Annotated in this window: 50 protein-coding genes (1 of these 50 cut by a window edge); 26 read left to right on the top strand and 24 right to left on the bottom strand. The window is 64.5% G+C overall.

Features of this window, described 5'->3' with window-relative positions; genetic code table 11:
* Positions 1-32: 32 nt before the first annotated feature.
* Positions 33-1,274, top strand: coding sequence for a winged helix-turn-helix domain-containing protein (locus tag ACSBQT_RS02150; protein WP_410710322.1), 1,242 nt, complete (start codon positions 33-35; stop codon positions 1,272-1,274).
* A 54-nt stretch (positions 1,275-1,328) separates the two neighbouring features.
* Positions 1,329-4,019 carry a preprotein translocase subunit SecA gene (gene secA / locus ACSBQT_RS02145; protein ID WP_410710321.1) on the top strand — a complete coding sequence of 897 codons (2,691 nt, stop codon included), beginning with the start codon at positions 1,329-1,331 and terminating at the stop codon, positions 4,017-4,019.
* A gap of 18 nt (positions 4,020-4,037) precedes the next feature.
* On the opposite strand, the gene ACSBQT_RS02140 is transcribed toward secA, so the two are convergent.
* Positions 4,038-4,508 carry an Rv3235 family protein gene (locus ACSBQT_RS02140; RefSeq protein WP_435000768.1) on the bottom strand — a complete coding sequence of 157 codons (471 nt, stop codon included), beginning with the start codon at positions 4,506-4,508 and terminating at the stop codon, positions 4,038-4,040.
* Positions 4,505-5,401, bottom strand: a complete 897-nt coding sequence (locus ACSBQT_RS02135; RefSeq protein WP_435000767.1) for a hypothetical protein — start codon at positions 5,399-5,401, stop codon at positions 4,505-4,507. Before ACSBQT_RS02135 ends, ACSBQT_RS02140 begins: the two co-directional genes overlap by 4 nt.
* Positions 5,402-5,550: 149 nt before the next feature.
* On the opposite strand from ACSBQT_RS02135, the gene ACSBQT_RS02130 reads away from it, so the two are divergent.
* On the top strand, positions 5,551-6,066 hold the full coding sequence (locus tag ACSBQT_RS02130) for a hypothetical protein (protein ID WP_410710318.1): 516 nt from the start codon (positions 5,551-5,553) through the stop codon (positions 6,064-6,066).
* Positions 6,067-6,103: 37 nt separating this feature from the next.
* Here ACSBQT_RS02130 and ACSBQT_RS02125 read toward each other — a convergent pair whose 3' ends face one another.
* The gene (locus ACSBQT_RS02125) at positions 6,104-6,325 is read right to left on the bottom strand and encodes a helix-turn-helix domain-containing protein (protein ID WP_025780784.1); all 222 of its coding nucleotides are present in this window, start codon (positions 6,323-6,325) and stop codon (positions 6,104-6,106) included.
* 159 nt (positions 6,326-6,484) lie between these two features.
* Here ACSBQT_RS02125 and ACSBQT_RS02120 point away from each other — a divergent pair, with 159 nt between their 5' ends.
* From ACSBQT_RS02120 to ACSBQT_RS02110, 3 genes are read left to right on the top strand one after another with little or no spacing between them, the layout of a single operon-like run.
* Positions 6,485-7,132: a flagella basal body P-ring formation protein FlgA gene (locus tag ACSBQT_RS02120; protein WP_410710317.1), complete on the top strand. Its 648-nt coding sequence runs from the start codon at positions 6,485-6,487 to the stop codon at positions 7,130-7,132.
* The gene (locus ACSBQT_RS02115) at positions 7,132-8,409 is read left to right on the top strand and encodes an AAA family ATPase (protein WP_435000774.1); all 1,278 of its coding nucleotides are present in this window, start codon (positions 7,132-7,134) and stop codon (positions 8,407-8,409) included. Before ACSBQT_RS02120 ends, ACSBQT_RS02115 begins: the two co-directional genes overlap by 1 nt.
* Before the next feature lie 10 nt (positions 8,410-8,419).
* A complete protein-coding gene (locus tag ACSBQT_RS02110) occupies positions 8,420-8,896 on the top strand; it encodes a DUF6912 family protein (RefSeq protein ID WP_410710316.1) in 477 nt (158 codons plus the stop codon).
* Positions 8,897-8,916: 20 nt separating this feature from the next.
* Here the strand turns inward: ACSBQT_RS02110 and ACSBQT_RS02105 are convergent, their stop codons facing one another.
* Positions 8,917-9,381: a DUF2505 family protein gene (locus ACSBQT_RS02105; RefSeq protein WP_410710315.1), complete on the bottom strand. Its 465-nt coding sequence runs from the start codon at positions 9,379-9,381 to the stop codon at positions 8,917-8,919.
* A 141-nt stretch (positions 9,382-9,522) separates the two neighbouring features.
* Here ACSBQT_RS02105 and ACSBQT_RS02100 point away from each other — a divergent pair, with 141 nt between their 5' ends.
* Entirely contained in the window at positions 9,523-14,403 is a 4,881-nt protein-coding gene (locus tag ACSBQT_RS02100) for an NAD-glutamate dehydrogenase (RefSeq protein WP_435000766.1), read from the top strand.
* A gap of 236 nt (positions 14,404-14,639) precedes the next feature.
* Entirely contained in the window at positions 14,640-16,157 is a 1,518-nt protein-coding gene (locus ACSBQT_RS02095; protein ID WP_410710313.1) for a sensor histidine kinase, read from the top strand.
* Positions 16,158-16,395: 238 nt separating this feature from the next.
* Here ACSBQT_RS02095 and ACSBQT_RS02090 read toward each other — a convergent pair whose 3' ends face one another.
* Entirely contained in the window at positions 16,396-16,644 is a 249-nt protein-coding gene (locus tag ACSBQT_RS02090; RefSeq protein WP_009374875.1) for a WhiB family transcriptional regulator, read from the bottom strand.
* 283 nt (positions 16,645-16,927) lie between these two features.
* Between ACSBQT_RS02090 and ACSBQT_RS02085 the strand changes: the two genes are divergently transcribed.
* From ACSBQT_RS02085 to ACSBQT_RS02070, 4 genes are all read left to right on the top strand, one after another.
* Entirely contained in the window at positions 16,928-17,479 is a 552-nt protein-coding gene (locus tag ACSBQT_RS02085) for a gamma carbonic anhydrase family protein (protein ID WP_410710312.1), read from the top strand.
* A 114-nt stretch (positions 17,480-17,593) separates the two neighbouring features.
* Complete coding sequence (locus tag ACSBQT_RS02080; RefSeq protein WP_410710311.1) at positions 17,594-19,018, top strand: NAD(P)H-quinone dehydrogenase; 1,425 nt, start codon at positions 17,594-17,596, stop codon at positions 19,016-19,018.
* A gap of 121 nt (positions 19,019-19,139) precedes the next feature.
* Complete coding sequence (locus tag ACSBQT_RS02075; RefSeq protein ID WP_410710310.1) at positions 19,140-19,481, top strand: YciI family protein; 342 nt, start codon at positions 19,140-19,142, stop codon at positions 19,479-19,481.
* Entirely contained in the window at positions 19,481-20,758 is a 1,278-nt protein-coding gene (locus tag ACSBQT_RS02070; RefSeq protein ID WP_435000765.1) for an RNA polymerase sigma factor, read from the top strand. Before ACSBQT_RS02075 ends, ACSBQT_RS02070 begins: the two co-directional genes overlap by 1 nt.
* A 73-nt stretch (positions 20,759-20,831) precedes the next feature.
* Here the strand turns inward: ACSBQT_RS02070 and ACSBQT_RS02065 are convergent, their stop codons facing one another.
* The 3 genes from ACSBQT_RS02065 to ACSBQT_RS02055 all read right to left on the bottom strand — a co-directional run bounded on the left by ACSBQT_RS02065 (position 20,832) and on the right by ACSBQT_RS02055 (position 24,532).
* Positions 20,832-22,643, bottom strand: coding sequence for an acetyl/propionyl/methylcrotonyl-CoA carboxylase subunit alpha (locus ACSBQT_RS02065; RefSeq protein WP_410710308.1), 1,812 nt, complete (start codon positions 22,641-22,643; stop codon positions 20,832-20,834).
* A 123-nt stretch (positions 22,644-22,766) separates the two neighbouring features.
* Positions 22,767-23,504 carry a Maf family protein gene (locus tag ACSBQT_RS02060; protein WP_410710307.1) on the bottom strand — a complete coding sequence of 246 codons (738 nt, stop codon included), beginning with the start codon at positions 23,502-23,504 and terminating at the stop codon, positions 22,767-22,769.
* Complete coding sequence (locus ACSBQT_RS02055) at positions 23,501-24,532, bottom strand: SGNH/GDSL hydrolase family protein (protein WP_410710306.1); 1,032 nt, start codon at positions 24,530-24,532, stop codon at positions 23,501-23,503. The genes ACSBQT_RS02060 and ACSBQT_RS02055 overlap by 4 nt, the downstream gene beginning before the upstream one ends.
* A gap of 64 nt (positions 24,533-24,596) precedes the next feature.
* Here ACSBQT_RS02055 and ACSBQT_RS02050 point away from each other — a divergent pair, with 64 nt between their 5' ends.
* Positions 24,597-26,003, top strand: coding sequence for an AI-2E family transporter (locus ACSBQT_RS02050; RefSeq protein WP_435000764.1), 1,407 nt, complete (start codon positions 24,597-24,599; stop codon positions 26,001-26,003).
* Between the two features lie 52 nt (positions 26,004-26,055).
* Here ACSBQT_RS02050 and greA read toward each other — a convergent pair whose 3' ends face one another.
* Both greA and ACSBQT_RS02040 read right to left on the bottom strand, forming a co-directional pair.
* Positions 26,056-26,550, bottom strand: a complete 495-nt coding sequence (greA, locus tag ACSBQT_RS02045) for a transcription elongation factor GreA (RefSeq protein WP_101546580.1) — start codon at positions 26,548-26,550, stop codon at positions 26,056-26,058.
* A gap of 257 nt (positions 26,551-26,807) precedes the next feature.
* Positions 26,808-27,233 carry a DUF4307 domain-containing protein gene (locus ACSBQT_RS02040; protein WP_410710304.1) on the bottom strand — a complete coding sequence of 142 codons (426 nt, stop codon included), beginning with the start codon at positions 27,231-27,233 and terminating at the stop codon, positions 26,808-26,810.
* Between the two features lie 123 nt (positions 27,234-27,356).
* Between ACSBQT_RS02040 and mca the strand changes: the two genes are divergently transcribed.
* Positions 27,357-28,367, top strand: coding sequence for a mycothiol conjugate amidase Mca (gene mca / locus ACSBQT_RS02035; protein WP_410710303.1), 1,011 nt, complete (start codon positions 27,357-27,359; stop codon positions 28,365-28,367).
* Positions 28,364-28,747 carry a hypothetical protein gene (locus tag ACSBQT_RS02030; RefSeq protein ID WP_410710302.1) on the top strand — a complete coding sequence of 128 codons (384 nt, stop codon included), beginning with the start codon at positions 28,364-28,366 and terminating at the stop codon, positions 28,745-28,747. Before mca ends, ACSBQT_RS02030 begins: the two co-directional genes overlap by 4 nt.
* A gap of 113 nt (positions 28,748-28,860) precedes the next feature.
* Here the strand turns inward: ACSBQT_RS02030 and trhA are convergent, their stop codons facing one another.
* On the bottom strand, positions 28,861-29,646 hold the full coding sequence (gene trhA / locus ACSBQT_RS02025; protein ID WP_410710301.1) for a PAQR family membrane homeostasis protein TrhA: 786 nt from the start codon (positions 29,644-29,646) through the stop codon (positions 28,861-28,863).
* A 103-nt stretch (positions 29,647-29,749) separates the two neighbouring features.
* On the opposite strand from trhA, the gene ACSBQT_RS02020 reads away from it, so the two are divergent.
* On the top strand, positions 29,750-30,511 hold the full coding sequence (locus ACSBQT_RS02020; RefSeq protein ID WP_410710300.1) for an isoprenyl transferase: 762 nt from the start codon (positions 29,750-29,752) through the stop codon (positions 30,509-30,511).
* A gap of 211 nt (positions 30,512-30,722) precedes the next feature.
* Entirely contained in the window at positions 30,723-32,030 is a 1,308-nt protein-coding gene (locus ACSBQT_RS02015; protein WP_139466815.1) for a PhoH family protein, read from the top strand.
* Positions 32,031-32,110: 80 nt separating this feature from the next.
* Here the strand turns inward: ACSBQT_RS02015 and ACSBQT_RS02010 are convergent, their stop codons facing one another.
* From ACSBQT_RS02010 to glpX, 3 genes are all read right to left on the bottom strand, one after another.
* Positions 32,111-33,514, bottom strand: a complete 1,404-nt coding sequence (locus ACSBQT_RS02010) for a class II fumarate hydratase (protein WP_410710299.1) — start codon at positions 33,512-33,514, stop codon at positions 32,111-32,113.
* A gap of 91 nt (positions 33,515-33,605) precedes the next feature.
* Positions 33,606-34,232, bottom strand: coding sequence for a carbonic anhydrase (locus tag ACSBQT_RS02005; protein WP_410710298.1), 627 nt, complete (start codon positions 34,230-34,232; stop codon positions 33,606-33,608).
* Between the two features lie 60 nt (positions 34,233-34,292).
* Entirely contained in the window at positions 34,293-35,417 is a 1,125-nt protein-coding gene (gene glpX / locus ACSBQT_RS02000) for a class II fructose-bisphosphatase (protein ID WP_410710297.1), read from the bottom strand.
* A gap of 198 nt (positions 35,418-35,615) precedes the next feature.
* Here glpX and ACSBQT_RS01995 point away from each other — a divergent pair, with 198 nt between their 5' ends.
* Positions 35,616-36,185: a DUF4245 domain-containing protein gene (locus ACSBQT_RS01995; protein WP_410710296.1), complete on the top strand. Its 570-nt coding sequence runs from the start codon at positions 35,616-35,618 to the stop codon at positions 36,183-36,185.
* A gap of 39 nt (positions 36,186-36,224) precedes the next feature.
* On the opposite strand, the gene ACSBQT_RS01990 is transcribed toward ACSBQT_RS01995, so the two are convergent.
* Complete coding sequence (locus tag ACSBQT_RS01990) at positions 36,225-36,464, bottom strand: exodeoxyribonuclease VII small subunit (protein WP_062861443.1); 240 nt, start codon at positions 36,462-36,464, stop codon at positions 36,225-36,227.
* Between the two features lie 52 nt (positions 36,465-36,516).
* Positions 36,517-37,824, bottom strand: a complete 1,308-nt coding sequence (xseA, locus tag ACSBQT_RS01985) for an exodeoxyribonuclease VII large subunit (RefSeq protein WP_435000761.1) — start codon at positions 37,822-37,824, stop codon at positions 36,517-36,519.
* Between the two features lie 91 nt (positions 37,825-37,915).
* Here xseA and ACSBQT_RS01980 point away from each other — a divergent pair, with 91 nt between their 5' ends.
* Entirely contained in the window at positions 37,916-38,932 is a 1,017-nt protein-coding gene (locus tag ACSBQT_RS01980; RefSeq protein ID WP_435000760.1) for a 4-hydroxy-3-methylbut-2-enyl diphosphate reductase, read from the top strand.
* 6 nt (positions 38,933-38,938) lie between these two features.
* Here the strand turns inward: ACSBQT_RS01980 and ACSBQT_RS01975 are convergent, their stop codons facing one another.
* Entirely contained in the window at positions 38,939-40,135 is a 1,197-nt protein-coding gene (locus ACSBQT_RS01975) for a DNA recombination protein RmuC (protein ID WP_410710293.1), read from the bottom strand.
* Between the two features lie 72 nt (positions 40,136-40,207).
* Between ACSBQT_RS01975 and ychF the strand changes: the two genes are divergently transcribed.
* From ychF to ACSBQT_RS01940, 7 genes are all read left to right on the top strand, one after another.
* Positions 40,208-41,311 (top strand): redox-regulated ATPase YchF, encoded by a 1,104-nt coding sequence (gene ychF, locus ACSBQT_RS01970; protein ID WP_435000759.1) that lies wholly within the window; start codon positions 40,208-40,210, stop codon positions 41,309-41,311.
* Positions 41,312-41,318: 7 nt separating this feature from the next.
* A complete protein-coding gene (locus ACSBQT_RS01965) occupies positions 41,319-43,178 on the top strand; it encodes an HsdM family class I SAM-dependent methyltransferase (protein ID WP_435000758.1) in 1,860 nt (619 codons plus the stop codon).
* Positions 43,063-44,388, top strand: a complete 1,326-nt coding sequence (locus tag ACSBQT_RS01960) for a restriction endonuclease subunit S (protein WP_435000757.1) — start codon at positions 43,063-43,065, stop codon at positions 44,386-44,388. Before ACSBQT_RS01965 ends, ACSBQT_RS01960 begins: the two co-directional genes overlap by 116 nt.
* Positions 44,388-45,071, top strand: coding sequence for a hypothetical protein (locus tag ACSBQT_RS01955; protein WP_435000756.1), 684 nt, complete (start codon positions 44,388-44,390; stop codon positions 45,069-45,071). Before ACSBQT_RS01960 ends, ACSBQT_RS01955 begins: the two co-directional genes overlap by 1 nt.
* A gap of 343 nt (positions 45,072-45,414) precedes the next feature.
* Positions 45,415-45,633, top strand: coding sequence for a hypothetical protein (locus ACSBQT_RS01950; protein ID WP_435000754.1), 219 nt, complete (start codon positions 45,415-45,417; stop codon positions 45,631-45,633).
* A 173-nt stretch (positions 45,634-45,806) separates the two neighbouring features.
* Positions 45,807-46,061: a hypothetical protein gene (locus ACSBQT_RS01945; protein WP_435000753.1), complete on the top strand. Its 255-nt coding sequence runs from the start codon at positions 45,807-45,809 to the stop codon at positions 46,059-46,061.
* Between the two features lie 435 nt (positions 46,062-46,496).
* Positions 46,497-47,675: a hypothetical protein gene (locus tag ACSBQT_RS01940; RefSeq protein ID WP_435000752.1), complete on the top strand. Its 1,179-nt coding sequence runs from the start codon at positions 46,497-46,499 to the stop codon at positions 47,673-47,675.
* A 41-nt stretch (positions 47,676-47,716) separates the two neighbouring features.
* Here the strand turns inward: ACSBQT_RS01940 and ACSBQT_RS01935 are convergent, their stop codons facing one another.
* The 7 genes from ACSBQT_RS01935 to ACSBQT_RS01905 all read right to left on the bottom strand — a co-directional run.
* The gene (locus ACSBQT_RS01935) at positions 47,717-48,301 is read right to left on the bottom strand and encodes a recombinase family protein (protein ID WP_435000751.1); all 585 of its coding nucleotides are present in this window, start codon (positions 48,299-48,301) and stop codon (positions 47,717-47,719) included.
* A gap of 80 nt (positions 48,302-48,381) precedes the next feature.
* Positions 48,382-49,833 (bottom strand): hypothetical protein, encoded by a 1,452-nt coding sequence (locus tag ACSBQT_RS01930; protein WP_435000750.1) that lies wholly within the window; start codon positions 49,831-49,833, stop codon positions 48,382-48,384.
* 400 nt (positions 49,834-50,233) lie between these two features.
* Positions 50,234-53,008, bottom strand: a complete 2,775-nt coding sequence (locus ACSBQT_RS01925; protein WP_435000748.1) for a hypothetical protein — start codon at positions 53,006-53,008, stop codon at positions 50,234-50,236.
* A 164-nt stretch (positions 53,009-53,172) separates the two neighbouring features.
* Positions 53,173-53,424, bottom strand: coding sequence for a hypothetical protein (locus tag ACSBQT_RS01920; protein WP_435000747.1), 252 nt, complete (start codon positions 53,422-53,424; stop codon positions 53,173-53,175).
* Entirely contained in the window at positions 53,424-53,732 is a 309-nt protein-coding gene (locus ACSBQT_RS01915) for a hypothetical protein (RefSeq protein WP_435000746.1), read from the bottom strand. Before ACSBQT_RS01915 ends, ACSBQT_RS01920 begins: the two co-directional genes overlap by 1 nt.
* Positions 53,733-54,016: 284 nt before the next feature.
* Positions 54,017-55,531, bottom strand: coding sequence for a recombinase family protein (locus ACSBQT_RS01910; RefSeq protein WP_435000745.1), 1,515 nt, complete (start codon positions 55,529-55,531; stop codon positions 54,017-54,019).
* 511 nt (positions 55,532-56,042) lie between these two features.
* Positions 56,043-56,732: the 3' portion of a methionine synthase gene (locus tag ACSBQT_RS01905; RefSeq protein ID WP_435000744.1), read on the bottom strand. The gene runs 351 nt beyond the window's last position; 690 of the gene's 1,041 nt are visible here — the last part of the coding sequence; the start codon falls outside the window, past its right edge — the gene reads right to left on this strand; it ends in the stop codon at positions 56,043-56,045.

Below are 56,732 nucleotides of genomic sequence, written 5' to 3'. Positions count from 1 at the left end.
GTCAGGTAGTAATTGGGGTATAGCGTTGGGGTATGCAGAGGATGACACGGGCCGCGGCCCGCAGGACGGCGATCACAGCGACGGGGCTGGACAGACCGCGACCGGCAAAGGTCACCGCTCGACACCTCAAGACTGTCTTCGCCACCATGGGACTGACCCAGATCGACTCGGTCGCCAGAGTCGTCCGTTCCCACTATCTGCCCTTCTATTCCCGCCTGGGGCCCTATCCGCGGGAGACCCTGGACCGTCTCTTCTACTCTTCTCCGCGCATGGGCGTCGAGTACTGGGCACACGCCGCGGCCTTCGTGCCGCCGCAGACATGGAAGCACTTCGCCCGCGCCCACAGCGAATGGTGGCGCAACGACTTCGGACAGCGCCACCCGGAGACCGGCGAGGAGTTCCGAAACCTCCAGACTCGCGTCCTCACCGCCCTGTCCACCCGGCCGATGACGGCACGGGAAGTCGCCGAGGTGGTCGACCACGACCTGCCGGAGATCCACCGCGGGCACTGGGGCTGGAATCCCAGCCAGGTGAAAGTCGCCCTCGAAGCGCTGTTCGCCGGTGGAGTCATCAGTGCCTCCGGACGCAACGATCACTTCGAACGCATCTATGCTCTGGCCCGAGACGTCTCACCCGAGCTGCCGCAGCTGCGGCTGAACTACGGGCCGCCGGATGATCCTCGGCTGGGGCTGGACCCGAATGCGGAGCTGCCTCGCGGAATATCCGGGGTCGAGAACAATGTCTTCGAACTCACCCGTATCGCGGCACGTGCCCTGGGCATCTCCCGGCCCGAGGACATCGCCGACTACTTTCGGCAGCGGCGGGCACCGACCGACGCCGCCATCACCGAACTCATCGCTTCGGGCGAGCTGCGCGAAGTCGACGTCGAAGGTATCCCCGCCCTGAAATGGCATGAGGCTCGGACCCCGCGCACCGTGAATGCTCGAGCGCTGTTGGCACCGTTCGATCCTTTGGTCTTCTACCGGCCGCGCATCGAATGGCTCTTCGACTTCCACTATCGGATCGAGATCTACACCCCGGCCGCCAAGCGTGTGCACGGCTACTACGTCACTCCGTTCCTTCTCGGTGATCGCCTCGTCGGGCGAGTCGACCTGCACAGGGACCGGGCTGCGGGAATCCTGCGTGCTCACCGGGTGACATGGGAGCCGGGGGAGGAGCACACCACCGAGCTGGCCGAAGAGCTCACGACGATGGCTGAGTGGCTGGGACTGACTGCCGTGGACCTCGAAGGTACTCACCTGCCATTAAGCTAGGGGCTATACAGTCGTTCGAGTCGTTGTCCGGCAGACATGCCGATTAGGAGAAAAGTGGCTAATTTCCTCGAGAAGCTTCTGCGCACAGGTGAAGGCAGAACTCTGAAGAAGCTCCGCCGATACACGGATGCCATCAATCAGCTGTCCGATGAGTTCAGCGAGATGACGGACACCGAACTGCGGGAGGAAACCGGCCGGTTCAAGGAGCGCTACAAGGACGGCGAGAGCCTCGATTCCCTCCTTCCCGAAGCCTTCGCCACCGTTCGCGAGGCCTCGAGCCGGACTCTGGGTCTGCGGCACTTCGACGTCCAGCTCATGGGCGGCGCCGCCCTGCACCTGGGCAACATCGCCGAGATGAAGACCGGTGAGGGCAAGACCCTCGTCGCCACGGCCCCGGCTTACCTCAACGCGCTCACCGGCGATCCGGTCCACATCATCACGGTCAACGACTACCTGGCCACCTACCAGTCCGAGCTCATGGGACGCGTCTTCCGCTTCCTCGGTATGGAGACCGGCTGCATCCAGGCGAATATGCCTTCGGATCTGCGCCGCAAGCAGTACGCCGCTGACATCACCTACGGCACGAACAACGAGTTCGGCTTCGACTACCTGCGCGACAATATGGCCTGGTCGGCGGACGAGCTCGTCCAGCGCGGCCATGCCTTCGCCATCGTCGACGAGGTCGACTCGATCCTCATCGACGAGGCCCGTACCCCGCTCATCATCTCCGGTCCTGCCGAAGGCGATGCGAACCGCTGGTACGGCGAATTCGCCAAGGTCGTTAAGCGTCTGAAGACCGACCGCGACTACGAAGTCGATGAGAAGAAGCGCACCGTCGGCGTCCTCGAACCCGGAATCGAACGTGTCGAGGACTACCTGGGCATCGGCAACCTCTACGATGCGGAGAACACTCCGCTCATCAGCTTCCTCAACAACGCCATCCGCGCCAAGGAGCTGTTCAAGAAGGACAAGGACTACGTCGTCCTCGACGGTGAAGTCCTCATCGTCGACGAGCACACGGGCCGTGTGCTCAAGGGCCGCCGCTACAACGAGGGCCTGCACCAGGCCATCGAGGCGAAGGAAGGGGTGAAGGTCCAGGCAGAGAACCAGACCCTGGCGACGATCACCCTGCAGAACTTCTTCCGCCTCTACGAAAAGCTCTCGGGAATGACCGGTACGGCTGAGACCGAAGCCGCGGAATTCATGTCGACCTACAAGCTCGGTGTCGTGCCGATTCCGACGAACAAACCGATGCAGCGCGTCGACCAGTCCGACTTCGTCTACAAGAACGAGATCGCGAAGTTCGACGCCGTCGTCGACGACATCGTCGAACGCCACGAGACCGGACAGCCCGTCCTCGTCGGCACGACGAGCGTCGAGAAGAGCGAATACCTCTCGAAGCATCTGGCCAAACGCGGGGTCAAGCATGAGGTCCTCAACGCGAAGAACCACGCCCGTGAGGCCTCGATCGTGGCGATGGCCGGCCGCAAGAACGCCGTCACGGTGGCCACGAACATGGCCGGACGCGGTACCGACATCATGCTCGGCGGAAACGCCGAGTTCCTCGCCGTCGCGGAAATGGAACGTCGAGGTCTCGACCCCGCCGAGAACGAGGACCAGTACGAGTCCGAATGGCCGGAGGTGCTCAAGGCCGCCGAGGACAAGGTCAAGGAAGAAGCCGAAGAGGTCGTCGAGCTCGGAGGACTCTATGTGCTCGGCACCGAACGCCACGAATCCCGCCGCATCGACAATCAGCTGCGCGGACGCTCCGGCCGCCAGGGAGACCCCGGCGAATCCCGGTTCTACCTGTCCCTGACCGATGACCTCATGCGGCTCTTCGGCTCGGGGGCCGCCGAACGGATTATGGCCACAGCGAACGTGCCCGATGATGTGCCGCTGGAATCGAAGATGGTCTCCCGTGCCATCCTCTCGGCCCAGTCGCAGATCGAGCAGCGCAATGCCGAGCAGCGCAAGAACGTGCTCAAATACGACGATGTGCTCAACCGTCAGCGCACTGTGATCTACGATGAGCGCCGCCGAGTGCTCGACGGCGCCGACCTCGAAGATCAGGTCGCGAACTTCCGGGAAGAGGTCATCGATGCCTATGTCGCCCAGGCGACGACGGGACCGGTCGAGGAGTGGCAGGTCGACGAGCTCTTCGAGGCTCTCGGCAAGATCTACTCACCGTCGATCACTCCCGAGGACCTCGCCGAGGAACTCGGTGGCCTCGGCAATCTGACGAAGAACCGCCTCAACCAGGAGATCCAGTCGGACATCGCACTGTTCTACTCCCAGCGCGAAGAGGAACTCGGAGAGGACGCCACCCGCGAACTCGAACGCCGTGTGGTGCTCTCTGTCATCGACAAGCGCTGGCGTGAGCACCTCTACGAGATGGACTACCTCAAGAACGGCATCGGACTGCGGGCGATGGCCCAGCGCGATCCGCTGGTGGAATACCAACGCGAGGGCTTCGAGATGTTCACCACCATGCAGGACGGGATCAAGGAGGACGTCGTCCGCCTGACCAACACTCTGCAGGTGCAGGTGACCTCATCGGCCGGCTCCGATGGGGACGAACCCGAGGTCGAGGTCGACGCTGAGGAGCTGCGTCACAAGACTCCCAAGATGCAGCTGTCGGCGCCGTCCGAGGGCGGTTCCGCTTCGGTTTCCGAATCCGAGGACGAAGACGAACCGGCTCCGGCCAATCGCGCCGAGCGTCGCGCGAAGAAGAAGGCCAAGAGCTGACATCGAGCCCACAGAGGCTCACATCGTCTGCAGCGCAGTCAGCGTCCACCGGGTGGTGAGCAGTTCCAAGCGGACTGCCACCGCCCGGACGCGATTGGCGGCGGCGACGATGACCGTGACCTCGGCGATCTCGGGACTGATCTGACAGACGTGTGCCGTTCCCGGCCGCACCGTCCGGGCTCCGGCAGCGGTCGCCCTGTGGGGTGCCACCTCGGCGCGCAGCTGACAGCGGTGGTCGATCTTCGCCAGCAGCTCCGGTTGGACCCATCTGGCGATCGTCTCGCTGCGTCTGACGCCGGAGAGGACTTCGAGGCAGGCTACCGCCAACGAGGTGGCCGTGGCCGCGATCCGCGCCCGATCGTCCGCAATGTCCTGGCCCCGGACCTGCCCGCTGACCCGGCGAGTGGGCGATGCCGTGGACGACGGTGCGACCTCTCGCCGAGGCGGTGCCGACGCCTGCGGCCGAGTGAGGGTGAGTGGGGCGGTCATTTCTGGATCTCCAATCTCTGGCCAGCGATGATGAGGCTCGGATCGGGTCCGATGGTGTCCTCGTTGGTGGAATAGACGTGCGCGACGAGCTGGGGGATCTCTTCTGGGGTCTCGGCCAGATCGGCAGCGATCGACCACAGGCTCTCGCCTTGAGCCACAACATGTGTGGCGGTTCCAGGATCCGCAGGCTCGGCGGCATCGTCACTGTCGCCTGGCTCATTCGGCTCCCTGCTGTGGTCGGATTCGCCTGACCCCTCCGTCGGCCCGTCCGACGACCCGTCCGACGGCGGGTCGGTCGGTGGTGCTGAAGGCGCTCCGTCTGCGGGCGGCTCTGTGGGCCAACCGGGATCGGGCGGGCGGACTCGGTCGGGTGGTTCGGATTCCTCACGCGGCTTGGAACCGTCTGGCGGCTGCTCATCCTGAGACCGTCCCGCATCGTCGGAGGAGTCCGCAGAGCGCTGATCATCGTCGATCGTCGGCCAGCCGGGATCGGCAGGGGCGGACGGAGTATGCGCAGATGGTGCAGCGACGGAAGGAGCCTGTGCGGACGATGTGGGGTCAGGGCCGGGACCAGCGAGCGGTGCCGCTTGAGCGGAGTGGACCACGAGGCCGGCAGAGACGATGGCAAGAACACTCGACGCGAGTATCCGGGGCATTGCCTTGACGACCAATCCGGCAAGCGCCGAACGGAAACGGCCGGTGGGAAGGACCTGCAGCAGCAGGGCCAGAAGAGAGATGAGCCCGATCCGTGCGAACAGGAGCGATCCGGTGCCGATGATGACGATGACGACGACGTCGCTGGTCGTCCACGGCTGAGGAAGCCGCTCCCACGCAGCGGCGAACGAACCGAGCACAACCAGCCACGAACTCGCACATGCGATCAAGAGATACATCTAGACATCCTCCATTGGATATTGAACATAATGATGCCGTTAGATGTTATTTGATGTCAATGGATCAGCTCTAACTACATGACTGTAGTTCGGTGCGTCTTCATTTCAAGTCTTGAAAGTGGACTACAGCTGGGGCAGGCTTGGCAATCATGGACGATCGCATCGATGCATTCCTGGCGGATATCGAAGCCGCCGACACGGCGGCGCAGGCGCACGTCAGGAGAGGCGAATTCGGTGACGAGGTGGCCGGTCAGGCCGCCGAAAGGACTCTGCTCGAACGGATGCGCGGGACGCTGGGATCGACGGTGCAGGTGACGATGCCGGATCGGGATATCACGGGGACGGCGTGCTTCCTCGGTCGGGACATCATCGTCCTCGCCGGAGTCGAAGTCTCCGTCATTGCGATCAGGGCTGTCCGCGGATTCAGACTGACCGCGAGAGTGCATCGGTTCGACGCCGGAGGGCTCGAGAAATTGGGTCTGGGATCGGCGCTGCGCCGCTGGTCAGCCGCCTATGAAGAGGTGTCGATCGATGTCGCCGACCGTGCGGGCAGCATTCGGGGGCGATGCGCACTCGTTGCTTCCGACTATGTCGAGATCGCCGGCAGGATCATTCCCTTCGCGGTGATCAACGCCGTCCACGCCCGGACGAATCCCTTCGGATGACTCGTCCATGATGGAGATCAGAGCCGAAGCGAGTGGGTCAGTCCTCGATGGAACCGGTCTTGATCTGGTACTCGGTGCGCTCGTACATGCGCTGGATATACGCTTCGATCTCGGACTTCTCGACCCGCCACTGGCCGCGCCCTCCGACTTTGATGGCGCGGAGATCGCCGGAGCGGACCAGGGCCCGAGCCTGTGCGATCGAGACATTGAGCAGCTCGGCCACATCGGTCAGCGGCAGGAAGCGACTTTCGACGGCCATGAGGTGTCTTCTCCCATTCCAAATGTCCATCTGCCACCAGATGTCCATCTGCTTGTTGGTGCATTTGGCCAAAAACCTTGCTTTGGCATCATTTGATGCCCAATATTATCACTGAGAAGCAGTTTCTGTCAGTGAAACTTCTGCGAATCTGGAGATGCAATGGAGCTCTCGAAAAGAATCCGACGCCCCCGCTGGACCGATGCGCGCCTCCTCGTCGGTGCGATGCTCGTCGTCCTCGCGGTCGTCGGAACCTACCTGCTCGTCACGTCGGCGAACTCGACCACCCGGGTCTGGGCGAGCGCACGCGCACTCGTCCCCGGTGAGATCCTCGAGCCGGCGGACCTCACCGTCGCCGAGGTCAATCTCGCCGATCTCGGCAAGAAGTATCTCTCTGCCGATTCCGAGCTGCCGACGAATACGAGCGTGCGCAGCGTCGTGGCGGCGGGGGAGCTGCTGGCCGCCTCAGCGGTGGCGCCTGTGTCCGAACTCGAGGGGCGGGTCGTGGCCATCGACATCGCCGGCTCGGTCCCGAGCGTCGTCGACTCGGGCAGTCTCGTCGACGTCTGGGCGCAGCCGGAGCAGAACGGCCTCGACGATGACGGTACACCGCCGGAGCAGATCGTCGATTCGGCCCCGGTCGCTCACATCAATCGAGACGTCGGCAGCTTCGGGGCAGGTGACGGCGCCCGCATCGAAGTGTTCGTCGGCTCGGTGGACCTGCCCGGCGTGCTTGCCGCCCTCGACGGACGCAGCGTGCTCTCCGTGGTCGGTGCCCCGTCCGTTCCCGCCGATGAGGGCGAGCAGTGATGACACAGGTCCTGCTGGCGGTCGACTTCGAATACGACCTCATCCTCTTCGAGCTGCTCAGCGAGATCGACGACGTCACGATCGTCGCCCGCCCCGCCGACGAGGTGGAGCTGCTGGCGCACTGCCGCACCGGCGGAGCCGATGTCGTCATCATCGGGCGCTACTTTCCCGGCCTCGATGCGGAGGTGGTTGCCGCGATCACGGCCTCCGGCGCCAAGGTGCTCGGCTTCGGGGACGACGCTCACGCCCTTGAAGCAGTCGGCATCAGCGCCGTCGTCGCAACGGAGGTCGACGCGACGACGATGGCCGCGGCGATCGACGACCTCCGCGCCTCCACCGTGGTCCCGCCGCGCCCGATGACGCCGCCCGGGCCGGTCGGAGGAGCGGGAGTGATCATCACGGTCTGGGGCACCGGTTCGTCGCCCGGACGCACTCTCACTGCCGTCAACCTCGCTGATCAGGCCTCCCGTCAGGGCAAGCGCAGCGTCGTCGTCGACGCTGACACGGTCTCCGGCATGGTCGCGTCGACCCTCGGGCTGACAGAGGAATCCTCGCATCTGGCCAGTCTCTGCCGGTCGCAGTCGGACCCGGTGGGGCGCCTCGGCGCGCATGCGGTGCCGCATGCATCGATCCGTGAGAGCTTCCATGCGGTGACCGGGCTGACTCGGCCCGAGCGGTGGCCGGAGATCCGCGCCTCCGTCCTCGAGGCTGTGCTCAAACGTCTGGCCAAGGTCTACGACGTCGTCATCGTCGACGTCAGCGACCGCATCGATCCGGATGACGACCTCGCCGACCCCTTCTACGACCGCCACTGCGCCACTCGTGCCGCGCTCGAGGCTGCCGATATCGTGCTCGTCCTCGCAGCGGGGGAGCCGATCGGCCTGCAGCGCCTGGTCGAACTCCTCGGCACGCCACGGGCCGAGTCAGTGCGCGAGAAGATGCGGCTGGTGATCACGAAGGTACGCTCGAGCGCGGTCGGCCATCCCGCTGAGGAGCGGATCAGTGAAGTCCTCGACCGATTCGTCCGGGTCACTCCGGACTTCATTCTCAGAGATGACCGGCCCACGGCCGATGCCGCGATGCTCGCCGGCCGGACCCTGCACGAGCAGAATCCCCGGTCCGTCCTCGTCGGAGACCTTGCAGCGATGATCGACGAGCTCCTGCCGGGCCGCCGCCGGTCCCGCAGATCCGTCGGAGGCCGTGACCGTCGCGGCTCCGGTCGCCGCGGACGCCCACAGAAAGTCAGGGTGGGCCAGGGGAGCGGACCACAGGACTAGGATGAGGGGCATGGCCATTCGCTGCTACATTCCCACCACCCTGACCGCGCTGCGTTCGACGCTGACCGACGCCCGCGCCGTCGCCCCCGACGCTCAGGGGCGCAGCCTGCGCGGTGAGGAGTTCGAATCCGCTGAATTCGACGCCATGTGCATCGCCGCGGCCCTGGCCGCGAACGCGGTGTTCGCACCCGCTGAAACCGAGACCGGCACCGAGGCGGCTCCCGAGCGGCGAGTCATCGTGGCCTATGATGCCCCCGAGTCCAGCCCGGCCGAACCGCTCACCGAGGGCTTCGAGCTCTTCACCCTTGCCGAAGTCGACATGGCCCGGATTGCGAGCTTTCATCTTGACGAAGACGCGGTCTGGGAGGAGGCGGTGCAGCTGGCCGAGGACGCGGACTCCAGCGCAGCCGAGGACCACCTTCGCGCTTCCGATCTGCTGTGGTACGACTCTTCCGAATTAGAGCAGCTGCTCGGCGACCGGGGCTGAGCCGACGTCGGCCGTCGGTCTCAGGCGGATTCGAACCGGCGCAGCCGGTCGCTCAGTCGCTTCTCCAGGATCGGGACCACCGCCTGTTCGATCATCGCGCCGAACATCGGGATCGACGAGCTGATCTCGGCATGAGCGGCCAGCTTCATCACTGACTCGGCCTCGCGCAGCTCGAGGACCGCATCGATCTCGACAGGGACGCCTGCGGCACGTGCGGACATGCGGATCTCTGCCTCATCGCCGAGGACATCCCCGGGGATCATGTACACCTCGACCAGCACGGTGTTATCCGGAAGCCGAGAGGCCAGAGCCGCCGGAAGCTCGGCCTTGGGCATCGGGGTCCGCACGGTCATCTCCGTGTCGGGGTCGATGTATTCGGCACTGGCGTCGGAGCCGAGCTTCTCCCATACGTCGGGATCGGCGAGTTTGGCCAGGAATGTCGACAGATCAACCGAATATTCATGATTGAGAGTCAGAGATCGCATAGCTCCAGTTTGCCAGCGAATGAACCCTACTTCACCGTAGGCCGCTCGGCGTGCCTTTCTCGATATTTGGGCATAGTGTGGGGAATGACGATTCGACGTCGAATCGCATGACGAATGCTCGTTGATCATAGAGGTGAAACAGTGACTCAGGTCTCAATTTCGAACGTTGCAGAAGAGTGGAGAAAGCAACGGGGGCAATCGGCTCCCGACAACTTCCTCGATGCGTACTATCCCCGGTTCGAATCAGGGGCCAGCGATCCCGAGGCCTACGCGGCCGCGGCGGCCCGTCACTTCGCGCTCGGCACCGAATACGACGGTGAGCGTCCGGCGATCGCGATCTACAATCCGAGCGTCGACTCGCCGGAATTCAGCGACAACCACACGGTCATCGCCATCGTGCTCGCCGATATGCCCCATCTCGTGTCCTCGATCGTCAGCGACCTCGCCGCCAACGGCAGAGCCATCCGCCGCGTTCACCACCCGATCATCACAGTCACCGGCAACGGCCCGGACGAGAAGATCCTCTCCCCGGCAGAAGCCCCCGCGCTCAGTGCAGACACGGCGAGCATTCCGACGGTCTCCGAAGCTCCTGCCGACAGCGAAGACGGCGCGCCACAGCAGCAGTCCTGGATCCGCCTCGAGATCGACCGCATCTCCGAAAGCGACTTCGACGCACTCGAAGAGCGCCTGCGCGGAGTCCTCGACTATGTGGCCGCTGCAGCGCGCGACGCCCAGGCGATGGCCGCGAAGGCCAAGGACATCGCCGCCGAGCTGAGCGCACATGCGCCGCGCCCGGAGCTGGCTTCTGAAGCCGAATCCGCCGCCGCCCTGCTCACCTGGCTCGACGGACACTTCACCTTCCTCGGCTACCGCGAATACGACTACACCCACGACGCCGAACACAGCAGCCTCGAACCGATCGAGGACACCTCGATGGGCATCTCGGCCCTGCGCCCCCTCGTGAAGTCACCGCTCAGCCGGGCGGTCGCCGACAAGGCGCTGGAACCGCATGTGCTGGTGCTGACGAAGGCGAACTCCCGCTCCCGCGTCATCCGCTCCTCGTTCATGGACTACATCGGCGTGAAGACCTTCGACGCCGACGGTGAGATCGTCGGCGAGCGTCGCTTCGTCGGAGTGTTCAAACCCGAGTTCTACAACGACAGCGTCCTCAACATCCCGGTCATCGACCGGAAGGTCGCGAAGATCCTCTCGGCCAGCGGATTCCCCACCGGATCCCACTCGGCCAACGAACTCCTCGGAGTCCTCGAGAACTATCCCCGCGAGGACCTGCTCCACGAGGACACCGAGGAGATCTATGACGTCGTCATGGAGATCGTCGACATGCAGGAGCGCCGGGAGTCCCGCGTGTTCGTCCGTACCGACCCGTACCAGCGCTTCGTCTCCGTCATCCTCTACCTCCCGCGCGACCTCTACAACACCGACGCCCGAGTGCGCGTGCAGGAAGTGCTGCGCAAGTTCTACAACGCCGACAGCGTCGACTTCGATGTGCTGCTGAGCGAATCGGCGCTGGCCCGCATCCACTTCGTGGCCCGCGTCGCCCGTGACTGCGAACTGCCGCAGATCGGCGCCGACGAGGTCGAGGCCCGCATCGTCGGAGCCGTCCGCTCCTGGTCCGAAGACGTCCACGCGTTCCTCGTCCCTGCCGAGACCGGCGACTCCGGCGCCTCGCATGCCCGGGCCGACCTGTGGTCGAAGGCGTTCCCTCCCAGCTACGGCGAGCATCACACCCCCGCCGAGGCGGTCGCCGACGTCGGTCGGTTCGAAGCCCTCGACGCCGGTCAGGGTCCGGCGGTGCGCCTCTACCGTCCCGAACAGGGCACAGATGCCTCCGTCCGCCTCGTCCTCTACCGTCATGACCGGGTCAGCCTGTCCGAGGTCCTGCCCTTCCTCACGGCTTTCGGTGCCGATGTGGTCGACGAACGTCCCCACGAACTCGACCTCGCCGACGGAACGCATCGGTACATCTACGACTTCGGACTCAGCTTCTCCGAAGAGCTGGCCGATGACGACTACGACCGCATCGCCGAGGCCTTCATGGCCGGCTGGGACGGCAAGAAGGAAGCGGGGGTCTTCGACCGCCTCGTCGTCGCCGGACTCTCCTGGCAGCATGTGACGATCATCCGCGCACTGGGCAAATACCTGCGCCAGGCGGGCTTCACGTATTCCGACGCCTATGTCGGTGAGGTCTACAGCGACAACCCGCAGATCTCGAAGCTGCTCGTCGACTACTTCTCCGCCAAGTTCGATCCCGACGTCGACGACGCCGGACGCGAAGCGACGATGACCGAGATCGACGACGCGATCGAAACCGCCCTCAGCGAAGTGGCCAGCCTCGACGCCGACCGTGTGCTGCGCTCCTCGCTGGAACTGCTGCGGGCGACCCTGCGCACGAACTACTACATCGACGAATCGGGTGCCCTGCCCACGGCCCTGGTGCTCAAGATCCGACCCGACGAGCTCAGCTTCGTGCCGAAGCCGAAGCCGGCTCTCGAGATGTGGGTGTATTCCCCGCAGGTCGAAGGCGTGCACCTGCGCTTCGGCACCGTCGCTCGCGGAGGGCTGCGCTGGTCGGATCGTCGCGATGACTTCCGCACCGAGGTCCTCGGCCTTGTCAAGGCGCAGATGGTCAAGAACGCCCTCATCGTGCCCACCGGCGCCAAGGGCGGATTCTTCCCCAAGCAGCTGCCGCCGATGAGCGATCGGGACGCCTGGATGGCCGCCGGTCAGGTCGCCTACGAGGTGTTCATCGAAAGCATGCTCGAGGTCGCCGACAACCTCACCTATGGCAGCGACGACTCCAGCGTCGTCGTCCACCCCGACCGTGTGGTCCGCCACGATGGAGACGACTACTATCTCGTCGTCGCCGCTGACAAGGGCACGGCACGGTTCTCCGATGTGGCCAACGCGATCGCCGAACGCCGAGGATTCTGGCTCGGCGATGCGTTCGCCTCGGGCGGATCGGTCGGCTACGACCACAAGGCGATGGCCATCACCTCCCGGGGCGCATGGAAATCCGTCGAACGCCACTTCCGCGAACTCGGACTCAACACCGCAGCCGAGGACTTCACCGTCGTGGGCATCGGCGATATGAGCGGCGACGTCTTCGGCAACGGCATGCTGCGCAGCGAGCATATCCGCCTCGTCGCGGCCTTCGACCACCGGGACATCTTCCTCGACCCGAACCCCGACGCCGCTCGCAGCTTCGTCGAACGTCAGCGGCTCTTCGACCTGCCGCGGTCGAGCTGGCAGGACTACGACCGGGACCTCATCTCCGCCGGCGGCGGAGTCTTCTCCCGGTCGGCGAAGTCGATCGACCTCAGCGCAGAAGCCGCCTCGGTGCTCGGAGTCGAACCCGGGAAGCGCAGCCCCGCCGACCTCATGTCGGAGATCCTCAAGGCACCGGTCGACCTCGTCTACAACGGCGGTATCGGCACTTACATCAAGGCCTCGAGCGAGAGCCACGCCGATGTCGGCGACAAGGCCAACGATGCCATCCGCATCGACGGTGCCGATGTGCGGGCGCGAGTGATCGGCGAGGGCGGCAACCTCGGTGTGACACAGCTGGGACGTGTCGAGGCCGCGCTGGGCGGCGTCGAGGTCAACACCGATGCCGTCGACAACTCGGCCGGCGTCGACAGCTCCGACCATGAGGTCAACATCAAGCTGCTCCTGCGCACGCTTCTGCACAAGGGAGCCTTCGCCGCGGAAGAGCGGGAGGCGGTTCTGCACTCGTTCACCGACCAGGTCGCCGACCGGGTGCTGGCGAACAACTACTCGCAGAACGTCGTCCTCGGCGAGGCTCGGGCCCAGACCGAATCGATGTCGGGCACCTACGGGCGGCTGCTGAACTACCTGGAGAAGAACGCCGATCTCGACCGGGCGGTCGAATTCCTGCCCAACGCCGACGAACTGGCCAAACGCGAGTTCAGCTACTACGTGTCGCCCGAACTCGCCGTGCTGCTGGCCTATGTGAAGATGCACGCCGCCGACGAGGTCCTCGCCAGCACCGTGCCGGACGAGACGTGGATGCGTCGCGAACTCGTGTCCTACTTCCCGGACGCTCTGCAGGAGAAGTACGGCGAGCTCATCCCCGAACACCCGCTGCACCGGGAGATCGCGACGGCGAAGCTCGTCAACCGGCTCGTCGACCGCGGCGGACTGACCTACATCTACCGGATGCTCGAAGAGACACCGGCGTCGGTGCCGCAGATCGCACGCGTGTTCGTCGTGGTCTCGGAGATCTTCGGCCTCGATGACTTCTTCGAGGCCGTGTGCGCACTCGACAACCGGGTGACGACCGAGGTGCAGGTGAAACTCCAGCATGACTATGTGCGCCTGCTCGATCGCTCCTCGCGCTGGCTCGTGCAGCAGGCGCCGGACAGCCTCGACGTCGATTCCGGCATCGAGATGTACGGCAAGGTCGTCGAGGCCCTGCGCTCCCGGGTCCCGGACCTCGTCGACGGCTACGATGCCGAGACCATGCAGGCGAAGGCGCAGAGCTACATCGACGAAGGTGTGCCGAGCGAACTCGCATGGCGCTCCGCCGCCCTGCTCGACGAGTTCGTGCTGCTCGACATCACCCAGTTGGCCGCTCGGGCGAACGAATCCGCCGAGGATGTCGCAGAGGTCTACTACGCCGTGAACGAACGCTTCTCCGGCTCGCAGATCCTCACCCTCATCGGTGAGCTCGATCGCAGCGACCGCTGGTCGGCGCTGGCCCGCGGATCCATGCGTGACGACTACTACGCCGCGATCCTGTCGGTGACCGGAACGGTTCTGGCTGCCACGGATTCGCCGATCTCCGGAACTCCGGACGAACGGGCGAAGCAGCGCCTGTCCGAATGGATCGAACGCAATGAGACCGTCGTGGGGCGGGTGCTGGAGACGACGGAGACGATCCTCGGACTCGACTCCGCCACCCAGGCGCCGCTGTCCGTGCTGCTGCGTTCGCTGCGGTCGATGGTCCGTTCTTCCGCCTGGGAGAGCGAACACAACGGCTGAGGCTGATTCCGGTCGCGGTCGACACCATGGTCGGCCGCGACCGGCAGGGCACACCTGATCGGTTCGACGGCCGTGGCCGTCAAGGCGACCACGATCGGCCGGTCAGTCGGGATCGTGCGGGCACAGCCGCCTCGGCGGGTCCGAACCCCGACCGGTTAAGTGATAGCGTCTGAACATCGACATCTCAGCAGATCCGCGGACGACGCGGGTCTGCTGATCTCACCTTGGAGGAACGTATGGTGCTCAACGAACTGCTGGCGGCCGAGGGCATCACGGATGAGTCAGACGTCGAACACATCCATCTGCTCGTCGGGGACTGGCAGCTGTTGGCGGACCTCTCCTTCGCCGATCTCGTGCTGTGGGTGCCGTCGCCCAACGGCGCCTACACGGTCCTGGCACATGCCCGATCGACGACCGGGGCGACACTGTTCAACCGGGACCTGATCGGAGCACGTGCGACCGGTCTGGAGAAGGAGCTGCTCGACCAGGCCAGCAGCACCCGCAGCTATGTCACCCACGTCGCCGCGGCCCGAGAGATGGGAATCAGTGCCGGGTCCTCCGACGTCGACATCCTCGCCGAGGCGGTGCCGATTATCCGCAACGGCGAGGCCATCGCGCTCGTCGTCCGGTATTCGGAGGAGGTCCGACGCAGAGGTTCGTCTCGCCTGGAGAAGTACTACCGGGAAACGGCGATGGCTCTGATGCGGATGATCGTGCAGGGAACGTTCCCCGATCGCGATGCCCCGTCCGGGGCCCGGCACGGCGAACCGCGAGTCGGCGACGGCATCTTCATCCTCGACCGCGATTCGCATGTGCAGTATGCCTCCCCGAACGCCGTATCGCTCATGCACCGGCTCGGCTACGGAGGAGAGATCGAAGGCAGCTATCTCTCCGAGGTGGTCTCGAACCTCAGTGCAGAGCTGCGTCAGGTCGATGAGACCCTCCCGCTGGTGCTCACCGGGCGTGCCCCGTGGCGGACCGAACTCGAAGTCGGGCGCACGAGTGTGTCCCTGCGCGCGATTCCGCTGACGGACGAGGGCGAGCGGGTCGGTGCGATCGTCCTCGCCCGTGACGTCTCCGAGATCCGTCGCCGCAAACGTGAGCTGCTCTCCCGCGACGCGATGATCAAGGAGATGCACCACAGGGTGAAGAACAATCTGCAGACCGTGTCCGCACTGCTGCGGCTGCAGACCCGCCGCATCGACAGCCCCGAGGCCAAGGGTGCGCTGACCGAGGCGATGCGACGGGTCTCGATCATCGCCGTGGTCCACGATGTGCTCAGCCAGGGCGTCGAATCCGAAGTGGACTTCGACGAAGTCGTCGACAAGGGACTGCGTCTGACTCCCGAGCTGACCAGCCCCTTGGTGCATATCGAACTCAAACGGTGCGGAAGCTTCGGCACCATCTCCTCCGCCGATGCCACCTCCCTGGCGCTGGCCATCACGGAGCTGATCACGAACGCGATCGAACACGGATTCCCCACCGAGAACCTGGAGAGCCTGGAACCGGGGGAGACGCTCAACGGCCATGTGTGGGTGACCCCGGAGCGCAACGGCGATCATCTGAGCGTGACGATCGCCGATGACGGCATCGGTTTGGGGGAGACGCAGAACCCGGGCAATGGCCTGGGCACGCAGATCGTGCGCACCCTGGTCTCGGCCGACCTGGCCGGTTCGATCCAATGGCAGGCGCGCGAAGGCGGCGGAACAGTCGCCGTCCTCGACGTTCCGCTGCGCCCGGACTCCTACGACTGAGCGAAGACCGTCGGACCAACCCGGAGCTGCCAGGTTCCGGCGCCCCCTAAAAACCGAGTCGGTCGATATTCGGCCGGGCGCCCGGCCGGACGCCCGTCCGCACACACGACTGAGTCCCTTGTTCCGACGACGATCATTCGCCGTCGGGACAAGGGACTCAGTCTTCGGAGCAGGAGCTCTTGGTGATTCAGTTATGGCTTCGGCAGTCCGGGGGACCGCCTCCGCGGTGGCCGACGCTTCAGCCTGCGCGGCGGGCACGAGCGGCGCGACGCTTGAGAGCGCGACGCTCGTCCTCGCTCAGACCGCCCCAGACTCCGGCATCCTGACCGGATTCGAGGGCCCACTGAAGGCAGGTCTCTGCAACTTCACAACGGCGACAGACAGTCTTTGCTTCCTCAATCTGGAGCAGCGCGGGTCCGGTGTTGCCGATCGGGAAGAAGAGCTCCGGATCCTCATTGAGGCATGCTGCACGGTGTCGCCAATCCATGGTGACCTTTCGACGAATTCAGTGAACGCGGTTGCCTACGCCCGAATTCCGGGCGTGCAACTCTCACAGTCAAGGTTCACATAACGCAATTGGGCGCACAAGGGTCCGGCAGTGTGAAATTTCTGACAAGAATTTTCCCCATTGTCCTGCTATGAGGGCGATCGCGCAAATCGGTCCGCGATTCGTCTTTTCGGGCCTGTCGGAGCGTCTCCGCCTAGACTGTCAGGCACATGCAGACAGCAGGTGAATGCACCCAGACATCTTGTGAACCAATGGAGGATTCATGACCAACGATCTCGCCAGCCCCCGCATCGTCTCCGTCGGCGGCCACACACCGCAGATCGACCCGGAGGCGTTCGTCGCAGCCGGTGCCACTCTCGTCGGAGATGTGCACGTGAAGAAGGGCGCCAGCGTCTTCTACGGCTGTGTTCTGCGCGCCGAAGCCGCCCCGATCACGATCGGTGAGGACTCGAACGTGCAGGACAACACCGTCATGCACACCGACGCCGGCAAACCCGTCGTCATCGGCGCCCGCGTCTCCATCGGCCACCAAGCGCTCGTCCACGGTGCGATCGTCGATGATGATGTGCTCATCGGCATGCACTCCACAGTGCTCAATGACGCCTATATCGGCAGCGAGTCCCTCGTCGCCGCGGGCGCCGTCGTCCTCGAAGGCACGCAGATCCCCGCACGGTCGCTCGTCGCCGGTGTGCCTGCGAAGGTGCGCAGGGAGATGACCGACGATGGAGTGGAGAAGGTCCGGCAGAACGCACAGTCCTATGTGCGTCTGTCGACCCTGCACAAGGACACCGCCGAGGTGGTCGACCCGAGCTGATCGGACCGCAGCCGGACCGATTGCGGACCGGCCCGAACCGGTCCCAAAGGAACCATTCGGTCGGTTCCCAGGGGGCCGTTCGCAAGCATCGTGGCGATTTGAGACAATCTGTATGTGAACACTGAATTTGATTCCACTGCAGATCGCGTCGTCATCATCGGCGGCGGCCCCGGCGGCTACGAAGCCGCGCTCGTCGCGGCTCAGCTCGGTGCCGATGTCATGCTCATCGAGCAGAATCGGTGCGGTGGTTCCGCCGTGCTCACCGACGTCGTGCCATCGAAGTCGCTCATCGCCACCGCGGAGATGATGGACGAGATCGAGCGCTCCGACGGGCTCGGAATCCGGATCGCGAACACCGAGGACACCGAGGCAGTTGCGCGCCGAGTCACCGCCGACCTCGAAGCTGTCAACAAGCGCATCCTCTCCCTCGCCGACGCTCAGGCCAACGACATCTACGAAGGCCTCATCCGAGCCGGTGTCAAGGCCATCCAGGGCACAGCGACCCTGGCCGGTCGCGACCAGGTCCATGTCGTCGAATCCGGCGGCACCGAGTACACCCTCGAGGCCACCACGATCCTGCTCTCGGTCGGCGCCCACCCGCGTGAGCTGCCCAGTGCACAGCCCGATGGCGAGCGGATCCTCACCTGGACTCAGCTCTACGACCTCGACGAACTGCCCGAGCACCTCATCGTCGTCGGCTCCGGTGTCACCGGTGCCGAGTTCGCTTCGGCCTACCGGGCATTGGGCACCGAGGTGACCCTCGTGTCCTCGCGTGAGAAGGTCCTGCCCGGCCAGGACGAGGACGCAGCCGATGTGCTCGAGTTCGTCTTCCGCAACAAGGGCATGAATGTCCTCTCCCGCTCCCGCGCCGCCTCGGTGACCCGCACCGACGACGGAGTCGAAGTGGTGCTCGCCGATGGTCGCCGTGTCGAGGGATCCCACTGCCTCATGGCCGTCGGTTCGATTCCGAACACCGAAGGTCTCGGCCTGGAGAAGGCCGGTGTCCGGGTCAGCGAATCCGGACACATCGTCGTCGACGGTGTTTCGCGGACCTCTCGGGCCGGAATCTACGCGGCCGGTGACTGCACCGGTGTGCTGCCGTTGGCCTCGGTGGCGGCGATGCAGGGGCGGATCGCCATGAACCACGCGCTCGGCGACGCCGTGCAGCCGCTCAAACTGCGCAATGTCGCGTCGAACGTGTTCACCGCACCCGAGATCGCCACCGTCGGCTTCACTCAGCAGAACTACCGCGAGAACCCGACGGACATCGACACCGTGATGCTGCCGTTGGACACGAACCCGCGCGCCAAGATGCTCGGCATCGAGGACGGCTTCGTCAAGATCTTCGCTCGGCGCGGATCCGGCTCCATCCTCGGCGGAGTCGTCGTCGGCCCCCGAGCCAGTGAGCTCATCCTGCCGATCACCATGGCAGTGGAGAACCGGCTGACCGTCGATCAGCTCTCCGCCTCCTTCGTCGTCTACCCTTCGGTGAGCGGTTCGCTGACCGAAGCGGCACGGAAACTCCACCGTCACCTCTGAATAGTCGAATCGACGATCGCAGCAAAGTTTTTCTCCGCAGCTGTCGATCCGGTCGCTCCTCGACCGTCATCATGGTGTCAGGCCGCCCGGCATGACATGAGGAACGACGAAGGAGAACGACATGAAGTACGCACTTCTGCTCATGGGACGCACACAGGATCCTGACTGCGGTGAGGACGGCGGAGCGGATCCAGCCGAATTCATGGCATTCGACAAGGAGATCAGCGAGGCGGGGATCGTCGTCGGCGGCTTCGCCCTCGAGGGACCCGAACTCGGGGTGCGGGTGAGCGGATCCGGAGGCGAATCGCTTGTCACCTCGGGCCCGTTCGCCGAATCGAACGAGTTCGTCGGCGGCAGCTACGTCATCGACGTCGCCGATATCGACGAGGCGATCGCCTGGGCGAAGAAGAGCCCCGGAGCCAAGGCCGGACACATCGAGATCCGTCCGGTGGCCGACTACTGATGGATCCCGACCCCGATGCGGCCGCCCGCGTCCTCAGCGCCATCGGCGAGGAGGACTATGGGCGGCCGCTCGCGGCGCTGGTCACTCGGTTCCGTGACTTCGATCTCGCCGAGGAGGCCCTCCACGACGCCGTGCTGCGCGCGGTCGAGACATGGCCGGGCAGGGGAGTGCCCGAACGCCCACAGGCGTGGCTGATGGCCACGGCGAAGAACCGCGCCATCGACCTCATCCGCTCCGATGACGTGCGCACCCGGCACCTCGCCCGCCTGCGCATCGAGGACGAGCTGCGTCCGGGCGACCACGACGATCACGCGGAGCGCCTCGGCGAGGAGATGGATGCCGCGGATCTGCCCGACGAGCGCCTCGGACTGTTCTTCACCTGCTCCCACCCGACTCTGCGCGAGGACGAACGCATCGTGCTCATCCTGCGCTTCCTCTCGGGGCTGACCACCGCTGAGGTGGCCGCCGGGTTCCTCATCGAGACCGCGACGATGCAGCAGCGGATCGTCCGTGCCAAGCAGCGGATCCTCAAGACCGGGATTCCCTTCGGCCGCCCAGCGCCCGATGAACTCGGCGACCGGCTGCCCGGAGTGCTGCGCGTCCTCTATCTCATCTTCACTCAGGGCATCAACGCCACTGCAGGACCCGCACATACTCGAGTCGATCTGCAGCACGAAGCCATCCGGCTGACCCGACTGCTCGTCGGATACCTGCCCGAGCAGACCGAAGCCCGTGGCCTGCTGGCTCTGCTCCTGCTCACACGGGCACGTGAGACCGCTCGTGTGACGCCGGATGGCAGGCCGGTGCCGCTGGCCGAGCAGGACCGCAGCCTATGGGACTCACGCCTCATCGCCGAAGGGACCGGACTCGTCGATGCGGCCGCCGGCGAATCGGGAGCCGGGGCTTTCACCATCCAGGCGGCGATCGCGGCCCTCCACGCCGACGCCGCGCGATTCGCCGACACGGACTGGAAGCAGATCCTCGTGCTCTATCGGATGCTGTCCGACCTCGAGTCGTCGCCGGTCGTCGCTCTCAATACCGCGATCGTCCTCGGACAGGTCTCGGGTCCCGAGGCGGCCATGAGCGCCCTCGACGAACTGGCCGACGATCCGCAGCTGCTGCGTTACAGGCCCTTCCACATCGCGCGGGCGATCACCCTCGACGAACTCGGTCGCACAGCGGAGGCCGAGGACGCCTATGCCGCGGGTCTGGAATGTCCCGGCAACGATGCGGAATCCGAATACATCACTGCCCGGATCACCGATCTTCGACGGTGATCCGGGCAGGGACTTCTGTGTTCGTGACTCCTGACCGCAGGCCGGAGCGAACGGAGGCAGGAGCGGGTGCGGCTCAGGCGGCGAAGCGGATGATCGCCTCACCGGACTTCACCGGGGCGCCTGCGTCGACGAGCACCTCGGAGACGGTGCCGGAGTGGCCGGCCTTGAGCGGCTGTTCCATCTTCATCGCCTCGATCACGGCAAGGGTGTCACCGGCTTCGACGGTGTCACCGGGGCTGACGGAGACGGAGACGATGGTGCCCTGCATGGGAGCGTTGAGCGCATTCGAGTCGTCGGCGATCTTCGCGCCCTTGCGGCTGCTCAGCCCGCGCTTGCGCCGCGGCACGCTGGGGCTGGGAACATGACCGAGGTCCGAGATGACGTCCTTGGGGACCGAAACGGTCATGCGGCGGCCATCGACCTCGACCACAACGCTGAAGCTGTCGGTTGCAGTACTCATCTGTTCTCCTAGCTGTGGATCGACAAGCGGATTGACGAAAGCGGTTTCGAGCCAGTTGGTCCAGACCTTGAAATCGGTGGCGAAGGCCTGTTCGTTCACGAGCACCCGATGCAGCGGCAGCAGCGTCGAGACACCCTCGATGCGGTATTCGGACAGGGCCCGGCGTGCTCGGGCCAGGGCCTCATCGCGGGTGGCGCCGGTGACGACGAGCTTGGCCAGCATCGGGTCGAAGTCCGTGCCGACGACGCTGCCTTCGCCGATGCCGGAATCCAGACGCACTCCGGGACCCGAAGGCGCACGGTAGTTCTTCACCGCGCCGGTGGCGGGGAAGAACGTCGTGGGGTCTTCGGCGTTGATGCGGAACTGGAAGGAATGTCCGCGCACGGCAGGGAATTGGTCGGGCAGGGCCTCGCCCGAAGCGATGCGCACCTGCCAGCCGACGAGGTCGACCCCGGTGACCTCCTCGGTGACGGTGTGCTCGACCTGGATGCGCGCGTTGGCTTCCATGAAGATGATCGTGCCGTCCTCGCCGAGGAGGAACTCACACGTCGCGGCGCCGACGTAGCCGACGTGGGCGAGCAGGCGTGCCGAGGCTTCGGAGACGATGCGCTCCTGTTCGGCGGTGAGGAACGGAGCGGGTGCCTCCTCGATGATCTTCTGGTTGCGGCGCTGCAGAGTGCAGTCACGCGTGGACACGATCCGCACATTGCCGTGGGCATCGGCCAGGCACTGGGTCTCGAGGTGACGGGGGCGCACGATCTGCTTCTCGATGAGGCACTCACCGCGTCCGAATGCGCTCTGTGCCTCGCGGGTCGCCGCAGTATAGGCGGCTTCGAGATCCTCGGCAGCAGCGCAGGCGCGGAAACCACGCCCGCCTCCGCCGTGGACGGCCTTGACGACGACGGGGAACCCGATCCGGTCGGCCACCTCGGCGGCCTCTGTCAGATCGGCTACGGCGCCGTCGGAACCGGGTGCGACGGGAGCGTCGACGGCCTCGGCGACGGCGCGGGCTCCGGACTTGTCACCGAGGAGTTCGATCGCCGCCGGGGGAGGACCGACCCAGATCAGCCCGGCATCGATGACGGCCTGCGCGAACTGTGCGTTCTCGGCCATATAGCCGTAACCGGGGTGGACGGCATCGGCGCCGGAGCGCTTGGCCAAAGCGAGGATCTTCTCGATGTCGAGATACGTCTCCCCGGCTCCGGAACCGTCCAGCAGCCACGCGTCGTCGGCGAGTTCGACGAAGTCGGCATCGGAATCGGCGCGGGTGTACACGGCGACGGCCTTGATGCCGAGGTCGTGGGCGGCCCGGATGATGCGCAGAGCGATCTCACCGCGGTTGGCGATGAGGACTCGGCGGACGGCCCCGGTCGGAACAGTGGTGCTCAGTGCCGAGGTCGTGGAGTCGGGGAGGACTGTGGTCATGGTGCTCCTTTGTATGATCACAGAACAATTTAGAGAACAGCACCAAGGGTTTGTAGGACAGCGATAAAAAATTGGGACGAGAACTTCAATGTCCTCGGGCGTGTCACCGGACCAGGGTCGAGTCTACCGCTTGAGAGCCCACAGATCGGGCCAGAACAGGCCCATGTCGGTGACCAATTCGCGTACGACGGGCAGACTGAGTCCGAGCACGGTGAGATGGTCGCCGTCGAGCCGGTCGACGAAGGCCCCACCATAGCCGTCGATCGTCAGCGCCCCGGCCACGTGGAAGGGCTCTTCGGTGGCGATGTACGCTTCGAGTTCCTCCGTGCTGGGTGCGCCGATGAGCACCGAGGTCGCCGACCGCTGCGAGCGCAGAGCGCTGAGATCGAAGGGTGCCGAGTCCGTTCGATCGGCACGGGCGGGGCTGTCACCGCTGCTGTCAGCTCCCGTTCGTCCGGCTGTGCCGTTCGCCGGCTGTGTCCGCGTGAGCACGGCGACCGTATGGCCCGAATGGAGCTGAGTCCATTGACCGGCGATCGCCGACCACACGTCGCGAGTGCGTTCGGCCGTTCCCGGTTTGCCGATGGCCTGTCCGTCGAATTCGAGCAGGGAGTCCCCGGCGATGACGACCACGGTGTCCGCGCCGTGAAGTGTCGGGGGAGCAGACGCGATGATCCGGTCGATGACCGCACGAGCTTTCGCCTCCGACAATGCTGTCGTGAGTTCGCCGACGGAGCCGGTGAAATCGTCCTCGATGGCACGTTCGTCGACCTCGGAGACGATGATGACCGGGTCGATTCCGCCGTCCCGGAGGATCTGGCGACGTGAAGGAGACTGGGAGGCGAGGACTACGGGGATCACGAGGCGGCTTCCGAACGATTCGGGACCGTTTCGGTGCCGGCGTCTTCTGTCACTGCCGCTTCTTCGGCATCTGGCTGCGCCTCGGGGTCGGTCTGGGTCTCGTCATCCGAATCGTTCTGGGCAGCAGATTGCGCCTCGGCGCCGGGGACCAGTTCGTGTCTGCGGGCGGTTTCGCCCTTCTCGGGGATGTCGAGGCTGCGGTCGACGATGATCGGTGCATCGATGCGTTCGGCGATTGCGGCCAGTAGGGTCGAGGACAGTTGCGCATAGCCGAGTTCGCTGGGGAATCGGCCCGAGTCGTTGAGCAGAGACCGGCGTGTCGTTCCGCTCAGCGATCCGGTCGACCGCAGCGGGACCGCACGCGCGGCCAGGGCGGCCAGCCATTGAGAGCCGGCGAGGACCCGCGAGGTCCGGCGCAGCGACGTCTTGAGCGGATCGCGCAGTCCCGGCAGACCGCCGAGATTGGGGCAGACGAGAACGAACACGGTGTAGCGGCCCTCGCGTTGGAGCCGATTGATGGCCTGATTGAGCACGGGAACGCCGATGGTTGCCTGGATCGGGTGGATGATGTCGCCGGTGCCGATCGAGATGATCGCGAACCGACGGTCCTCGGTCCAGTGGTCCGAGAGCTGGCGGGAAAGCCACGGCGAACGCAGGACTTCGTCCACCTGTCGATGCAGATCATCCGACAGCGCCGAGGGGCGGGCGGTCGTCTGGACCCGGACGGTGGTGCCGAGTATCCGCGCAAGTCCGCGGCCGATGAGAGTCGGGGGTGCCTGCTCCGGGTCGACATCGACCCCGCACAGCCAGGAGTCGCCGATGATGGCCAGCGCCGCGGAGTCGTCATCGTCGTTGTCACGTGGGGCGGCGATCGCCTCGGTGAAGGTGGAGTAGCGACGGTTCTTGTCGTCGTCGAAGGAACGGCGCAGCGACCCGGCCTGATGGCGGAGCAGTCCCGCCGCCGAGGCACCCGCGCCGACGACGGTCGCCCCCATCGTCGCCAGCGTATAGATCAAGCGTCTTCCCACTGATTTCCCTCCTCCGGCGTCATCATTGCACCTTTGTCAGTGCATCAACAACTATTGTTGAGTCATGAGCGAAAACGATCAGCAGCATCCTCCGAACCGATTCCGAGGGGCATGGGAGGCGTTCCGGCGCGGACGCGAGTCCTCCCGCTCCGAGTCCGAACCCGAGGTGACCCCGTCGCAGGCGGTCAGTCCCGAGGAGATCGCACTCAGCCGAATCGAAGCCGAGGCCAAACCGTATGTGGCTCCGGGTCTCAAGCTCGCCGCCGCGTGGTCGTGGCGGTCGATCGTCGTGCTCGTGGCGATCGGTGTGGCCCTGTGGCTGCTGTCGAAGATCTCCAGTGTCGTCCTGCCGGTGCTCATCGCTCTGCTGCTGGCAGCGCTGCTCGCGCCCCTGACCGGATGGCTGCGGAAGAAGGGCATGCCTCGAGGCGGGGCCGCGGCGATCTCCTTCATCGGGTTCATCGTCGTCGTCCTCGGACTCTTCGGCCTCGTCGGTCAGCAGATCTATTCCGGCATGCCCGACCTCGTCAAACAGGTCATCGCCGGTGTGTCCGGAATCAGCGGCTGGCTGGCTTCGAGTCCCTTCGGCATCGACGCCACGACGATCTCGAGCTATATCGACGAAGCTATCAAGACCGCGACGAACTTCTTCCAGAACAACAGCAGCCAGCTCCTCGGCGGTGCCCTGGAAGCCACCTCCTCGGTGGGCACCTTCCTCACCGGTATGGCCGTGTGCCTGTTCGCGACGTTCTTCTTCCTCTACGACGGACAGAACATCTTCAGGTGGGTGATGAACCTGCTGCCGGTCCCGGCCCGTCCCGTCGCCACGGGAGCCGCTCTGAAGGGGTGGACGACCCTCGTGCAGTACGTGCGGGTCCAGATCCTCGTCGCCGCTGTCGACGCGATCGGCATCGGCATCGGCGCAGCGTTCCTGGGGATCCCGCTGGTCATCCCCATGACGGTGTTGGTCTTCCTCACCTCGTTCGTCCCCGTCGTCGGAGCCATCGCCTCCGGTGCGGTCGCCGTGCTGGTGGCATTGGTCTCGAACGGTCTGGTCAGCGCGGTCATCATGCTCGCGGTTGTCATTGCCGTCCAGCAGATCGAAAGCCAGGTCCTCCAGCCGTTCCTCATGGGCAAAGCCGTGTCCGTTCATCCGCTGGCTGTGATCCTCGCAGTCACCGGCGGCGGCTTCCTCTTCGGCATCGTCGGCGCTCTCTTCGCCGTTCCCCTGGTGGCCGTTCTCAACAGCGTCGTCAGCTATATCGTGCGCACGAACGCCGGTGATTCCGAGGACACGGAGGACGACCCTGAACGTGACCCGGACGAACGCGAGGCCACAGCGGTCCTGGAGACGGCGAAGGAACGGCTCACCGATGCCGTCCACGAGTCCGCGGAAGACGAACGTGCATCAGGTTCCGGTTCGAGCGACTCCGGCGTTTCAGGAACGAAGGGCTCGCCTGATCCGGAGTGAATAGAGAAGTGGGCGGGTGCGATCGCACCCGCCCACTTCTAATCGGTCTCGATCAGCCGGTGAAGGCTTCGACGGAATCGACCTTGACCTCGATGGTCTTGCCGTTCGGAGCCTCGTATGAGGTCTTGTCGCCGGCCTTGACACCGAGGACAGCCGCTCCGAGCGGGGACTTCTCCGAGAAGACGTCGATATCGGAGTCTCCGGCGATCTCGCGGTTGCCCAGCAGGAATCGCATGGAGTTGCCGGCGACGCTGGCGGTCACGACTGTTCCGGGCGCCACGGTCTTGCCGTCGCTGTCGCTGGAGCCGACCTTCGCGTTCCGCAGCAGCACCTCGAGCTGGCGGATGCGTGCTTCCTGTTTGCCCTGCTCATCACGCGCTGCGTGATAACCGCTGTTCTCCTTCAAGTCACCCTCGTCGCGGGCGGCTTCGATCTTCTCAGCAATCTCTGCACGACCCGGTCCGGAGAGATGCTCGAGTTCCTTCGACAGGCGGTCAAAGGCTTCCTGGGTCAACCATGTCTCTTCCTGGGTGACTTCCTCGGTCATGACTTCTCCTTCTTCGGTCGGTGCACTGACGGGCGTGTCAGGCAACGAAAAAACCGGGCGTATGGGCACGCCCGGAAGTTGAATGAAACTACAGTGTAACGCATCTGCGGAGAAAAACGATGAGTTCGATCACGTCCCCGGCGGTGAGTCGGAGCTTCGCGACCGCTAGATGCGTCCTCGTGCGAGAACTATTCGAAGGTTCTCTAGACCCGACTCCTGTGCTTCCACCAGGCGACCGTTGCGGTCGAACGTTCGGCCTATTCGAACCAGCAGGAGTCGACGTGGCCGGAGGCGGCCAGCTGAGTCGTGGCCAGGTCCACATCGAGGCGCTTCGGCGAATTCGGATCGGCGTTCGGATCGGCGGGAACGGTCACCTCGGTGAAGCCGACGATCGCTTCGTGCTCATTCGTGGCCTGGACGATGCAGTGCACGCCGCGTTTCTGATCAGGAAATATTCCGACGGTGACGCGCGTTGAAGAATCGTCGACAACCGAATAGTCAAGAGTGCGCGGTGTTGTGGGATTCGTCTGCGGGCGGAATGCCCAGACGGCGATGACGGCGACCACCATGGCGAGGACGACGACGGCGATGATCTTCGCCCGACGGCTCAGATTCCGCTTGGGTTTGCGAGTTCGGCCGTAGCGATCGTCGTGCAGTGGTGGTGCCACTGTTACCTCAGTCATTGAATTCCTCTTTAAGTACTTCGCGCACTAATCTAGAGTAGTCGATCCTCTGCCGGCGATCATGTCAGCCGCAGCGCCGGCAGCAGGTGGCCACCAGGCTGAATCGAAAGGGACATTTAGGATATGACTTCGCTTCCGTACCATGGGCTGCGCCTGTTGGCCGTCCATGCCCACCCCGACGACGAATCCTCCAAGGGTGCGGCAACGAGCGCGAAGTACGCTTCACTGGGTGCCCGGGTGCTCATCGCCACCATGACCGGTGGCGAGGCCGGTGACATCCTCAACCCCGCTCTGCTGCAGAGCCCGAAGGCCAGCCGCGACATCGCCGGTCTCCGTCGTGAGGAGATGGCGACCGCTGCCGCAGCCCTCGGCGCCGAACATGTCTGGGTCGGTCACGTCGACTCGGGACTGCCCGACGGCGATTTCGACAACCAGACTCCTCCCGGATGCTTCTATCGGGTCCCCGACGAGGTGGCGATGCTTCCCCTCGTGCACATCATCCGGACCTTCCGTCCGCAGGTGGTGACCACCTACGACGAGCTCGGCGGATATCCTCACCCCGACCACATCAAGAACCACGCCGTGACCATGGCCGCCGTCGAAGCCGCCGCAGATGCGACCTCGCATCCCGAGCTCGGCGAACCGTGGCAGGTGCAGAAGATCTACTTCAACCAGGACCTGTCGGCGAAGAAGTGGATCACGATCCACGAGAAGATGCTCGAGGCGGGACTCGAGTCCCCGTTCGCCGACCACCTCGAGGATTTCAAGAAGCGTGACAACCAGCGCCACAACTGGCTGAGCACCCGCATCCCCTGCTCCGAGTTCTTCTCCGCCCGTGATCGCGCGCTGCTCTCCCACGCCACTCAGATCGACCCCGAAGGCGGTTTCTTCTCCGCGTCGCGCAAGGCAGCTCGCACGTATTGGCCGACAGAGGAGTTCGAACTGGCTCTTGACCTCACCGGTCGTGAGCCGCTGAACCGGGAGCTGGACTTCCAGGAGACCGATCTGTTCGCCGCCGTGACCTTCGATGACGGACGTCGCGTTCCCGATGAGGGAATGCTCCCGGACTCGCCGGCCGCCGAAGACCTCGACGCTGATTCCGCCGTCCCGACCGAAAGCGACACCCGCGCATGATCTTCGCGTCCTCTCCAGCCCCGACTCCGGACGGAGGCACACCGGACCCGGATCTGGTGACGCCCGGAACCATCGGCTTCCTGGCCACCCTCGCCATTGTCATCCTGACGATCTTCCTCATCCGGGACCTCATGCGTCGTGTCCGTCGGGTGCGGGCGCACTCGAGCGCCAGCGACGCCTATCCGATCCCGCTGCGCAGGCATGTGGTGCCCAACCAGTCGAAGCTCTCAGGGCCGGAGACACTCGAAACGGAGACCGTTGACAGCGAATCCGACGCAGCCGTCGACACCGGACCGTCCGATTCAGATCGCCGAGGCGGCTCGACGGAGGAGCCGATCGATTCCTCCGAGCCCTCCGACGAACGGAATGAACGAGCCTGAGGCTCTGAATCCTGAACCCTGAACTCTGGGGCCCGAGGTCCTGACCTGACAGACAACGGCGCGATCACCGATCGGTGATCGCGCCGTTGTCTGTGGGCTCAGTCGAATGGAGCTCAGTAGGCTGCGACGGCGGCGATGATGAGCGCAGCGAGGTGGCAACCGTAGCCGAGGATCGTGAAGATGTGGAAGATCTCATGGAAGCCGAGCCACTTCGGTGAGGGGTTCGGCCGCTTGATCCCGTAGATCACCGCGCCGGCGATATAGCACACGCCGCCGAGGACGACGAGGAGTCCGACAGGGAAGTTCGTGTCCCAGATCTGGGGAATGTATCCGACTCCGGCGACGCCGAACCCGACGTAGATGGGGACGAAGAGCCACCTCGGCGCGGTGGTGAAGATCGTACGGAAGGCCGCGCCGAGTGCGGCGGCACCCCACAGCACGGACAGCAGGAGGACTGCCTGGTCGGTACGGAGCATCAGCACTGCCAACGGTGTGTACGTGCCGGCGGTGATGAGGAAGATATTCGCGTGGTCGAGCCGCCGCAGGACGAGGCGGACGCGGGTGCGCCAGCGGCCGCGGTGGTAGACGGCGGAGGTGCCGAAGAGCAGCATGCCGGTGACGGCGAAGATCGCGGCGGCGATGCGCGACTCGATGGTCGGGGAGATGATCACCAGGGCCAGGCCGCCGAGCATCGCCAGAGGGAACGCCCCGGCGTGGAACCAGCCGCGCAGCTTCGGCTTGACCTGTCCCGCCAGCTTGGTCAGTTCGGCGCGCAGTGCTGAGCGGCGACGGGCGATGCGGTGGTCGTCGGCGGGCGGACCATCATCCGCACCTGCTGAACCGACCGGACCGGAGCCGTCGGGAACGACCGGAGAGGAATCGGTGAGCGAAGCATTCATAGCTCCATAGTAGCCAGCGGACCTGAGGCCTCATTCAGCATCGTCGGCTAGTAGTCTGTACAGTATTCGAACCGACCAACGACCCATGTGGAAGAGGACAGCTGTGGCGCGACCCGTGAACCTGCTCTATCGGCTGTACGAGCGACGGCTCAAACGTGAGCTCGACAAGTCGGTTCCGGTTCCTCGTCACGTCGGAGTCATCACCGACGGCAACCGTCGATGGGCCAAGGAGTTCGGCGCGACGACCGCTGACGGTCACCGTGCCGGAGCGGCGAAGATCGTCGAGTTCCTCGGCTGGTGCCACGAGATCGATGTCGAGATCGTCACTCTCTACGTTCTGTCCAAAGAGAACCTCGCCCGGTCGGCAGAAGAGGTGTCGATCCTTATCGAGATCATCTCGGATCTGGTGGAGAAGATCGCAGCTCTCGACGGAGTCGGCGTCCAGCTCGTCGGTGATCTCGACATCGTTCCCCCGGATCTGCGTGCCCGCCTCGAAGCGGTGACGACGACCGAGGACTGTGGAATGCGCGTCAACGTCGCCGTCGGCTACGGCGGTCGGCAGGAGATCGTCAATGCGGTGAAGTCCCTGCTGCGCACACGGACCGACAACGGCACGGACCTGGAGTCGATCATCTCCGAACTGTCGCCGGAGCAGATCGGCGAACACCTCTACACCAAGGGCCAACCCGATCCCGACCTCATCATCCGCTCCTCGGGAGAGCAGCGACTCTCCGGGTTCCTCATGTGGCAGAGTGCCTATTCGGAGTTCTACTTCTGCGAAGCCTATTGGCCGGACTTCCGCCGCACGGACTTCCTCCGAGCTGTGCGCGACTACGGTCTGCGGCAGCGCCGCTTCGGCAAATAGACCGTACCCGCCGCCGGTGAGACCTACCGGTCGTCTGACGGCGGAATCCCGCATTCACTCGAAGTTCATGACCCCGACTTGCCCGAGCACGCGTGCCGCTACCGCCTGCGGGGGCGAACCGGGTTAGGTTGGCTGTAGTTGGTCGACACCAACCCGAGATCGGGGGATGTCAGAACCGGATCTCGGCGGAACTCACGCCTCAGAGGTCCTCATGGCTGAAAAAGTCCACACCTACGTTCTCGACACCTCGGTGCTGCTGTCGGATCCCGGAGCACTTCTGCGCTTCGCCGAACACCACGTCGTCATCCCGCTCATCGTCGTCTCCGAACTCGAGGGCAAACGCAATCATCCCGAACTCGGATTCACCGCGCGCAAAGCCCTCCACATCCTCGACGACTTCCGTTCCGACTACGACCGATTGGATCAGCCCATTCCGGTCGGTGATGCTGGCGGAACACTGCGGGTCGAGCTCAACCACATCGACGCCTCCACGATGCCGGTCGGCTTCGACCGGACGGAGAACGACACCCGCATCCTGGCCGTGGCCCGCAACCTCTCTGCCGAAGGCTGTGACGTGGTCGTCGTGACCAAGGACGTGCCGATGCGAGTGAAAGCTTCGGCCCTGGGTCTGCACGCTGAGGAGTATCTGGCGGAGCTTGCCGTCGACTCCGGGTTCACCGGGATGAGCGAGCTCGGCCTCGACGACGAGCAGATGAGCGAGTTCTACGATTCGGGGTCGGTCGTCACCGAGGATGTCTCCGACGAGGTGGTCAACACCGGGGTCGTCATCACCTCACCGCGCGGATCCGGACTGGGACGGGTGCGCAGCGGCAACCGAGTGTCGATGGTGCGCGGGGATCGTGACATCTTCGGCGTCCACGGACGGTCGGCGGAACAGCGGATCGCCATCGACATGCTGCTCGACGATGCCCTGGGGATCGTGTCGATGGGAGGGCGAGCCGGCACGGGGAAGTCCGCGCTGGCCCTCATGGCGGGTCTGCAGAAGGTGCTCGAGGAGAACAAGCACTCGAAGATCATGGTCTTCCGTCCCCTCTACGCCGTGGGCGGGCAGAACCTCGGTTACCTGCCCGGCAGCGAAGGGGAGAAGATGAACCCCTGGGCGGAGGCCGTGTTCGACACCCTCAGTGCGCTGGTGAGCAAAAACGTCATCGACGAGGTGGTCAACAGGGAGATCCTCGAGGTGCTTCCGCTCACCCACATCCGCGGACGGTCCCTCCACGATGCGTTCGTCATCGTCGATGAGGCACAGTCGTTGGAGCGCAATGTTCTGCTGACCGTGCTCTCACGCATCGGAATGAACTCGAAGGTGGTGCTCACCCACGATGTCGCCCAGCGCGACAACCTGCGAGTGGGCAGGCATGACGGAGTCGCCGCGGTGATCGAGAAGCTCAAGGGCCACGAACTGTTCGCGCACGTCACGCTGACGCGGTCGGAGCGGTCGGAGATCGCCGCCCTGGTCACCGATGTGCTCGAGGAATTCGACCCGTTCCGGTCCTGAGCCTCTGAACGGATCGACAGCGTGAAACGGCGCCCGGACGAAATCGTCCGGGCGCCGTTGCGATCTGTCAGATCGGAGGCTTACTTGTAGCTGCCGATCATCGTGGTGACGTCGAGGGCCTTGTCGAGGTCAGCCTCGGTGATGGAGCCGTTCTCGACGAAGCCGAGAGCGATCGTGGCTTCCTTGACGGTCATCTTGTTGGCCACGGCGTGCTTGGCGATCTTCGCCGCCGCCTCGTAGCCGATGACCTTGTTCAGAGGGGTGACGATGGAGGGGCTCGCCTCGGCGAGGAAGCGGGCACGCTCCTCGTTGGCGGTGAGTCCGTCGATCATCTTCTCGGCCATGACGGTCGAGGCATTCGCGAGCAGGCGGATCGATTCGAGCAGGTTCGAGGCCATGACGGGGATGCCGACGTTGAGTTCGAACGCGCCGTTGGTCGACGACAGCGACACGGAGGTGTCGTTGCCGATGACCTGGGCTGCGACCTGAATGGTGGCCTCGCAGATGACCGGATTGACCTTGCCGGGCATGATCGACGAACCGGGCTGCAGGTCGGGGATGGCGATCTCGCCGAGGCCGGTGTTCGGTCCCGAACCCATCCAGCGCAGGTCGTTGCAGATCTTCATGTAGCCGTAGGCGATGGTCCGCAGCTGACCGGAGGCCTCGACGAGCCCATCGCGGTTGGCCTGGGCCTCGAAGTGGTTGCGAGCTTCGGTGATCGGCAGTCCGGTCTCCTCCGCGAGGATCTCGACTACGCGTGAGGAGAAGCCGTCGGGGGTGTTGATGCCGGTGCCCACAGCGGTTCCGCCCTGCGGGACCTCCGCCACGCGCGGCAGGGAAGCCTCGATGCGCTCGATTCCGTAACGGACCTGAGCTGCGTAGCCGCCGAACTCCTGACCGAGAGTCACCGGAGTGGCATCCATGAGGTGGGTGCGTCCGGACTTGACGATGGAGGAGAACGCCTTCGCCTTCTTCTCCAGCGAAGTCGCCAGGGTGTCCATGGCCGGGATGAGCGTGTTGACCAGGGCCTTGGTCACGGCCAGGTGCACCGAGGTGGGGAAGACGTCGTTCGACGACTGCGAGGCGTTGACATGGTCGTTCGGGTGGACGTTGACTCCGTCGGCTTCGAGCGCCTTGGTCGCCAGCGAGGCAAGGACCTCGTTGGTGTTCATGTTCGACGAGGTTCCCGAACCGGTCTGGAACACGTCGATGGGGAAGTGGGCGTCGAATTCGCCTGCAATGACCTGATCGGCGGCGTTCTGGATGGCTGTGGCGCGGGCTTCGTCGAGCACGCCGAGTTCGGCGTTGGCCTTCGCCGCGGCCTTCTTCACCTGTGCCAGTGCGGCGATGTGGGCTGATTCGAGGGTCTTGCCCGAGATCGGGAAGTTCTCGACGGCACGCTGGGTCTGTGCGCTGTAGAGGGCGTCCTTGGGGACTTTGACCTCGCCCATGGTGTCGTGTTCGATGCGAAATTCTTCGGTCATTGTTGTCCTTTCCGTTGGGTGCCTGGGAAATGATTGCGGAGCTCAGGCTCGTTGGGAGACTGAACGGCTGACCACCGAAGTGGCCGGTCGCTCAGGAAGCATAGGTGGAGACCGCGGCCTCGTCGCCTCCGTACTGCGCGACGACCGTGGTGTGGCCGTCGTGGAGTTGGTAGGTGAGTCCGACGATGATGAGTCGGCCCTCGTCGACGGCGGTCTTGATGATCGTGGACAGCTGCATGATCTTGTCGACCGTGTCCATGGTGTTCTGACCGACGGTCTCGTTGATCGTGGTGCGCCCGTTCTTTCGGGCCCGGGCCACCGTCGGCAGGATGCGGGCGACGACGTCGGAGATGAATCCCGGGGGAGTCTCACCTGAGTCGTATGCGTTGTAGGCGGCGGTCACGGCCCCGCAGCTGTCGTGGCCGAGCACGACGAGCAGGGGAGTGCCGAGCATCTCGACTCCGTATTCGAGAGACCCCAAGGTGACAGGGTCGACGACCTGTCCGGCATTGCGCACGACGAACATGTCACCGAGGCCGACATCGAAGATCATCTCCGCGGCGACTCGGGAATCCGAGCAGCCGAAGAGAGTGACGAACGGGGTCTGGCTGCCCGACAGCGACTCACGTCGTGCCGTGTCCTGGTTCGGGTGCTGAGGGACATCGTCGACGAAACGCTGGTTTCCCTCGAGGAGTCGCTTCCACGCCTGATTGGGCATTGCTTTCGCACCTGCTTCCGAGTTGTGTGTATCGCGCCCGGGACCGGGTGCGTTTGGAGGTCAGACCAGTCCGCGGCGTGCGGCTTCTTCGGCGGCCTCCACGTAGGAGTGGGTCTTCGCGGCCTGGTGCTCGGCGAAGACCTGACGGACGGTTCCCGACTTCGACCGCATCACCAGGGAATGTGTGGTGACGTGGCTGCCCTGGAACTTCACACCGTCGAGCAGGTCGCCGTTCGTGATGCCCGTGGCGACGAAGTAGCTGTTGTCACCGGTGACGAGGTCGTCGGTGTTGAGCACCTTGTTGACGTCGAGGCCGGCCTTGGCGGCGGCTTCGCGTTCGGCGTCGTCCTGCGGCCACAGACGGCCCTGGATGACTCCGCCGAGTGCCTTGATGGCGCAGGCGGTGATGATGCCCTCGGGGGTGCCGCCGATGCCCATGAGCATGTCGACGCCGGTTCCCGGACGGCAGGCGGCGATGGCTCCGGCGACGTCGCCGTCGGTGATGAGCTGGATGCGGGCTCCGGCGGCGCGGATCTCATCGATCATCTGCTGGTGGCGGGGGCGGTCGAGGATCATCACCGTGACCGAGGCGGGATCCTTCGTTCCCTTCGCCTTGGCGACGCGGCGGATGTTCTCAGCGATCGGCAGACGCAGATCGACGGCGTCAGCGGCATCGGGTCCGGTGACGAGCTTCTCCATGTAGAACACGGCAGAGGGGTCATACATCGCACCGTCTTCGGTCACAGCCATGACAGAGATCGCATTGGGCATGCCCAGAGCGGTCAGGCGAGTGCCGTCGATCGGGTCGACAGCAACATCGCAGTGCGGTCCGCCGCCGTCGCCGACCTGCTCGCCATTGAAGAGCATCGGAGCTTCGTCCTTCTCACCCTCGCCGATGACGACGGTGCCGGCCATGCGGACGGTGGAGATGACATTGCGCATCGCGGCCACGGCTGCTCCGTCGGCTGCGTTCTTGTCGCCGCGGCCGACCCAGGGGGCGGCGGCGATGGCCGCGGCCTCGGTGACTCGGACGAGCTCCAGAGCCAAGTTGCGGTCGGGAGCATCCGACTCGACCTGAGCCTTCTGCGACCATGAGTCGGTCACTGCGACAGGCGGAGCCTCCTCATCAACTCGTCCTCGGTCATGGTGAGATTTCACGTCAACAGGCTCATTGGAGTCACTCATGCTTCCAATTGTGCCACCCCTGTGATCGGGGTCGCGACAGCGGTGCCTGCTTGTGGCCGCAGTCACGTCCTCGGACCGGAATTGGCCCTTCGCGCGCGAGCCGAGGACAATGGCGGTGTGAATGTCCGAAATGCTGCCGACGAGACGGGTACTCGAACGGTCGTCGACGAGACGACGCCGAGTCCTAGGGGAGAGTCCATGGCTGATGAGTCCGGAGTGATGCTGCCGGGGTCCCGGGAAGAGATGCGCTTCCTGCGCAAGAACTCGAACTGGGTCAATATGGTCATCGCGATCCTCGCCTGTCTCGCAGTCGCCGTCGGGATCCTGTTCCTCGCCCCGCAGCCCGAAGTCGACTCAGAACGTGTCGTCGACTATCAGGGGATCGCCGAGCAGTCCCAGGGCAACGCCGAGTTCGACCTCATCGTTCCGCAGATCCCGCGCGGATGGACGTCGAACGAGGCCAGCCTCGATCGTATGGGCGACTCCGAATACACCTCGTGGTACATGTCGTTCATCGGCCCCGACGACCAGTGGGTGAGCATCGAGCAGGCCGAAGCCAGCGCGAACTGGGCGAAGCGGAAGACCGACGAGGCTGTCGCTGCCGAGAAGGTGACAGTCGGCGGTGCTGACTTCCAGATCTACCGCACTGAAGAGGCGAAAGAATACTGGGTCACGCACAAAGGCGATATGTACGTCGTTCTGACTGCCACCGCTGCGCCGGACACCGTCAACAGCTTCGCCGATCAGGTGGCCGCCGAACTCAAGTGATCGCGGCGGCCCTGGCTGAACTTCGGCTGACCCGGAGACCTATTCGGTGTCGTCCGAGGTCTCCTCACGGGCCTTGTCAAGGCGCTCCCGCGCTCCATCGAGCCACGACTGGCACCGGTCGGCGAGAGCCTCGCCGCGCTCCCACAGCCGCAGTGACTCTTCGAGCGGCAGGTTGCCGGTCTCCAAACGCTTGACGGTCATGACGAGTTCTTCGCGGGCCTGCTCGTAGCTGAGCGTGCTGATATCGGGTTGGTCCTGTTGTGTCGTCGGTTCGGTCATCGGTGTCTCCTTCGCAGAGTGTGTGGAACGTGTACAGAGTGTGGAAACGTGGTCAATCGTCGGTTGTCGGTTCGCCGGTCTCCGGAGTGACCTCGGTGATATCGGCGTCGAAACGACCGCGAGCGACCCGGACATGGACGCTGTCGCCGGCGGCGACCTCGGCGGCGTTGCGAACGGCCTGACCGTCGTCGGTCTGGACCACGGCGTAGCCGCGCTCCAAGGTCCGCAGGGGAGAGAGGGACCTGGCTTGTGAACGGAGATGCTGGATCTCGTTCTGAGCCTGGATGAGCAGTCCGTTCGTCGCCTGCAAGCTGCGGCGGCGGATCATCGTCAGTTCGTTCTCATGCGCGGTGATCATCGTCTGCGGTTCGGCAAGCACGGGCCGTGAGCGCACGGCGGTGAGCATCTCCTGCTCTCGGTCGAGGATGCGGTTGACGGCGGCATCCAATTCGGCACGAGCACGCAGCAGATTCATGCCTTCTTCGGCGACGTCCGGCACGATCCTCTTCGCAGCATCCGTGGGTGTTGACGCCCGCAGGTCCGCGACGTCATCGAGAATGGGCCGGTCGGCCTCGTGCCCGATCGCCGAGACTACCGGTGTCTGCGCGGCTGAGACGGCACGGACGAGGGCTTCGTTGGAGAACGGCAGGAGGTCTTCCATGCTGCCGCCGCCGCGGGCGATGACGATGACATCGATCTGCGGGTCCGCATCGAGCTCGGCGAGGTTCTTCATCACTCCCGGCACGGCATCCGGTCCCTGCACGGCACAGTTGCGGACTTCGAATTCGGCGGCAGGCCAGCGCAGATGCACATTGCGGATGACGTCCTTCTGCGCATCCGAATCCCGCCCGGTGATCAGTCCGATCCGGTTCGGCAGGAACGGCAGGCGCAGCTTCCGGTTGGGATCGAAGAGCCCCTCGGCGCCCAGCTGCTTCTTCAGTCGTTCGAGGCGTGCGAGGAGTTCACCGAGGCCGACGGCGCGGATATCGTTGGCCCGCATCGTCAGCCGGCCGGTCTTCGTCCAGAAATCGGCTTTGAGATTGGCGACGACGTGGCTGCCCTCGGTGAGAGGAGCCCCGGTGCGGTCGAGGACGTTCTTCCAGATCTGGACCGGCAGAGACATCTCGACATCGGTGTCGCGCAGGGTCAGATAGCTGGCCTTGCCGCGATGGTTGAGCTCGACCACCTGCCCTTCGATCCACACGCTCGACATGCGGTCGATATAGGACTTCATCTTCGAAGACAGCAGACTCAGCGGCCACGGATTCTCCGCCGTGGTCTCGGCTGCGGTGGCGGCGAGCTCTTTCGGCTCGGCCGTTTCGCCGAGCGTGCCGGGAGTGCCGGAAATTCTTTGCGCCATTTAAGTCCCCTTCCGAATCCCAAGCCTAACGAACGGCACTGACGCAGCCCATTCCTGGCCGCAGTCGATGCCTCCGGCTTAGACTGAACGGGTGAGCGTCGTTTCAGTACCTGCCCCGACCATTCCGCGCCGGCGTCTGGCACCTGGCGAGATCCGCACTCCGGTCAATGCTGACAAGAGGGTGCTGCTGGCCGCACCGCGCGGCTACTGTGCCGGCGTAGATCGTGCCGTGATCGCCGTCGAACGCGCCCTCGAGCACTTCGGCGCACCGATCTATGTCCGCAAGGAGATCGTGCACAACCGGCATGTCGTCGAGACCTTGTCCGAACGCGGGGCGGTCTTCGTCGATGACACCGCTGAAGTCCCGGAAGGTGCTCGGGTCGTGTTCTCCGCCCACGGAGTCTCACCGGCCGTGCACACCGAGGCTGCCCAGCGTTCGCTGTCGACGATCGATGCGACATGCCCGTTGGTGACGAAAGTCCACAAGGAGGCCATCCGGTTCGCCCGGGACGGCTTCCGCATCCTCCTCGTCGGCCATGCTGGACACGAAGAGGTCGAAGGGACCATGGGAGAGGCCCCGGACCATATCACTCTGGTGCAGAACCCCGAGGAGGCGCGCACCATCGAGGTGCCTGACGCCGAGAAGCTGGTGTGGATCTCCCAGACGACACTGAGCGTGGACGAGACGATGGAGACCGTCGAGATCCTGCGTAAGCGCTTCCCACATCTGCAGAACCCACCCAGCGATGACATCTGCTATGCCACACAGAACCGACAGGTTGCAGTGAAGAAGATCGGGCCCGAAGCGGATCTCGTCATCGTCGTCGGGTCGGCGAACTCCTCCAATTCTGTCCGCCTCGTCGAGGTCGCCCTCGAACACGGGGCGAAGGCGGCTCACCGTGTCGATTTTGCTCGTGAGATCGACGAGACGTGGTTCCACGACGTCGCCACCGTCGGAGTCACCTCCGGGGCGAGCGTTCCCGAGAACCTCGTCCAAGACGTGTTGCACCTGCTGGCTGACTACGGTTTCGACACCGTCGAAGAAGTCGTCACTGCCGAAGAGGACCTCATCTTCTCGCTGCCGAAGGAACTGCGCAAACTCGGCTGACGATCCTCAGTCCGTCCCCGTCTGCCGATCACGCAGATGAGTCGGTCCGCGATCATCGAAGTCCATGGCTCGCGGCCGACTGAGCTCCTCGGCGCTGACGCCCCGAGCGCGAGTATCGAGTTCGGCCACGGCATCGAGCTCATCGGCGACGATGCCGGTCGACGGGAACTTCCTCGCGGTGACGAGGAACCGGGACTCCAAGGACGAGACGAACCGGTTGTAGTCCTCGACCGACCGATCCAGACTGGCACCCATCCGAGACACATGAGACACCAGCGTGCCGACGCGTTCGTAGAGTTCCGTGCCCAGCCGCAGCACTTCGGCCGCCGAGGTGGACATGTCGGCCTGCCGCCAGTTGAGTGCCACGGTCTTCAGCAGCACCAGCAGAGTCGCCGGTGATGCGAGGACGACGTTCTTGCCCAGCGCATGGTCGATCATCTTCGGGTAGCTTGCCGCAGCTGCCGAGAGCAGCCCGTCGGTGGGGACGAAGCAGACGACGAAGTCAGGGGAGGAGTCGAACGCCTTCCAATACTCCTTCGACGCCAGAGCATCGACGTGGCGCAGCAGCGCACGGGCATGGTCCTGACCGCCCGTGCCAGAGTCGGCCGCCTCGCCGGAGTCCTCGTTCATCCGCGCCGACAGAGGAGTCTTCGCATCGATGACGATCGTGCCGCCGCCGGGCAGACGGACGACCATATCGGGGCGGTGGCGCTTACCATCACGGTCGGCGCTGACCTGGGTGTCGAAGTCGACGTGGGGGAGGAGACCGGCATATTCGACGATGCGTCTGAGTTGGACTTCGCCCCAATCTCCACGATGGGTCGTCGAATTCAAAGCGTTGGCCAGTGACCCGGTGGACTCCTGGAGACGGAGGTTCTGTTGGCTGAGGTGCCCGATCTGAGAGTTCAGTCGGGTGATCTGTTCGATCTGCGTGCGGTCCTGAGAGTGCAGGTTCTCCTGCAGATTCTTCACGCTTGCCGCCAACGGCCCGATGGCCGCGGTGATCTCACCGGCCATCTGAGCGTCGGCCTCGAGATCTTCTGTGCGCTGGGACAGGATGCGTGATGTGGTCTCGGCGCGAGTGAGTCTCTCGAGGTACCGGGACCGTGTGAGGGTACGCCCGAGGAGGAACCCGAGGGCGGCGGCGAGGACGATCGCCACGATGAAGCCGATGATGACTGCGGCAGCGGGGAAAGCATTCATGGTCCCAGGGTGACAGAGGGCACTGACACGAGAATTCGAGGACCACCTCGGCGACGGCTAGACTTGGATACCGTGGCTTTGACTATTGGAATCGTGGGACTGCCCAACGTCGGCAAGTCGACCATGTTTAACGCACTGACCAAGAACCAAGTTCTCGCGGCGAACTACCCGTTCGCGACGATCGAACCGAACGTGGGCGTGGTCCCACTGCCGGACGAGCGGCTGACGCGACTGGCGGAGATCTTCTCTTCCGAACGCATCCTCAATGCCACCGTCGACTTCGTCGACATCGCCGGCATCGTGCGCGGCGCCTCTGAGGGCGAGGGCCTGGGCAACCAGTTCCTGGCCAACATTCGTGAAGCCGATGCCATCTGCCAGGTCATCCGCGGATTCGTCGACGACGACGTCGTCCACGTCGACGGCAAGATCAGCCCAGCCGATGACATCGACACGATCAACACCGAACTCATCCTCGCCGACCTGCAGACGCTGGAGAAGGCGCGGCCGCGGATCGAGAAGGAAGTCAAGGGCAAGCGCGCACCGGCCGAGCAGCTGACCGCGATCGACGCCGCCACTGAGATCCTCGAAGGCGGGCGGACGCTCTACCAGGCGATGCAGGCCGACAAGTTCGACGTCAGCGCCCTGCGTGAGCTGCAGCTGATGACGGTCAAGCCCTTCCTCTACGTGTTCAACGTCGACGACGAGGTGCTCGCCGACGAGGACAAGAAGAACGAGATGCGGGCCCTCGTGGCACCGGTCGAAGCGATCTTCCTTGACGCGAAGTTCGAGTCCGAACTCGCCGAACTCGACGAAGAAGAGGCCCGGGAGATGCTCGAATCGACCGGTCAGGAGGAGAGCGGACTCGACCAACTCGCCCGCGTCGGCTTCGACACTCTCGGTCTGCAGACGTATCTGACTGCCGGTCCCAAGGAATCCCGTGCGTGGACGATTCCGAAGGGCGCCACCGCCCCCGAGGCGGCCGGAGTCATCCATACCGACTTCCAGAAGGGATTCATCAAGGCCGAAATCGTGTCCTTCGATGATCTCGATGCGAACGGTTCGATGGCTGCCGCGAAGTCCGCCGGCAAGGTCCGGATGGAAGGCAAGGACTACATCATGGTCGATGGGGACGTGGTGGAGTTCCGTAGCGGACTAACCTCTGGCGGAAAGAAGTAGGCCGGTAATGGCAGAAAGCACAACGGAGAACCTGTTCCGCGAGTTCTATGGAGCCTCTACGTTCGTCGAGAAGCGCGACATTCCTAAGGAGTTTGGCTTCCGATCCAAGCGGGAGGGCTCGACCGACGACGGCTTCCCCGACTTCTTCAAGGACATGGGGTCCTGGTTCATCGTTGTCGAAGCTAAGTCCGGGGAACCGGGTCTGCGATCAGATCATGCGGCTGCTGTGACTGATGTCCGCAGCTACATGAGAAACAACGCGGTGCCCCACGCTGACATCATTGGTATTGCCGTGTCGGGCCAGACGCTTGAGAGCCTGCGTGTAACGCACCTCTTGCGGAAGGGCGACTCAGAGGAAATCGAGGAGATTGAGTCGCTGCAGAGCCTCGCGAGCCTCGGTTCGCTCACCAAGTATTACCAGGCTGCGGCGCACGGCGATCCACTCTCTGAAGCTGAACTTCGCCGCTTCCTGGTTAACTTGAACGAAAAGTTTCACAAGGGTTCCCGTGTGCGTGACACCGATCGTTCACTCTTCTTCTCGGCGTTGATGATTGCCCTTGATGACGATCAGTTCCGGGCGGTATACAAGCTCCAGCAGCCGCCTGCTGACAAGCGGCTTGTGCGTGCGCGCTTCTTGAACGAAGCGATTGTTTCCGCCGTTGACCGGCAGCTCAAAGACAAGATGGAAGAGAACTGGTCAAAGGAGATCGATTGGAAGGATCGTTTCGCCTTCGTTAAGACCATCGATATTCCGCTGGATGAGTACAAGTCGATCATCTCCGATATCGATGAGCACGTACATCTGCCCTCCAAGCGATTGATGAAGCGGGATATCCTGGGGCAGGCGTACAAAATCTTCCTTTCCCGCGCCGGCAAGGTGGATAACAAGAACATCATTCTGACTCCCGACCACATCAAGAGCCTGATGGTTGACCTTGCCCAATTGGGGCGGGACGACGTCGTGCTGGACACGTGCATGGGGTCCGGTGGCTTCCTAATGGAGGCGATGGAACAACTTGTCGAAATGTCGTTCGGCGATGAAGGCCGCATCTCAGACATCCATAAGCATCAGCTCATCGGCTTCGAGAATGATCCGATCCTTTTCGCCCTGGCCTGCTCGAACATGTTCTTACATGGTGATGGACGCTCCAACCTGCTCTATCGCGATTCGCTGGTGACGCGCTCCAAGTCGTTCACGGTCATTCCGCCCGATGATGAGTTGCGCAACTACATCCATACGCTCGCTCCGAACAAATGCATCATCAATCCGCCGTACGAGACCGACAACCCCGTCAACTTCACTATGTCGGCTATCGAGTACCTCGATAACGGGGGTCGACTTGTCATCATCATGCCGGTGAACACCCTTTCGAAGGATTTGAAGGCTGCGGATACGATTCTCGGAAAGGCCCGCCTTGACTTTGTGATCGACATGCCGCAGCAGCTGTTCTTCGAGCAGGACCGTGGCGTGAAAACCTCCGTCTTCGGGTTTACGAAGACCAGCGGTGGCCATGAACGCGACGCGCTCGTCACCTTCATCGACATGGAAGACGATGGCCATGAGGTTCGCGTAAGGCATGGCCGCAAGGACACCGGACGATGGGCCGGCATCTCGGCACGTGTCAAGTCTGCGATCCGCGACCACCTCGAGGACCGCGAAGCGCGTTCGTGGCGGACTCGGATCTTTGACGACGAAGGGAAGCTTGTTCCTCGAGGCGTCAAGCCAAATCCGTGGCCGCAAACTGAGGTCCATGGGCTCGAGGTTGCTGTCGCAGAATGGCAAGAAGCTCGCGCTGAACGAGAAGTTGCGCAGGCAAGAATGGCTGAAGTCCTTACGGAAGCCGGCATTGGCGGCTTTGATGTCTGAATGGCCAACAGCTGCCGTAGGCACCCACGTCACGCAGCGAGTGGACAAGGTGGCAATCAGCCCTGGTAGTGAGTACGACACGATGGGCGTGCGCTGGTACGGCAAAGGGGCGTATCTGCGTCCACCCAGCCGCCCAAAGACTACGAAGCTCAATGTTGCGCACGAGGGCGACTTCGTCTTCTGTCGTATCGATGTTCAGAACGGGCCATTCGCAGTTGTTCCACCGGATCTGGACGGTGCGCTGGTTACGAACGAGTTCCCTCTTTACGCCGTCGACGGCGATGTTCTCGACGCACAGTTCTTGGCGCTCTGCTTTGCAAGCCAGGGGGCGTTGGACCAGATCGGCAAGAAGCGTGATGGACGAGACGGTCGCGCGCGCTGGAAGGAGCATGACTTCGAGGCGTGGCGCATCCCTCTGCCGCCACTCGATGTGCAGGGGAGGACCGTCGAAGTCATGGGGGCTGTCGACGCGACAGTGACGGCGCTTGAAGCTGAGGTGTCGGCGGCGCGAACTGCGCGTGCAGCGTTGGTTGACCAGTTACTGGTAGATCTGGGTGAAGAGGTCACGGACTATGTCATGGACGACGTCGCCGACTGGACTTCGGGCGGGACACCCAAGGCCGACAACCCGGCGTTCTATTCGGGTGAGATCCCTTGGGCAATTATTGGCGATGTTCGAGGACGCTACGTCGGTGAGACGACGCGACGCATCACGAAGGCCGGTCTGGACGCAATTGGCGGCGAAAGGAAGCTGGTGCAGCCGGGTGCAGTCCTGGTCACGATGTATGGCACGATTGGACGCAGCGCGATCACGACCGTGCCGACGGCCACCAACCAAGCAATCGCCCGGGGTGTACCTAATGAACTGGTGACAGCTGAGTATCTTCGGCTCTGGATCAGCGCACGTGAGGCCGATCTCGTGAAACTTGGCGAGGGCAAGACTCAACAGAACATCAGCAAGGCGAAGATTCTGCAGTTTCCAATCAAGGTGCCAAAACCTGAGAGTCAGAAGCGTGTTGTCGACATCATGACCACGGTGGACGACCAGATCGATTCGTTGGAGCGAGAGCTCGCCAGCATGGCAGGTGCCCGTGCGGCGTTGCTTGATTCGCTGCTAACCAGAGAAATCGAGGTTGTACTGCCGGGGAGCGACGAAGTTGACGAGGAAGAGATTACCCAAGGCCTGCCCACCGATCGTTGGCTGGGGTAGTGAGCGCACAGAACACGCGCCTTCCACTCGTCCTTGAATCAGCCCAGTCCTTGGCTGACGGGCTCGTGAATCCGTCACTGCTGATTACGCTTCATCGCGATATCGACAAGCTTCACGGTGTTGACGGACAGCGACTTGGAAGCTCCAGCAAGCAGTACGCGTTGCGATGGGCCATCTTCACGATGTCGTATTCCGCCATGGAGGCGTTTTTCAACGACATTCTGCGGGAGCCCGGAAGCACCCGTGCTATTCCGCTGAACTCGGACAAGTTACGCAACGCTGGCAATAAGCAGGGCGTTCGACTCTTCACTAACGACTGGGGTGTGCGTACTCGATCCCTGCGGCAGCCAGCCACTGATGGCCGCTCACGTTGGACGACCTTCTGTCGCACGCAGGCTCTTAGCGCCTATCTCTCTGACATGAAGTCCCTCCGCGACCTCTTGAACCACGGGCAGGATCCCGGGCAGGCGACGAACTATTCCGGAGCGCTATGGCCTCTCGCCAACGGTCGGCACTCCATGCGTTTGATGGGTGCCGAAGGATTTATTCAGGCTTGCTGTGACCTGGCCGCCCAGACTGTCCTGGCCTATGGCGGGACTTTGGATGATCTGCCCGATTGGCCCGAGCCGAAACGCTCTGGCCTTTCTGCAGAGAAGCTGCCACCGCTCAAACTTCTACCTTGATCTCGGCGGCCGTAGCCGCGTATCAGTGACGTTCGCAGCGACGAGGACGCGGAACGGTGCTGCCAACCCCGTGGTGACGTGGGGCAATGTTGGCACTTGGGCCCTCCGCTCGAGAAGATGGTGCCACGGACCTCCCAGTACCCAACCATCTGCTCGGCCACACTGAGGCGCAAGTGCATTCAATACTCGGCGACCAATACGCTCGCTTCCACGAGCACATGCTGATGAAGGCGACCGCCCGCGACGAGAACGGGCTCGTCTTCTACGACGTTGACCCGCGGTGGTACCTCTCGGCGCATAATGGGAAGGGTTATGCCACGTCGCCCCGTTCGGAAGGTTCAGGATGACCAAGCTCACCATGTCCCAGCTTCTCGATGAGCTCCCTGCCGAGAGCCGTCTCCTGTTGGAGACGTCGCAGAAAGCAGCAGTCGTCTACGCAGCAGACCGCGTCGCCGAGATCCTCGAGGAGAATCGGAACCTGACAGGCGCTCAGGTCCTCGATCGTCTCGACGAGGACGTCGAAGCGGTGATCCAGGGAACTGTGCTGGAGCGAATCGAGTAGGCGCCGGACCCTCATAGACGAGGCGAATACGTCACTCAGTTCGGGCCCGCACCCCCCCCCCTCGCGAGGATCACGGCCACTGGTCTCCGTCGTACTAACCGAGCTCAAGGACGTAGGCGGCACAGGCAACTCGCAGCCAGTTCTGTCGCTTGACGAAAGAAGAGAATTTACCCATGCACGAAGAATCTGCCGATGACAAGAGCCGGGTCCTTCGCTGTGAGCACTGGTCGGAGGACGAGGGCCGTGCCTACGGCTGGCACCACCACGCCGGTCCCCACGCGTGCGATTCGGGCAACCACGATGGCGAATGCCCGTGGTGGAAGCACAACGACGACCAGGGCGCGGCAAATAGGATGGAGACTGTCGGTGCCGCACTCGGTGGTGCTGCCGAGTCCGCGAGGGGACGATCGTACGATGGCAGTGAATGAAGACGGTGCCGTCTTCTACATGATCGAGGTACGTCTCGGGGCCGGTGAGGACCATTGGACCGCCGTGCCAGTGTCGTCGCACCGAACCGCAGCCAGGTGGTGCTGCGGCCCGGCTTTGCGTAGTCTGTAACTTGTAACGCCCCGGCGACCATTCGGGCCATCTGGCCAGGACTCCCGGGGCGACAGTCTTTTCAATGACCGGTCGCGTGATCCACTCTGTGCACGGCACGACGATGGCGCGGCGGCGGTGTGCCCCGGGATGAGGTTCAACCAGTTCCGCGGACCGTCTTACAGACATCACCTTGACGAGACGAGACGAGGTCGCCTCGATCAAGCGGTAATCTCGGTCTCGTAAGTCGGTCTCGCCAGATCTCGGTGCGAGACACGCTTCGTGAGACCCCGAACGCCTGGTGACGACTGGGAGATAATTGATGGATGGGAAAGCCGTCGCGCAGAGCGTCTCGCAGGGAACGCCGTAAGCCGAGCTCCGCTCGTGAGGGACTGACGATCACCGTCGGTGTCGCTCCCCAGGTGAAGCGCAGCGGCCAGCCGTCGCTCCAGAGGGAGCTACGCCTGCTGCGGAGTTCCCTGCTGTACGCGGACCACGTCGATATGGTCGCCCCGAGCGCGGCGTGGATGAACGACTTCCGACCACTGCGGGACGTCGACGCGGACGACCCCTGGAGAACCGTCTCTTCGTTGCCCGCAGAGACGCTGAGGAGGCTCGGAGTGGAGGACGTGGCTCCCAGGGACTTCCGGAGGGCGATGAGGGCGCTGGAGGCTCGGCCTCGGGACGATCCCGACCGAATCGAGAACGAGAGGCAGTGGCGCGAGGCGATACCTCAGATGAAGAGGCAGGCCGACGAGGTCTTCGACAGCTACGAGTCGATCGAGATCGACATGGCGCTGGAGGCCGGCTCGGTCAGGATGATCAGCGATGGCACACGTTTCGAGGACGGTACTGATCAGCAGGTCGCCTGGTTCCGCGACCGCCTGAAGCAGGCGCTGAGCGATCCTGGTTCCCATGTCCTGCTGGACGAGGTGACCACCGAGTTCCTGCGCGGCTCCGGGGATTATCCGGACGGGCTCCCTGCCGTCGCCGGGGCGAGGTCCCGCCGGGCAGCTGTGGGGACCGGACTCGTGGAGCGGTTGCCGACGTTCCCCGATGCTCCGATGAACCACGTGCTCGAGGCGAGGGATGAGCTCGCCAGTGGTCGGGCCCGGTACCGGGCGTCGGCGAAGAGCCTCGCCGAGAAGCTCCAGTCATCGGCGCTGGACGCGACGCTGCCGAGCGAGATCGACGAGCTTTGGAACGACGAGGTGCGCCCCAGCCTCGATGATCTGCGGAGCACGGCGTCGAAGACCCGCGTCGCGGTCGAGACGGGAAAGCGCCTCGTGACGGAGGGATACGGCGTGCCGACCATCGCCGTGGCGGTCGCGAACATCCCGGACCTCGTCGCCTTGCTCCCGTCCGCGGCTGCGGCGGTGGGGGCCGCCGGCAGAGTGGCTGTGGCCGGTGCGGCGGAGGCGTTCAAGGCCCGCTCTGCTGTACGGCAGCATGACCTCGTCTATCTCCTGGACGTTGACAAGAGGTTGGCCCGGGTGCGGCGCTGAGGTCTGCACAGATCGTCGATGGACACGGAACCGGTCCAGTCCTATTCGCCGCTCGAGGCTGACCTGTGCCTGTAGTAGGTCGCCTTCGACCAGCCCACGGTCCTCGCCGCTTCGACGACGCCGAGACCCTCGGCCTCGATGAGGTGCTGGACGGTGCGGAGGTTCCGTGCCACTTTCTCCGGGTCCGGTGCGGGGCGGCCGAAGCGCACTCCGCGCCGCCTCGCCGCGTCGACGCCTGACTGAACCCTCTCCTGGATGAGCTCGCGCTCGTACTCGGCGAACGTCGCCATGAGGTTGAGCATCAGCCTGCCCTCGCGGGTCGAGGGGTCGATGCCGTCCGACAGCGACCGGACCGACACACCGCGGTCGGAGAGGTCCTTGACGGTGGTGATGACGTCGATCATCGATCGACCAATCCGGTCGATGCGCCAGACGACGAGCTCGTCGTCGTCCTCGAGCCGCTCGTCGAGGGACGACCAGCCCGAGCGGGTCCTCGCCTCCTTGGATCCCGAGATCTGGTCGGCGTAGATGCGGCGCTCGTCGACGCCGGCGTCTATCAGCGCCCGGCGCTGGAGCTCGTCGTCCTGCTTGTCCTGGGTCGATGTGCGCGTGTATCCGTACTTCATTGGTGTGTTCCCTTCCTTGGTTTCGCGGGCGCTGGCGTGGAGCGAGTAGGCGCCGGAGCTTCATAGTCGAGGCGAAAACGTCACCTGCCGGGACTGCGCTCGCGTTCGCGCTCGATCTTCAGTTGCGTGACTTCCGCGCCGAGAGTCTTGCCGCCGTCGCGGATGAACTGTTCGCGGTCGCCTGCCTCCAGCGTCATCTCGCCGGCCACGTCGTGCTCGCGTTCGAACTGGGCCAGTCTCTGGTCGACGAAGCGCTCGAAGATCGGTCGATATGACCGGCCGTTCTTGTCCTTGCGGTCGAGGAACTCGTCGAAGAGCTGCGGGGTCTCCTGAAGCCTCTTTTCGTGCTCGGCCAGAGCACGAAGCTGGCTTTCAAGCGCCCGTCGCGTGTCTTCGAGGTGACCGAGCTCCTTCGTGACCTGCTCGCGGCCCTCTCGAGCCCCTTCCGTGACCGCCTTGCGACGCAGTCGGGGCACTTCGTCGTCCTCGAACGCTCGGCGCTGTTCGTCGAGCGCGCTGGTGTCCAGTTCGAGCCGTGTCCGTGTCTCCTCGGTGTCCTTCTCAAGTCCCGCCAGGGCACGTTCGCGCTCGTCGAGCGCTTCTTCCTTGTCCCTCAGTGCATCACGCTTGTCACGCAGGCGATCGTCCCAGTCGTTGAGCTTCGCGTCGTCGTCGACGACGCGCTGGGCGCGCTCGGTGACCCTGTCGCGTTCGTCCTCGATGTCGCCGTACTCGGCCTTCGCGTGCCCGTAGGCGTGACGCTTCTCGTCGAAGTCGGGCGAGATGTCCCAGCCTCGGGCGATGAGTTCGTCCTTCAGCCTCTGGTGCAGCTCGGCCATGCGGCCCTTGTGCGCGAACCAGAACGTCGATCCGGCCGCCTTCAGGCTTCCATCGTGCTTGGGGTCATCGGCGAACGCGTCGAGGAGCCACTGCGCGTGGGGGGTCGTCTCGGAGTACTGGTCGTCGCGCCCGAGGATCCCGTCATGGCCACCCGGCGACAGGTGGTTGGCGATGATCTCGCCGACGTCATCGAAGTACCGTCGCGCCTCGTCCTTGTCCCGGGCGACCCACCGGCTGCGGTACCGCGGCTGACCGTCCTCGTCGAGCTTCTGCTCGCCCTTGCGCGGACCCTTCTTGTACAACACCGGGTAATAGTCCGGCACTTCGACGCACAGCGACTTCGGCAAGTGCGTGACGAGCATGGTCGTGGTCGTCGTGCCGCCCTTCTCCTCACCCGTAGCCGGGTCGACCTTCGGCGCGGCGATCTTGCGTCGCACCCGCCGCAGGCGCGCCTCGCCGTAGTCGAGGACCTCCTGCTTGTCGGTGCAGCGACGGAAACCGCCTGAGCAGTCGTTGACGTAGGCCTCGTTCTCGACCTCGTCGGCAACTACGATGGATGGGTTCCTCGCCGCCCACCGTACGACGGCGTCAGGGTCGAGTTCGCGCATCATCTCGTCGAGGATCGCACCGCGCTCCGATGCGCGCTTCGTGTGCACCGCGTGGAACCCCGCGCGGCCGACCTGCTCGCTCAACGTGGACCTCCTTCAGAGAGTGAAGAACGTCCGTCCGGGCGCGTGGGGACCCCTCCCGCTGCGCGGCCCCACGCGTCCTGACGGACAGCGATTTCATCGCGTCGGTGCCTCTCCATCGACCGGGACCCTGCACCCGTTCGATGGAGCCTCTGGCCCCGCCGCGATGAAATCGCTTTAACGCCGTAAAGCAATTTGGCTCGGTCGCTGCGCGACCTCCCAAATTGCCGGCGCTCTGCGAGGCTCCCCGGCCTGGCGGCCGGGACGCTCCGGGCACCGACCGAGCGATGCTCGACAGGTGCCCCTACGCGGGAATTCTCGGCGCAGTGCGCCTCGACCGACCGCCCCGTCAGCGCTTCATCCAAGCCCTGTCGATCCGGCCGGGGGAGGATGATGAGGCCACTCATCGCGCACCTCCCGTAACGCCGTCAGCAGTACCGGGAGCGACGCCCGCCGGCATGGCGAGCATGCGCGCCAAGTACGGCTCCAGCGCATCCAGGGGCAGCGCCTGCGAAGCCCGTTCTGGCCGTCTCGCGTTCTTCCAGTCGCCCGCGCTCACAGTCCCGAGCCCCCACTGCCCGAGCCAGTCGAGCTTCTGGGCGACGGTCAGGTCGGCGGAGGCGAGGGTGGGGATCGTGACGACCCGTTGGCGGTGTGCGATGACGATGCTCATCAGCAGGGTCCTGTGCGGCGTCACGATCCGGCGTCCCTTCCCGTGAGCGAATTTCAGGTGCCATGCCTGCCACTGGTCGACAGTCCGGAGGCAGCCGTTCTTCGCGATCTCACGACCGAGCTCGCGTGCGCGGAGGCACTCCTCGACGGTGTCCCAGGGGAGCGTCGTGAATGTGGCCATCTCGTGGCACGTTCCATCCGGAAGAGGTACCCGAGCGGCCCTCATCGATGTCATCTCCGGGCGACGCTTGAGGTCGAAGTCCATCGACCGAGGCGCAGACACGTGCGACGGCAGGAACTCCTTGCGGTCCTCCTTCCTCGACAGCTCGGAGAAGCTGGGGAACCGGAGGTACTCGTTCGGCACTCGGCCGTCGCGCGTGACGACGAGCGTGAGCAGGTGCAGCCGGTCCTCGTAGCTGTCCTCTTCGATCCCGGCAGGTCGCTTGATGCCGTTGTGCGCGCAGACCCCATCGAGCGAGAGGGAGACGTTTCCGCGGGTCGTGACGTTCACCAGGTCGTCCTGATGATGCTTTGCTTCCCAGATGGCGGGGTCACCGGTCAGAGCTTCCCGGGCGGCGTGGAGACGATCTGCAATGCCATACAGATCCAGCTCCTCGACCTGCGCAGCCGTCCAGTCGGTGATGAAGCCGTCCGTCGTGACGGAGTACACGTGGCCGCCGCTGTCGGCGATCTCGTTCATCGTCGCCAGGAGCTGTGCCCGGACAATGCTGGTCGTCGTCGCCGCATGATAGGGGCTGGAGATCGCCGACCCGCCCACGGCATCCATTTCCTGCGCGTATGCGTTCCAGGCGCTCTGCTCGGCAACGTCCTGCGCGGTCTTGCCGTAGATCGAGTTCACGGCGGTCTTCAGAGTCGTCTCCTCCAAGGAGCTCTTGCCGTACACCTCCTTCGCGACGCTTCGGTCGTCGATGAGCTGCTTCACGCCATGACGGAGGACCCGCGACGGCCCACCGTCCGGGCAGGTCGCCATGCGCGCGCGGTAGCCGATCTCGCAGAAAACTCTCGCACCCAACCGCAGCGCGAGCCACAGCTCCGGACCACACACCCACGCGCCAGCGATCCCCTCCGACGCGCGGGGGTAGATGAGCGTCCCGTCCGCCAGCACCGGGATGCACGGGAAGGCGACGGAGTGCGGGAACTCGAACGAGACGAACCCGACGAACGCCGTGTTCGCCTCCGGCACGTCGTCCTGCGAGAGGTACTGCTCATGCACCACGTCAGCGATGGCTCCCGCCTCCCAGTCGATGTCCTCCACATCGGCCATGGCCGTCGGGTAGGCGTTCTGGGCGTCGATATCGACGGTGGGCCCCGGCCAATACCCGGGCGCGGGACAGGCATTGAGCCCGCCGTGATACGCCTTCGCGAATGCCGCCGTGAGCTGCTCGGCCGGGCCATCCACAGGTCGCCGCTCACGCTTGGCGTAGAAGCTCAGTGCGTCCTCGTCATCGACGACTCCGACGCCGTCCTCGGCGACCAGCCCGGCGAACCGAAGACGGAAGTCCTTCGCTGACGAGACGCCGAAGTAGTCCTGCCCTGCCGAGACGAGCGAAGACGCGGCACCGCCCGAGAGGGTCACCGGAGGAAGCACGCCGTCGCCCCAGAGCCTGGCGAGGTACTCCACGACGATCACGGCGTCGTTGATGCCGTACTCGAGGAAGTCCTCAAGGCGCGCAGCTCGATAGCCGAGCATGTCCTCGATCCAGCCAGCCGGCACGTCGATCTTGGGCACGCCGACGTTCTCGCCGAGTGTGCGCAGTGCCTTGCCGCCTGCCGGTGCCTGCGCCATAGTGTCGCGGACGGAGACCGACAGAGGCTGCCACCACCCCAACTCGCCGCCCTGGCCGTCGCCCCGCTGGAGCCTGAAGGGGAGGAGAGTCACGAGACCGCCCGCGGCCGACGTCAGACGCACCAGATGGTCCGTGACGTAGCCGGTCCGGTAGGTCGTGAGATCCGCCGACCCGTAGTGGCAGGCAAGGACGACCGGCACCCGCCATGCGGCGAGAGCATCGGCGCGCGCCTGCCAGTCGGACGGATCCGCCGCCCACGCGTCGGCGGCCTCCTTCGCTGCGCCGCGTGACTCGTCGAGCACCCGGCGGCGCGTGACGCCGCGGTCGTCGACGCCGTCAGGCACGAGCGGCGACTGATACAGGCGTGCGGCCTTGACGACCTCCCAGAGGGCTGTGTGCAGGCTGAGGCGATGCTTGCCCAGCGGGAGGATGATGACCTCGACCATAGCGGACGGGTCCACCGGGTCCGGGGTCGCGAACTGATACGAGGCGATCACGCGGCCGTCGGCAGTGGTCGTGAACTCAGTGTCGAAGCCGACGATGATCGCGGCGCGCCCCGTCCCCATCGCGCGAACGGACGGAAGATCGCGGAAAGCGACCGGCGCGGCGGGGTCATGGTCAGCGTTAACTGGGCCTGCCCCAGGGGACTTATGACCCCGCCGCGGAACTCCTGGAAAATCAAGGTTCTGATCCGCCATCGAGCGCTCAATAGCTCCGGGTGAATGCGAACCGCCCGGAGCAATCGAGCGCTTCTGAGCGCTCGGCGCCGCCCTCCTCGCCGTCCGCCGCACGAGCACCTGGAACCGGCCGCCGCCGTCTGTGATCTCGTGCGGCGACCAGCCCGCGGGGGAGTGGTCTGCACTCATTCGAGACCACCGCCCCGGCCGTAGCGTGCGACGACAGCCTGCTGCGTGACGCCGAGGGCATCGCCGATGCTCGACCAGGTCGTGCCATCGGCGCGGGCGTCGGCGACGGCGATCTCGACGGCCTCCTCTAGCTCGGAACGAAGCGCAGCGAGGTCGTACAGGCGGGCCTCGGAAGCAGCGAGGGCGGGATCGCCCTGACGCCATCTGAACGCCTGGACGTGGTCGAAGGCGGCAGAGTTCGCGCTCATCAGCGACCACCTCCGAGGATCCCGGCGAGTCGGTCGCGATGGTCCGCGGTCAGGCGAGTAGCGGAGGCGACGATGCGGTCGATCGCCTTATCGATGATCGCCTGGTCGGTCGGATGGCCGACCACCGGCTTGGGCATCGCCTCCAAATCAGTCTGGCGGACGAAGATGCGACGACCAACACGTTCGGCGGGAAGGTCGCCGGAGGCAACCTTCTTGCGCAGAGTCGAGTAGCCGCCGAAGGTGCCCTGCTGCGCCGCCTCGATGAGGGGAAGGCGCTCAGGATGAGCGACGGAGTCCGTCTGGGGCATGAGAATCTCCCGAAGATTGATCTTCGGGAGTTCCAAGGGCCCTCATCCTCGGCGACCTCGCGGTCAGAGCTTCGACGGTGGCCTGCCCGTCGGGATCGGCGTTCTGTTCACCGGGGGTGTCTCACCCTCGCTCTCGCGAGGTTCACTCCGTTGACCTGCCCGGGGACTAGCCGCCTCGCTGCCCCCGTGGACCACGAGACGCTGTCCATTCGCCTCTACTGGTCATTCTAGTGCTTGTGGGCGCTCAGTTGAATGACCACGCGACCGGTCTTTCGACTGTCGTTTCACCGCCACTCGATCGTGACCGTCTCGGGGTCGAACGTCTTCCGACCTCTCGGATGCGGATGGAGCCGCACGACGCAGAGCGCGTCGATAGTGCTCCGGCGCGTGGCCAGGTCGCCCTCGTCGAACGCCTGCACCAGATCCGTGGAGTCGATCACCCGGCTCAAGACCTGGCTGCTCGACAGCTTCGCCCGTTCTTTCTCCAGCGCCCGGATCCTCGCTTCACGCTCCTCAGTGATGCGGTTGAGCACGCGTGAGCTGATCTGCACATCCGCGTCATCGCTGTCGTAGTCCCGCTCGGCACGCGCGATCCGGGCACGATGCACGCCGATCTCCTCCTTGATCTCACGCAACCGTGGTTCGTCCGCAACGGGGAGGAGGTCCTGCAGATCTGGCAATGCAAGCCTGCGCCGGACTACCTCGACGACGAACGCGTCGACCTGTTCCCTGGAGCGCATGACATGACCTGCGCAGCGGTATCGGGTGCTATGTCCCCTGACTCGCTTGTCGCAGATCCCGCAGAGATACAGACCTGATCCGAGATGCTTGCGGTCCGTCCCGACTCGGTTTGTGACCCGCTCCTGGTCGTCGAGACGATCTTGTACGGCTTCCCAGATCTCTGGGTTCACAATCGCTTCCCACTGACCGGGCACCGGCTCGCCGCCGTCGCCACGGAGGATCTGCGCTCGCCAAGACCTGCGGCGGTCGCCGTTCGCCAGAGTTTTCTTCGGCGTGTACGTGCTGTAGCCCGCGTACCGCGGGTTCCGCAGGATGCCAAGCACGGTGGACGGCGACCACGGGCCATCGTCGGGGACGGGCTTCTCCTCGAGGCCCTCGACGACGCGCTTGGTGTTTCGCTCGATCGCCAACGTCCGGGTGTGCTTCTGCATCCTCGGAACGTCCGGAAGGTCATCTCGCTCCACGCCGGACAGGGCCGAGGCCAGTGCGCGCAATGACGCGCCCGTATTGAATGCCGCGTAGATCTTCCGGACGGCCTCGGCCTCGTGCTCGATTACCTCGCCGGCGACCGTGTACCCGAGCGGCCGGACCCCCTTCGGCGGTCGACCCATCGCCGCCCGCTGACGCTGGGCAAGGGACTGCCGCTCACCCTTGGTCTCGATCTCGTTCTGCGCCACCTCCGCGAGAATCCCCGCCGTCATCCGCCCCGACGGGGTGGACATGTCGAGGTCTGATCCTCTGATCAGAGCCACCTTCGCTTTGGCGTGCTGGCAGGTCTCGATCAGTCGCACGGTGTCGGGGCGATTGCGCGTCAGTCGGTCCCAGTTCCACGCAATGACAACCGAGACGCGGCCGTCGTTCATGGCGTCGAGGAGAGCTTCGAAACCGGGCCGCTTCTTACCTCCTGCCGCGGAGATATCGTTGTCTGTGAACGTCTCCGCGACCTCATAGCCGCCGGCCGCTGCGTACTGTTCGGCGGCCTCGCGCTGGCGCTCGACGCCGAGTCCCTCGCCCGTGAGGTCCCTGCTGATCCTGAGGTAGATGGCTGCGCGTGTCATGGATCCATCATAGGTTAATTGGCTACGTAACGTGGTGGAGTTCCGGTTCGACGTCTAGCGCAGCTGACTGACTCCGTCATGCGCTGGGTTCGATATCAGATCACTCGGCGGTAAGAAGACCGAGTGCATCTGGCATGAGCAGTTACGACAAAACGCATTGAACGCGCAGAACAAGCTCGCCGTGTCGATCGGAGTACCGCCGCGACGCATCGACTAGCTGCGTCGTGAGCGTCGAGCGCTGCGCGACAAGATCTCTGCGACCACACCTCCTCGTAGTCGCGCAGCCGTTCGACTCGTCGCGGAATCCGGTCTGCCGAAGGTTCCGCTTCAACGTCTGAGGCAAGCGTTGATAGGTGGGCGATCTCCGTTCTGCCCTGCGTCTGCGGCAGAGACTGGGGCACTGTGGCAACGACAGCTTGAGCTGTCATTGCGCTTCCCGGGCTCAGAACGCTCGAATCATTGCGGAGAGACCCGACGGCTCGGGACATGTGCGGATGGAGTGCGGCGGCGGTCAGCCCCTTGACGCAATCAGTTCCTCGCGGACGATCGCTGTTCCTGCACTCAAGGCGCTCATCTTCGCGAGGGCGACGTCGCGCGCGAAAGGGGCCATGCCGCAGTTCGTGCTTGGAATGAGCTTGTCAGCGTCGGCGAACTTCAGTGCCTTGCGCAAAGTGGCGGCGACCTCCTCCGGTGTCTCGATGGTCTCATTTGCCACGTCGATGGCGCCGAGCATGACCTTCTTGCCGCGGATCAGTTCGATGAGGTCCATCGGGACATGGGAATTGTGGCACTCGAGCGAGACGATGTCGAGGCTCGAGCGCTGCAGGAGGGGGAAGGATTCCTCGTACTGGCGCCACTCGGACCCGAGGGTCGTTTTCCAGTCGTTGTTCGCCTTGATCCCATAGCCGTAGCAGATATGCACTGCGGTCTCGGCCCGCAGACCTTCCGCTGCCCGTTCGAGCGCGGCGACTCCCCAGTCCTTCATCTCCTCGAAGAAGACATTGAATGCGGGCTCGTCGAACTGGATGATGTCCACTCCCGCCGCCTCCAGATCCTTAGCCTCCTGATTGAGGACCGTGGCGAATTCCCAGGCCAGCTTCTCGCGGCTCTTGTAGTGGTCGTCATAGAGTGTGTCGATCATCGTCATCGGCCCCGGCAGCGCCCACTTGATCGGCTGATCGGTCTGCTGGCGGAGGAACTT

Source organism: Brevibacterium sp. H602 (assembly GCF_051172395.1).
Classification (GTDB): Bacteria; Actinomycetota; Actinomycetes; order Actinomycetales; family Brevibacteriaceae; genus Brevibacterium.
The sequence above is the reverse complement of the archived record's forward strand: the minus strand, read 5'-3'. Positions and strand labels throughout refer to the sequence as shown.

Excerpts from the sequence above, each read along its gene's own strand:
- ACSBQT_RS02150 (WP_410710322.1), top strand. The coding sequence starts at position 33 with ATGCAGAGGATGACACGGGCCGCGGCCCGCAGGACGGCGATCACAGCG.
- ACSBQT_RS02140 (WP_435000768.1), bottom strand. The coding sequence starts at position 4,508 with ATGACCGCCCCACTCACCCTCACTCGGCCGCAGGCGTCGGCACCGCCT.
- ACSBQT_RS02135 (WP_435000767.1), bottom strand. The coding sequence starts at position 5,401 with ATGTATCTCTTGATCGCATGTGCGAGTTCGTGGCTGGTTGTGCTCGGT.
- ACSBQT_RS02130 (WP_410710318.1), top strand. The coding sequence starts at position 5,551 with ATGGACGATCGCATCGATGCATTCCTGGCGGATATCGAAGCCGCCGAC.
- ACSBQT_RS02125 (WP_025780784.1), bottom strand. The coding sequence starts at position 6,325 with ATGGCCGTCGAAAGTCGCTTCCTGCCGCTGACCGATGTGGCCGAGCTG.
- ACSBQT_RS02120 (WP_410710317.1), top strand. The coding sequence starts at position 6,485 with ATGGAGCTCTCGAAAAGAATCCGACGCCCCCGCTGGACCGATGCGCGC.
- ACSBQT_RS02115 (WP_435000774.1), top strand. The coding sequence starts at position 7,132 with ATGACACAGGTCCTGCTGGCGGTCGACTTCGAATACGACCTCATCCTC.
- ACSBQT_RS02110 (WP_410710316.1), top strand. The coding sequence starts at position 8,420 with ATGGCCATTCGCTGCTACATTCCCACCACCCTGACCGCGCTGCGTTCG.
- ACSBQT_RS02105 (WP_410710315.1), bottom strand. The coding sequence starts at position 9,381 with ATGCGATCTCTGACTCTCAATCATGAATATTCGGTTGATCTGTCGACA.
- ACSBQT_RS02095 (WP_410710313.1), top strand. The coding sequence starts at position 14,640 with ATGGTGCTCAACGAACTGCTGGCGGCCGAGGGCATCACGGATGAGTCA.
- ACSBQT_RS02090 (WP_009374875.1), bottom strand. The coding sequence starts at position 16,644 with ATGGATTGGCGACACCGTGCAGCATGCCTCAATGAGGATCCGGAGCTC.
- ACSBQT_RS02085 (WP_410710312.1), top strand. The coding sequence starts at position 16,928 with ATGACCAACGATCTCGCCAGCCCCCGCATCGTCTCCGTCGGCGGCCAC.
- ACSBQT_RS02075 (WP_410710310.1), top strand. The coding sequence starts at position 19,140 with ATGAAGTACGCACTTCTGCTCATGGGACGCACACAGGATCCTGACTGC.
- ACSBQT_RS02070 (WP_435000765.1), top strand. The coding sequence starts at position 19,481 with ATGGATCCCGACCCCGATGCGGCCGCCCGCGTCCTCAGCGCCATCGGC.
- ACSBQT_RS02065 (WP_410710308.1), bottom strand. The coding sequence starts at position 22,643 with ATGACCACAGTCCTCCCCGACTCCACGACCTCGGCACTGAGCACCACT.
- ACSBQT_RS02050 (WP_435000764.1), top strand. The coding sequence starts at position 24,597 with ATGAGCGAAAACGATCAGCAGCATCCTCCGAACCGATTCCGAGGGGCA.
- greA (WP_101546580.1), bottom strand. The coding sequence starts at position 26,550 with ATGACCGAGGAAGTCACCCAGGAAGAGACATGGTTGACCCAGGAAGCC.
- ACSBQT_RS02040 (WP_410710304.1), bottom strand. The coding sequence starts at position 27,233 with ATGACTGAGGTAACAGTGGCACCACCACTGCACGACGATCGCTACGGC.
- mca (WP_410710303.1), top strand. The coding sequence starts at position 27,357 with ATGACTTCGCTTCCGTACCATGGGCTGCGCCTGTTGGCCGTCCATGCC.
- ACSBQT_RS02030 (WP_410710302.1), top strand. The coding sequence starts at position 28,364 with ATGATCTTCGCGTCCTCTCCAGCCCCGACTCCGGACGGAGGCACACCG.
- trhA (WP_410710301.1), bottom strand. The coding sequence starts at position 29,646 with ATGAATGCTTCGCTCACCGATTCCTCTCCGGTCGTTCCCGACGGCTCC.
- ACSBQT_RS02015 (WP_139466815.1), top strand. The coding sequence starts at position 30,723 with ATGGCTGAAAAAGTCCACACCTACGTTCTCGACACCTCGGTGCTGCTG.
- ACSBQT_RS02010 (WP_410710299.1), bottom strand. The coding sequence starts at position 33,514 with ATGACCGAAGAATTTCGCATCGAACACGACACCATGGGCGAGGTCAAA.
- ACSBQT_RS02005 (WP_410710298.1), bottom strand. The coding sequence starts at position 34,232 with ATGCCCAATCAGGCGTGGAAGCGACTCCTCGAGGGAAACCAGCGTTTC.
- glpX (WP_410710297.1), bottom strand. The coding sequence starts at position 35,417 with ATGAGTGACTCCAATGAGCCTGTTGACGTGAAATCTCACCATGACCGA.
- ACSBQT_RS01995 (WP_410710296.1), top strand. The coding sequence starts at position 35,616 with ATGGCTGATGAGTCCGGAGTGATGCTGCCGGGGTCCCGGGAAGAGATG.
- ACSBQT_RS01990 (WP_062861443.1), bottom strand. The coding sequence starts at position 36,464 with ATGACCGAACCGACGACACAACAGGACCAACCCGATATCAGCACGCTC.
- xseA (WP_435000761.1), bottom strand. The coding sequence starts at position 37,824 with ATGGCGCAAAGAATTTCCGGCACTCCCGGCACGCTCGGCGAAACGGCC.
- ACSBQT_RS01975 (WP_410710293.1), bottom strand. The coding sequence starts at position 40,135 with ATGAATGCTTTCCCCGCTGCCGCAGTCATCATCGGCTTCATCGTGGCG.
- ACSBQT_RS01965 (WP_435000758.1), top strand. The coding sequence starts at position 41,319 with ATGGCAGAAAGCACAACGGAGAACCTGTTCCGCGAGTTCTATGGAGCC.
- ACSBQT_RS01960 (WP_435000757.1), top strand. The coding sequence starts at position 43,063 with ATGGGCTCGAGGTTGCTGTCGCAGAATGGCAAGAAGCTCGCGCTGAAC.
- ACSBQT_RS01950 (WP_435000754.1), top strand. The coding sequence starts at position 45,415 with ATGACCAAGCTCACCATGTCCCAGCTTCTCGATGAGCTCCCTGCCGAG.
- ACSBQT_RS01945 (WP_435000753.1), top strand. The coding sequence starts at position 45,807 with ATGCACGAAGAATCTGCCGATGACAAGAGCCGGGTCCTTCGCTGTGAG.
- ACSBQT_RS01940 (WP_435000752.1), top strand. The coding sequence starts at position 46,497 with ATGGGAAAGCCGTCGCGCAGAGCGTCTCGCAGGGAACGCCGTAAGCCG.
- ACSBQT_RS01935 (WP_435000751.1), bottom strand. The coding sequence starts at position 48,301 with ATGAAGTACGGATACACGCGCACATCGACCCAGGACAAGCAGGACGAC.
- ACSBQT_RS01925 (WP_435000748.1), bottom strand. The coding sequence starts at position 53,008 with ATGGCGGATCAGAACCTTGATTTTCCAGGAGTTCCGCGGCGGGGTCAT.
- ACSBQT_RS01920 (WP_435000747.1), bottom strand. The coding sequence starts at position 53,424 with ATGAGCGCGAACTCTGCCGCCTTCGACCACGTCCAGGCGTTCAGATGG.
- ACSBQT_RS01915 (WP_435000746.1), bottom strand. The coding sequence starts at position 53,732 with ATGCCCCAGACGGACTCCGTCGCTCATCCTGAGCGCCTTCCCCTCATC.
- ACSBQT_RS01910 (WP_435000745.1), bottom strand. The coding sequence starts at position 55,531 with ATGACACGCGCAGCCATCTACCTCAGGATCAGCAGGGACCTCACGGGC.